This window comes from Thermoactinomyces intermedius (assembly GCF_013912365.1).
Lineage (GTDB): Bacteria > Bacillota > Bacilli > Thermoactinomycetales > Thermoactinomycetaceae > Thermoactinomyces > Thermoactinomyces intermedius.
This window is the reverse complement of sequence record NZ_JACETT010000026.1, coordinates 1-57671: the sequence shown is the minus strand read 5'-3', so window position 1 is coordinate 57671 and position 57671 is coordinate 1. Positions and strand designations below refer to the sequence as shown.

The window sequence follows — 57671 nt, the reverse complement described above, 5'->3', positions numbered from 1 at the left end:
CGAAACCGGTTTTCCCGTGAGCCCGGCTGCCACCGCAGCCCCTGCCGTGGTATTGCCGATTCCCAATTCCCCCACAGCCAACAGGCGGACGTTCTTTTCGCCCAACTGCCGGACAGTCTCTCTCCCCACCCGGATCGCTTCCACCACTTCTTGGCGGGTCATCGCCTTTTCTTTTAAAAAGTTGCGCGTGCCTTTGCGTACCCGGGCAGAGAGCACGGATCCCGGGGTTTCCTCCCATTCACTCCCGACATCCACCACAACCAGCCCGGCGCCGGCCGCTTCAGCCAAAAGATTCACCGCCGCTTTTCCACGGTCGAAGGTTTGCATCATCAGGCCGGTCACTTCTTTCGGATACGGGCTGACCCCTTCTTCGGTCACCCCGTGATCCCCGCAAAACACGGCCACCGCTTTTTGACTCAAATCAGGGAACATTTCCCCCGTGATGGCGGCCAAGCGGATCATGATTTCTTCCAATTGCCCCAAGCTGCCGACCGGTTTGGTCAATTGATCGACATGTTGTTTCATTTTGCCGGCCGTTTCTTTGTCGACCGGCGGAATTTCAATCTTTTCTATTCCATTGATCAATGTCTCCTCCCCCGCTTTCTTCCGGTATCTTCATTCAAGGATATTATAGATGAAACAGCCGGACAAACCCGTTGTTAAAAAATTGGTTGTTGAAAGATAAATTCATTTTGTTAAAATATTCTTCAATTACCCTTTCTTTATTTCCCCGTTTCTTTGACGAGCTGAGATAAAAGATGAGGTGAGCAAATTGAGACCACGAACATTGTTTGAGAAGGTTTGGGATCGCCATGTCATTGAGCAGGAAAAAGGAAAACCCGCCATCTTGTACATCGATTTGCATTTGGTGCATGAAGTCACCTCCCCGCAAGCTTTTGAAGGATTGCGTCTTCAGGTGCGCAAAGTCCGGCGGCCGGATTTGACCGTCGCCACCATGGATCACAATGTTCCCACCACCGACCGCCATTTGCCGGTCAAAGACCCGATTTCCCAAAAACAAATGGAAACCTTGGAGAAAAACTGCAAAGAATTTGGCATTTCCCTCTTCGATCTCAATCACCAGAACCAGGGAATTGTCCATGTCATCGGTCCCGAGCTCGGGCTCACCCTGCCCGGGAAAACCATCGTATGCGGGGACAGCCACACTTCCACACACGGGGCATTCGGCGCCTTGGCATTCGGCATCGGAACCAGTGAAGTGGAACACGTCTTGGCCACGCAATGTTTGCATCAACTCAAGCCCAAAACGATGCGCATCCACTTTAACGGGGAACTTCGCCCCGGTGTCACCGCCAAAGATGCCATTCTTGCCGTGATCCGCCAAATCGGCACGGACGGAGCCACCGGCTATGTGATTGAATATACCGGCAAACCTATTGAAAAAATGTCCATGGAAGAACGGATGACGGTATGCAACATGTCCATTGAAGCGGGTGCCCGTGCCGGCATGATCGCTCCGGATGAAACCACTTTTGAATATTTGAAAGGCCGCCCTTACGCCCCCAAAGGGGAAGCCTTTGAAAAAGCGGTCCGAGAATGGCGGCAGCTGTCCAGCGATCCGGGTGCGATGTATGATGCGTACATCGAAATCGACGCCTCTTCCATCGCACCACAGGTGACCTGGGGAACCAGCCCCGGAATGGGGACGGATATCACCGAAGCCGTGCCGGATCCTTCCTCTTTCCCGACAGAGACCGAAGCCAAATCGGCCCGCCGGGCGTTGGAGTACATGGGATTGAAGCCGGGCACGCCGATGACGGAAATTGAGATTGACCAAGTATTCATCGGTTCCTGCACCAATTCACGCATTGAAGATTTGCGGGCGGCGGCCAAAGTGGTCAGAGGGTACAAAGTGGCCCCACAAGTGAAGGCCATGGTGGTTCCCGGTTCCCAACAAGTGAAACTGCAGGCAGAAAAGGAAGGATTGGACAAAATCTTTTTGGAAGCCGGGTTCGAGTGGCGCGAGTCGGGTTGCAGCATGTGCCTGGGAATGAATCCGGATATTTTGAAACCCGGCGAACGATGCGCCTCCACTTCCAACCGGAACTTCGAAGGCCGGCAGGGCCGCGGTGGCAGAACCCATTTGGTCTCCCCGGTCATGGCGGCCGCGGCAGCCATCGCCGGTCATTTTGTCGATGTGCGCAACTGGCAATACCGGGATGAGGAGGGAAAAGTCCATGCAACCACTTAAACAACACAAGGGAATCGTTTGCCCGTTGGACCGGGCCAATGTGGATACCGATGCCATCATTCCCAAACAGTTTTTAAAACGGATCGAACGGACCGGATTTGGCCGGTTCCTGTTCCACGATTGGCGGTTTACCGGTGACGGAAACCCGGATCCGGATTTTGTCCTCAACCGGCCGGAATACAAAGAATCCAGTGTACTATTGGCACGGAAAAACTTCGGATGCGGTTCTTCCCGCGAGCATGCCCCCTGGGCTCTTCAGGATTACGGGTTTCGTGTGATCATCGCGTCCAGTTTTGCGGATATTTTTTACAACAATTGTTTTAAAAACGGAATGCTTCCCGTTTCGCTTCCGGAAGAACAGGTGGACCGGCTCTTTCAAAACACCCTGGAAACAGACGGTTACACCTTGACCATCGATTTGGAAAAACAAGAAGTGCGGGATGATGCGGGGCTTTGCTTCCGCTTTGAAATTGATCCCTATCGCCGCTTCTGTTTAATGAACGGGTTGGACGACATCGGCATCACGCTGCAATATGAAAACCAAATCGCTCAATACGAAAATGAGCTTCCCTCTTATTACAGCGTGAAATCATAAGGGATTGCAAAAGGCATAGGCCGCTTGAACCAGTGGCACTATGCCTTTACTTTTCGGATTGCCGGCGCGAGAAGCGGGCGGATTGTTGAAGGAGCACCGCCATCGCTTTCTGAAACGTTTGCGGATCAATCAGGCCCATCGCCTTTAATTCCCGGACCTCTTCCATCATCAACTCCACATCCCCCAGCTGGTCCCCTGTATAAATGATGGTTCCAAATTGTTTTAACAACTGACGAACCTCAGTCATGCCACGCATCGGATGTATCCTTTCCTCTCTTGTGTTATACTGGATATAACCTCACTGAAAGAGGTGTTCTTTTTGCCTTATACAAACTTTATTCCCGTCAAACGAATGATCGGGCATTTGATCATATCCCAAAAACGGAATCATTGGGCAAGTACACTGACCACCAAAGAACTGATTTTCCAAAAACCACATTTATCCTATCACATCCTTTTAAATGATGTCATCGGCATCATTCCCTGTGAGATAAAAGGACTGCATCCGCAACCGGATCACGATGTATGGATGTCTGTGAAAAATCCGTCCCGTTACTATAAAATCTCGGTCCACAAATTGTTTGTCATCAACCGGAACGGTGTGTTCACCAACGGAGCAACGGATTTGATCGTTCCGTTAAACCATCGTTTCTTAAAACATATAGAGAAATATACAAATTTGACGATGTTATCTTCATAAAAAAAGAGCCTTTTGTCAGGCTCTTTTTTGTTGCACACTGCTTAATTGGGGCAGTGCTTTTCTCACCGCCATCACCACCGGCACGGCCAGGATCGCTTTCATCAAATCTCCCGGCATAAAAACCAACAGGGAAGAGATCCATGTAGTTTGGTTCAGTGGAAGATCAAGCACCGTAACCAGCCACGGAAACCCAATCAAATGAATCAAAATCACTCCACCGACAAGATGGGCCAATCCGATCTTCCAAGCATTGAGTGTGCCCTTTCGGATCCATCTTTCCACCATCCAACCGGTCAATCCGGCCGCAAACACCCAGCTGATGATGTAACCTCCCGTCGGGCCGGCCAAAGCGGCGATTCCGCTTTTACCCCCGCTTAAAACCGGCGCTCCGGCGATGACCAGGGCAATAAAGACAATCATGGAAATCATTCCCCGCCGGGCCCCCAGCACGGACCCCGCCAGCATCACCACAAGGGTTTGCAAGGTAATCGGAGCCGGGCCGATATGAATCGCAAAGGCCCCGCTGACCGCCAGCATGGCAACAAACATGGCCATCCATGTCATATCCCGCACCTTCAAAGCAGATCGACGCATCAGCAAACCTCATTTCGATAAATGATTTTCTACTCATTACAATAGCGATCCCTGCATTTATTGTCAACTTCATTTATCAATAAGGTTTACAATTGGCTTTTGACCGGCACTTGAGTCATCCGCCCTTCCTCCTTCCCGGCTGCAGCCATATGATATACAACCTGGCTTCGCGGATGGGGAGTGAAATGGATGCCTGATGGAAAGTTAAAAAAACAACGTCTGTCGGTCGTTTCGCCTGCACCACACCCGGCGAACATCTTTGTGCCGGTCTACCGCCGTGTCCGGAGAGGGGTGGTTTCCATCATCACCCAGGAAAAAAGCCCGGGGACTTATCTGTCGCTTCCCAGAAATTTGCTTCACCTGTTTGTCCCCGAACTGAACGATCCTCCGGCCCCTCCCAAAAACCATTTTGGTTCCGGGTTTATCATTCACCCGCAAGGCTACATTTTAACCAATGCCCATGTCATCAAAAATGCTTCACGCATTGATGTAAAGTTGGATCACTTCCAAACACCTTTCACCGGAATGCCGGTTTGGACCGATGACAAACGCGATTTGGCCGTCGTCAAAATCAAATCCCCGCGTCCGTTACCCGCATTGTCCCTGGGAACTTCCCGGGATGCCGACATCGGGGAATGGGTATTGGCGGTCGGCAACCCTTTCGGCTTGGAACACACGGTCACGGTTGGGATCATCAGCGGCAAAAACCGGCCGCTTAAAGTCGGGCGGCGTTATTATAAAAACGTGATCCAGACCGATGCCGCCATCAATCCGGGAAACAGCGGCGGCCCTTTGATCAACCTCCAGGGAAAAGTGATCGGAATGAACACACTGATCATTTATCCATCCCAATGTCTCGGATTCGCCATCCCCATGGAAGAGATCCGCCCGCATATCAAGCGCTATTTGCCCCAATGATGCCAGAGTCAAACACTGAGGGTTTGCTCCTTTTTCCCTTTGTTTTTCATATTCCAAAGCACCGAACCGGCCCACAAGACCAAAATGATTGCGTAAACCCCCCATTGTCCGGTGGAGGGAACCTTCAAAAATTTCAACACCGGGCCCACATTGACCAGAACAATGAAACCGCCGACCAACACGCCCAGCAAATGGGACGGGATCACCCGCACCAGCCATGCCGCAATCGGGGCCGCCACGACTCCGCCAATCACGATGGCTGCCACCCAGTAGGCATGAAAGGTTTCCCAACCGAGGAAGAGGAAAAATCCCAAGGAGGCGGAAACAGCCACAATAAATTCGCTGGTATCCACCGTGCCAATCACTTTTCTGGGTGTGACGGCATCTCTGGCCAACAACATAGGGGTGGTAATCGGACCCCATCCCCCGCCTCCGACAGCATCAAAAAATCCTCCCGCCAATCCGAGCGGAATCAAATAAGTATTGGATAAATTCGTTTTTTTGGCTTTCCGCGAGGAAACTGTGATATATCGACAAACAATATAAATCCCCATCAGCATTAAAAACAAAGAGATAAACGGTTTGATCCGGTCTCCCGGTATACCGCTTAAAAAAGCGGCTCCCGCAAAAGCACTGACACCTCCCGGAACAGCCAGTTTGAAGAGGATTTTTTTGTCCACATTTCCAAACCATAAATGGGACGCGCCGGAGACAGCGGTCGTCGCCACTTCCGCCAGATGAATCGAGGCCGAAGCCACTGCAGGAGCCACCCCGAAAAACAAAAGCAAAGAAGCGGAAGTTGCCCCGTAAGCCATTCCCAGCGATCCGTCAATCAACTGGGCGAAAAAACCGACAATGCCAAGAATCAGGAGTTTTTTCATAAATGCCCCCCTTAAACAAGCATTCATTTTTGCAATGGATGAAAGGGGAGCGCCGCATCAGGCAAGCTCCCGCCACAAGTTCTACACCCCCACTTTATTCCGGAGCCCCTCAATTAATACTTCCACCACTTCGGGACGGGAAAATTCCGGAGGCGGCGCAATTCCTTCCGACAACATCTTTCTCACTTTCGTTCCGGAAAGAATGACATGATGTTCGTCATCATGCGGACAAGTTTTGTACGAAGCCATGCCCGCACATTTTTTACAGTAAAAGCTGTGTTCAAAAAAAAGCGGGGTGATTCCCAATTCCTCCGCCGTAAAATGGGAGAAAATTTTCTGCGCATCATAGGTGCCGTAATAATCGCCGACACCGGCATGATCCCTGCCCACGATAAAATGGGTGCAGCCGTGGTTTTTGCGCACCAAAGCATGAAGGACGGCTTCGCGGGGACCGGCATAGCGCATGGCCGCCGGGTACGCTCCCAAAAAGACCCGGTTTTCCGGATAGTAATGTTTTAAAATCACTTCATAGCTTTTCATGCGGACATCCACCGGAATATCATCCGTTTTCGTTTGTCCGACCAACGGATGCAAAAACAGTCCGTCCACCGTCTCCAAAGCCGATTTTTGAATGTACTCATGGGCACGGTGCACCGGATTTCTCGTTTGAAACCCGACCACCTTTTTCCACCCGCGCTTTTGGAAAATCTCCCGCGTTTCGGCCGGGTCGAACAGCCGGTCTTCAAACGGATATGCCGGGCGTTTTAACAGCCAGATGTCCCCGCCCAGGTTTAACGGCGATTGACTGTACAGATATCGAACCCCCGGATGGGCTTCTTCTTCCGTCTTGTAAACCAACCGGGCTTCTTCACGCAGATCGACACGGTAAAGCTCTTCCACTTGGACAACCGCAATGATGTTTTGTTCTTCATCGAGCAAGGAAACATATTCCGCCCCGGCAATCTCTTTTTCCCGTTCTTCCGGAACGGGCAAGGTCACCGGGATGCTCCAGACTGTTCCGTCCGACAGCCGCATGGTTTCACAAACTGACCGGTAGTCTTTTTCTTTTAAAAAACCGGTCAACGGCGAGAAAACCCCGGTGGCAATGCAAAACAAATCCGACACGGTGCGGTTGGAAACGGGAAGCTTCGGAAAATGCTCCGCCCGATTCAACCAAACTTGTTTTTCCTCTCCTGTCAAAACGCGGTTTACCAGCACTCCTCCATGTGGTGCGATCAAATCTCCCATGGTAATACTCCTCTCCAATCATTTTCATCGGGCCCTCTCCCCGGGGGCTTCCGGGTCAGAGTGACTGAAAAGATCCCACGGTTCGAATCGCCCCCGGCGCCAAGCGGAACGGAATGAGCAAAAATCAATTGACCGGACTGTTATGAAGCCCGCATTCGATTTTGTCGGTCCCCGACCAGCGTCCGGCACGCGGATCTTCCCCGGGACGGACCGGGCGGGTGCACGGCTGGCAGCCGATGCTTGGATACTGCCGGTCATGCAAGGAATTGTACGGAATTTGATGATCATGAATATAAGTCCAGACTTGTTTGGCGTTCCAGAAAGCCAAGGGATTCAGCTTGAGCAACCCAAACCCCTGATCCCACTCCACCACCTGCGTATGGGCACGGGTGGGGGCTTGTTCGCGCCGGATTCCGGTGATCCATCCCTGGTAGTTTTTCAACACTTTTTTCAAAGGCTCGACTTTGCGGAGCTTACAACATAAATCGGGATTTCTTTTCCACAGTTCGCCGCCGTATTTCTCCGCTTGTTCCTCCAACGTGAGTTCGGGCGAAACGCGGATGAATTCTTTTTGGTATTTCTCAGCCAGCCGGTCCCGGACTTCATAGGTTTCCTGAAAGTGCAGGTCGGTGTCGAGATAAAAAATGTCCAATTCCGGATCGACTTTTAATGCCATATCCACCAAAACCACGTCTTCATATCCGAAACTGCAAGCCAACACCAACCGGGAAACCCCCAGTTGTTCCACTCCCCAACGGATAATTTCCTGAGGATGGAAGTCTTTCAACTCTTCTGCCACGATTTTGATTTGTTCGGGATTCCATCTTTCTTCTCCACTCAATGTCGGCCAATACCGTTCCCGGGTCATTTGTCGTTCTCCTTTCTTTCGGATCCGTTTAATACATATCCGGTTCCTTGGCGAACCCTTTTTTTCTCTTCAATCACCCACTCTTTGACCGCAGGCGTTTTGATCGTGTAACGTTCCAACTCTTTTTCTGCATATTCAAAAGCTTTTTCCTCCGTCGGCGCCAGAACGATGACGTTGTAAGAACCGTCCGGTTCTTTCTCTGCCACCAAGCGGTACAGATACAATTCCCGGCTCATACAGCAGGCACCACCCGCTGGCGGATCTCATCAAACTGTTTCTGAATCGCTTCGATTCCGGCACGTTTCACAAAGTCGCCGAATTTCTCCCCTTCTTTCCGTTCGCGTTTGTAGAAAAGAATGATTTCTTTTAACACCGGCGCCACATATTCTTTGGTGACCCGTCCCTTTAACTGCGTGTTAAACTTTCCTTGTCCGTATAAATGCCCGCCGACCGAGATGGTGTAAGCTTCCACCATTCCTTGGGCCGTTTTCGCCTTCCCGCCCATGAGACCGATGTCGGCGATTTGTTGTTGCCCGCAGGAATTGGGACAACCGTTGATATGAATCCGGATGGGTTCGTCCAACCGGATCTCCTGGTCCAGAAAGTTGACCACTTCTTTCAAAAACCCTTTGGTTTCGGTCAGCGCCAGATTGCAAAATTCAATTCCCGTGCAGGAAACGGCATACCCCTCAAACGTTCTTGGAAACGGGCTCAGCCTTTTTAAGAGAGGCTCTTTCAACAGATCCTCCACTTTGTCATCCGGCACATCGGTCAGAATCACATTTTGCGTGTTGGCGGTGCGCACCGAGCCGGATCCATAGTGGTCCGCCAGATCGGCCAAACCGTCAAACTCGTCTGCCGACGTGCGCCCCAACGGAATGTTTAAACCGACATAGTTCAGCCCCGGCTGTTTTTGCGGATGAACCCCGGTGAAATAACCGGCATTCCAGCCGGCGATTTTATCTTCACCCCGGGCCGGATACTCGCCGATATACTCTTTCAAGATTTCCAAAAACTTCTCCGGCCCCCAATCTGCGACCAAAAACTTCAGGCGCGCTTTATGCCGCTTTTTCCGGTATCCGTAATCGCGGAACACTTTCGTCACGCCGACCGCCACATCGACAACCTGTTCGGGACGGACGAAAAGATCCAGCTGCTGAGCCAAATGCGGCCGGTTGGAAAGGCCTCCCCCCACCCAGACGTGGAAACCGACCGTCTCTTTGCCATCCAACTTTTTCACTGCCGGCGTAAACGACAGATCGTTGATCTGGGCATGAGCCGGATTGTAGACACTGGAGGAGACGGAAATTTTGTATTTTCTCGGCAAGTTGGAAAATTCCCGGTTTAACAGCAACTTTTCATTCAGTTTGGCAACGATGGGACGGGTGTCCACCAACTCATGCGGATCGATCCCGGCCAGCGGGTTGCCGGTAATGTTGCGGGGGCAATCACCACAAGCTTCAAAGGTGTAAAGATCGACCTCTTTCAAACGCCGGAAGATATCCGGAAGATTTTCCACCCGAATCCAATGATATTGAATCGCTTGGCGTGTCGTCACATCGATCAGCCCGCGCCCGTACTCCCTCGACAACTCAGCCACCACCCGCACTTGGCGGCTGTTTAAAATCCCGGAAGGGACACGGATGCGGATCATAAAATAGCCGTCTTTTTTCGGGCGTTGTTGATAGACTCCCGCCCACTTGAACAAAGCAAATTTTTCCTCGGGAATCGATTCAAATCCCTTTTTAGAATAAATATGAATAATCTCGTCGATAATGTCTAAACCGTCCTGCTCCAACTTTTGCAATTCGAACGGATTCAACCGGTCCGGGTTGTTTGCCCAAGGCCAATGTTTTTTCATCCCCGCTTCCACTCCTTCGTTCACCTTGAAAATAAAAAAATCCCTTTTCCATGAGGGAAAAAGGGATCGATGCCACTTGCCTTTTTCTCCTCATATTCGAACAGTGACTGTTCTCTGGATTTGGCACCAAGCCGTACGGCCGGTTGCCGAGGGTTCATCGGGCCAGTCCCTCCGCCTCTCTTTATGAGGATGTTTCTAAACCATAAATACCTATCAAATAACTATGTTTTCAATTGCTTGGGATAAGAATAACAAATTCCGCCCGTTATTGTCAACCATTTCAGAAGAATCCTTTTGTCTTGAAAAATCAAGGCTTTGAACCGCCCCGAAACCTCCTGTTCCGGGCATGCATCCCGGTTTGTCTTTTTCAAAAAACGCACTTTGATTACAATAGAAGAGATCATTCCAAAAAAGGGGGAACCGGATCATGGAACTCGTCGTCTATCTTGCCGGTCAAATTCATGATGACTGGAGGGCAAAACTGCGCCAAAAAGCCGAAGAACGGGGCTTGCCCGTCATTTTTAAAGGGCCGCAGGAAAATCACGACCGTTCGGATGACATCGGCGAACTGATCAAAGGAAAACAGCCCAATGCGGTTTACCGGGATCAAGCCGCTTCGGAACTGAACAATTTGCGCACCCGGGTATGGATGGAAAAAGCCGACATCGTCATCGCCTTGTTTGGCGAAAAATACCGGCAATGGAACACCGCAATGGATGCATCGTTGGCCATCGCTTTAAACAAGCCCCTGATTTTGGTGCGTCCGGAAAGCTTGCACCATCCGTTGAAAGAAATCAGCCAGCGGGCACAAGTGACGGTCGAAACCGTCGATCAGGCCCTGGATGCCCTGGCCTATATCTTTGAAGAATGAAACAGGAAAGGGAGGCGGTTTTCCGCCTCCCTTTTCACGCTTTTTCACACTTTTTCCGCCAGGGGTTACGACCGGGTCAGCCGGGCCGGTGTATCATCAAACACTACAAAATTCAAATTGATATTTAACAACATGACATCTTTTCCGGTTTCCTGATCCCGCAAAACAAAATAATCCCTGCCCACCTGGCGCAACACCCCGGTGAACACCCGGTTCCTCCATTCCTCGCTCCCTTCATAAGTCATGTAAGCCGTCACTCGTTTTCCGATATTGCTTTGCAACAAATCTTCCGAGAATCTGCGGTCCTGTCTTTGGGGCTGCCCTTGTTCCGGTTGTTGTCTCTGACTGACCTGCGCGTCGGAATAAAACGGGTATGGAGCATGATATGGATAAGACCAATACACCATTTGTCTCCCTCCAGTTCTTAATATTGATAAACAGCAGGACAATCCGAAGCATCAGGAATATAAAAACAGTGGCTTTTATATCTTCCGGAATGCGTCTGATTAAACCAGGTTGCCGGACATTCCCCTGTCGGCCGGAAAAACCACAAGGCCCGTTTGGCGGGATCAAAACGCTGGCCCTGAATGGCCTTTCGGGCCAACCGGATATCCTGCTGGCGGGCCGGTTGATAAAAATACGGCATTTGCACGGCTTCAAAACCGCCGGGGGATTGGAAAACCATCTGTTGAAGATTGCGGATCCCCTCAAAATCGAGACAGTTGGCAATCACCCGGTTGACACCCACATTGCCAACCAGTAACATCCCCATTTGCCCGTCCCCTTCCGCTTCCGCCCGCATCAACCTGGCCAACAGCTTGACATGCGATTCCGGCGCCTGAATAACCGCCATACCATCCCCCCTGAGACCAACATATGCCCCCCTGCTCAAAAAAAGAACCGGCCAATTCTTTTGAAAATTGGAAATATCTTTTGGAAAGAACACTTCTTTTGGTGTATTCTGAATATAGGAGGTGACCGGCTTGCTTCCCCTGTTCAACAACCGAACCGACGGCTGTCGCCAACTTTCCTGGAAGTTTCGGAAGTTACGCCGCAAGTGGCGTCATCACTGGTTGTGCATCCCCTTTTTCATCCCTGTCTGGATTTACGAACAAGTCCGGCTGGGGTTCTTCCCGTTTATCCATTTCCAACTCCTCCACACTTGCAATCCTTGGGAACGGAAACTGTTTTACGCGCTTTATTCCAAATTCGGGCGTGACGTCAAAATCCACTATCCCATTCACCGCCATCGGGTGGCAATCGCCATCCCCAAATACAAACTGGCTTTGGAATGCGACGGGGACACGGTGATCCGTCCCAAAAAACAACTCCGCTTTCAAACAAAAAAACATGATCTGGGAAAGCAAGGCTGGAAAGTGATGCGCTTTTCACGCCGTCGCCTGTCCGGGCAAATGGACCAGGTCATCCGCGAAATTACAGAATATACAGATATCATGAAAAGAAGAAAATCACCTGGTCAATTCACCTGACAAGCATCCGGTCCGCGGGGACGGAAAACAGGGTCCCGGACGGCTTTTCACAAGGAGGGAAACTTTTATGATTCAAGGCTTGTATGAAGTTCATTTTCAAGTGGAAGATTTGGACCGTTCTGTCGAATTTTATCAAAGACTTGGGCTGACTCCGGCCTGGAGAAATGACAGTGTCGCTTTTCTGTGGATTGAACCTGAAAAAAGCTGGCTGGGCCTCTGGCAAAAGCCCGGCGGGAACCATGTATTTGCCAAACATATCGCCTTTCGCATCCACTTTGAGGATATGCCTGAAGCCATCCGCTGGCTCAAGGAAAAAGGGATCGAACCGGTAAAAGACGGGCGTTTTGAACCGGTCGAGCCCGTGGTGCGCCCGTTTCAAAGAAATGCTTCTTTGTATTTTGAAGATCCGGACGGCCATAATCTGGAACTGATCTGCACCATCCCCGATGACATTTCCCCGGATCTTCCGAAAATGTATTGGAGCGAATGGGAAAAACTCCGCGCAAAAAAATAAACCTCCCGCTGAAACGGCGAAACCCCCTTAAAAATCGACAAGCTTGCACCGGCTGATATCATAGAAGAAGAACCCCCGACCCCGTCCAAAAAAAGGAGGAAAGCAAAAAGATGTCCGAGATGATTGAAGTAAAAAATCCTGCCACCGGGGAATTGATCCAAAAAGTAAAAGCCCATACCGAAGAGGAAATCACCAGAGCCATCCGGAAAGGACACGAAAGTTTTTCCGCTTGGTCCAAAACCAATGCCCATGAGCGCTCCCGCTTGCTCCGGGTATGGTCGGATCGCATTCAAAAAAACAAGGAAAACATCGCGCGGATCATGACGCTGGAAAGCGGAAAACCGCTGACCGAATCCCTCGCGGAGGTCGACTATGCCGTCAGTTATATTGATTGGTACGCCGAAGAAGCCAAACGGCTGTACGGCCGGACCATCCCCGCCCACACCGGATCGAAACGGATTATCGTCACTCGTCAACCCGTCGGGCTGGTGGCGGCCATCACGCCTTGGAATTTTCCCGCGGCCATGATGACCAGAAAAGCCGCACCCGCCTTGGCAGCCGGCTGTACGTTTATTGTGAAACCGGCGGAAGAAACGCCGCTGACCACCATGGAACTGGTTAAACTGGCCCATGAAGCCGGCATACCGGAAGGGGTCATCCAATATGTCAACGGGTTGGGGCCTTTCGTCGGCAAACTCTTTACGGACAGCCCCCTGATTCAAAAAATCTCTTTTACCGGCTCCACTGAAGTCGGAAAGTTGCTGATGAAAAACAGCGCCGCCACCGTCAAACGCATTTCCATGGAACTGGGCGGCCATGCTCCCGTCATTGTGGCCGAAGATGCCGACCTTGATCTTGCCGTCCGGCAAACCATCCTTTCCAAATTCCGAAACGCCGGGCAAACCTGCATTTGCGCCAACCGCCTGCTGGTCCACGAAAGCATCGCCGAAGCCTTCTCCCAAAAGTTGGCGGACAGCGTGCGGAAATTAAAAGTCGGAAACGGCTTGAACCCAGAGACCGACGTCGGTCCGGTCATCAACAAAAAAAGCTTTGACAAAATCATGGAACAAATCGAAGATGCCCTCCAAAAGGGCGCACGCGTGTTGTGCGGAAACACTTACCAAGCCGACCGCGAAAAAGGATATTTTTTTGTCGCTCCGACCATCCTCGGCCAAGCCGGCCTTGACATGAAAATCATGCAGGAAGAAACATTCGGACCGGTTCTTCCCATCCTGTCCTTCAAAAGCCTGGAAGAAGCCGTGGAGATTGCCAACAGCACCCCTTACGGCCTGGCCGCTTATTTCTTCACCAATGATTACCGCACCGGCATTTACTTGAATGAACACTTGGACTTCGGCATTATCGGTTGGAACGACGGAGCGCCGTCTGCCGCACACGCCCCGTTTGGTGGAATGAAAGAAAGCGGCATCGGCCGGGAAGGCGGCTTGGAAGGAATGGAACCGTATTTGGAGACAAAGTACTTATCCATCGGGAATCTGTAAAAGGTCCGCAAAAAAGCCGATTGATTGTTCTTGATCAATCGGCTTTCAGCATGGCGCTTTCTTGAATCGCTCCCGTTCTCATCAAAAAACAAAGAGAACCGAAGAAACAGATGGTCTGTCTCCGGTTCCCCGTTTTATCATGATTCCAAATTGCTGTGGCGGCGGACCGCTTCGTCATGATTCACTTCCTTCAGCCTTCCATATTCCAGGCATACGGCATCCAACAAGATATGGACACTTTGGTCAAACAGCGACCCCAGAGGTTGAATGGTTTTCCATTCATTGGCGCGCCGGTGTTTGGTTGCCGCCGGAACACGGAGGATCTTCACGGCCGTTTGTGCAAGAGGGGACGCCTCATCGGTCGTCACGGCAATCACCTTGCACCCGATGGATTTGGCTTTCTCCGCCGTCCAAACCACTTGGCGGGTGGTTCCCGATCCTGAAACGGCAACCAGCCAGTCTCCTGCTTCAACGGATGGCGTAATCGTTTCGCCTGCCACATACACCTTGGCACCCAAATGCATCAACCGCATGGCAAACGATTTGGCCATCAATCCGGAGCGTCCTTCCCCCACGACAAAGATCCGCCCCGCCTTTTGCAATGCCGCGGCGGTTTCTTTGATCTCTTCTTCTTTCACCTGCCCGATCACCGCTTCCACTTCTCTTAAAATGGCTTGAGCTGTCGACATGGCTTATTCCCCCTTTTCAATGGCTTGTTTCAACTGTCTGGCCGCCTCTTTTGGATTCTCCGCTTTGGTGATGGCGGTACCGACAATCACCACCGAAGGATGGAAAGACTTTCTCACCTTCTCCAAGGAACTTAGCGTAATTCCGCCTGCTGCCGCCCATTTCACCGGCTTCTCCGACGAAACCGCCGCACACTTTTTCCATACAGGCCGCACCCCTTCTTCTTGCTCATCCTTGCTCACATGCACGCAAAAAACGGCCTCGTCATATTTTAATAACTCTCTCACTTGATCTTCTGATACGTTCAACAAATCAATCATCACCGTTTTGCCATGGCGGCGTGCCACGTCCATGCAGGTCTCGATGGTAACCGGCGGCGCCACCCCCATGACAGTGGCCGCATCGGCCCCGGCTTCAAATGCCTTTTCAAATTCATAACGGGCATTGTCCATCGTTTTGGTGTCCGCCACCACCGGCTTGTCGGGAAAAGTCCGCTTCAATTCCCGGACTCCCGCCATTCCAAATTCCTTGATAATGGAAGTCCCCACTTCAATCCAATCGGTGAATTCTTCCGTTTCCCCGGCCAACCGGACTGCTTCGGGGATACTCATCCGATCCAACGCAAGTTGCAGTATCATCCTCCGGTCTCCTTTCCCTCTGCATGAACATTCATTTCCTCTCCGGATCAACACGATTGCCGGGAAGTGCCGGGCCGGCAGGCGGATTTGCCTGAACCATCCGGCTCGGAAAAACATATTCCTCCGGCTCCGGCTTCCCGCCATTTATTTGTTCAAACAACAATTCCGCAGCCTTTCTTCCCATCTCAGCTGCCGGTTGCTCGATAAACGTGATGGGGTGGTCCATCAACCGGGCAAACGGAATATTGTCAAAAACGACCAGATCCACCTCTTCCCCGAGCACGAGCCCTTTTTCTTTTATAAATTCCATGACGGCCAGAAACATCCGGTCATTCCCGGCAAACAAAGCAGTCGGCCGCTCTTTGGAAGCAAAAAGGCTTTCCAGCCGGCTTTTCACCTCATCCACCGGGGATTCGACGATATAGTCGGGATCCACGGGCAAACCGGCATCCTCCATGGCTTTTCGGTAACCTTCCAATCTGCCTTTTCTGGTGCTTACCATCAGTGGCTGCACGACAAAAGCAATTCGTTGGTGCCCTTGTCCGATCAACTGTTTGATCGCTTGGCAAGTGGCCGCGGCATTATCGGTCACCACCGAATAAGCATGATCCAACCCGGTCTGGCGATCCACGAAAACCACCGGATAGCCTTCCCGGACCATCTGTTCATACAAATCCCGATTCTTTCCGGTCGGAAAGATAATCATGCCATCCACTTGCTTTGCCCTCAGCATTTCAATATACCGTCGTTCCTGATCCGGCTGGTCATCCGCATTGCAAACAATCGCGTGCAAATCATGATCCCGGCAAAAATCTTCAATTGCACGAATGATTCCGGTGGAAAAATAATGAAGGATATTCGCTACAATAATCGCAATCATTGAAGTGCGCTTTTGTTTTAGACTCCTGGCAATGAAATTGGGTTGATAACCCAGTTTTTCAATGGCTTCTTCGATTCTTTTTTTTGTGTTTTCCCCCATGTATTCAAAGCGCTTGTTTAAAAATTGCGAAACGGTGCTCTTGGAAACACCCGCTTCTTTGGCGACATCCGCCATGGTCACTTTCTTCATTGCTGTTCCCTCTTTCAATCGTTCGATGACTTTATTGTAGCGACTCCTTTTCCTTTTTCCCAGCTTCAATCCGTTCCGACTGCACCGCGGCCATCAGCTTTTCGGCCTGTTTTGTCACTTCCCGCAAATATTCGTCCGTCAATGCCCGTGACGGATCGACGAGGGACGATCCCACCCCGACGGCCACCGCACCGGCCCGGATGTAATCTTTGGCGTTCGTTTGGTCAATGCCGCCGGTCGGCATGAGCGGAATGTGGGGCAAAGGAGCCGAAATGCTTTTTAAATAGCCCGGTCCGGCAATCCCTGCCGGAAACACTTTCACCACATCCGCCCCCTGTTCAAACGCATGTAAAATTTCCGTTGGGGTGAATGCTCCCGGCACACTGATCACCCCGTACCGTTTCGCCATTTGAATGATCTTTTCATTCACCGTCGGCGAAACAATGAATCGGGCTCCCGCCAAGATGGCCAGACGTGCGGTTTCGGCATCGAGAACGGTTCCGGCCCCGACCAGCATTGCATCGCCAAACACCTCGCATGCTTTTTCAAGCACGGACAGCGCTTGCGGGGTTTCCATCGTGATTTCAAGCGCGGTCACGCCTCCGTCCAGCAACGCTTGGCCGATTTTTACCGCCGATTCCACAGAAGCCCCGCGGACAACGGCAACCACCGATCTTTTTTTGATTTCTTCCGCTCCCATGACAACTCCCCCTTTATCCTTCTTCCGACGCATAAACAACATCCGGGCGGCGGCCGGAAAGCTTGTCCTTTCGGGCTGCACGGACCGCCCAAAGTGTGAGGGCCGCGGCCAAAAGCAAAGATCCCGCCATGAAGATATAGGAAGCACCAAATCCTCCCGTCACACCGTTTAAATACCCGACCACATAAGCGCCGACAAACGACCCCAAGGCTCCCATGCTGTTGATCAGTGCCATCGCTCCCCCCGCCACATTTCTGGGGAGAATTTCCGGAATAATTGCAAAGAACGGTCCGTACGGGGCATACATCGCGCCGCCGGCAATCACCAGCAGGATGAAAGAAAGCAAGAAGTGGTCGGTTCCCAAGGCATATGAAAGGTAAAAAGCGACGGCGCCAACCAGTAAAAACGGCCACACAAACGCACTGCGATTTAACATTTTGTCAGAGAAGTATGAAGCCAGAAGCATCATGGCCGTGGCCAGGATGTAAGGGACAGACGACAACCAACCGGTCTCCACCAGCCCCATGTCCGGCGCGGCTTTGATGATTGACGGCAGCCACATTACAAATCCATACACGCCGATACTCCACAAAGCATATTGGATGCTGAGCAAAATCACCGGCTTGGATCGAAACGCCTCCCGGTAATTTTTAACCGGTTTTAAATCCTCCTGTTCCTTTTGTAACCGTTGATTCAATTCCCCTTTTTGTTGTCCGGTCAGCCAACGGGCCTCCCCGGGTTTATCTTCCACAACGCACCACCACACAAAGGCCCATAAAACGGCGGGAATCCCTTCCAAAACAAACATCCAACGCCAGCCGAACGCTTCCAACAGATAGCCGGAAACAATGGACATCCACAGCACCGTGACCGGATTTCCCAAGATCAAAAATGTATTGGCGCGGGAACGCTCTTCTTTGGTGAACCAGTGGCTCAAGAAGACAAGCATCGCCGGCATTACAGCGCTTTCAACCACTCCCAAAGCAAACCGGATGACAAATAATAAAGAAAGATTGCTGACCAGTCCGGTCAAGGAAGCCAACAAGCCCCATAAAATCAACGACCAGAAAATCAACCTTTTGGCACTTTTCTTTTCCGCATAATGCGCGCCGGGAATTTGGAAAAAGAAATACCCCAGAAAGAACAGGGCACCGAGCAAGGAGGAAGTGCCTTCCGTAATGTTCAGATCTTCCGCCAAACCGCCGGCGGCCCCAAATCCATAATTGGCACGGTCCAGATAAGCAAGACTGTAAGTGATAAAAACAACGGGAATCAAACGCATCCATCTTTGATCGGCCCAAGTTTTCATGTGATCACTCCTTGCGGGGCTCCCCATTTTTTTCAAGATAATCATCCAGCTCCGTCTTGGTTGGATAACCGTCATGGTCTCCGGGAGATTGCACCGCCAGAGCCCCCATCGCATTGGCCCGGATCACGGCCTCCCGGATCGCGAGTCCTTCCAGGAGTCCGCTGATCAATCCGGCGGCAAACCCGTCGCCGGCCCCAACGGTATCCACCACTTTACGGACCTTAAAGCCGGAAACCGTCCCTTCTTCCGATGCCGTTTTGTAATAGGCTCCCTCTTCCCCCAGCTTGACGACAACAAGCTTTACTCCTTTTTCCAAGTAAAAATCGGCAATCTCCCCCGGTTTGTCCGAACCGGTCAGAACCGCTCCCTCCCGGATGCCGGGCAGCACCCAGTCGCATTGAAAAGCGGATTGATTGACTTGCCGGATCATCTCATGAACGGACGGCCAAAGGGAAGGTCGCAAATTTGGGTCAAAAGAAACCGTTTTTCCGTTTTCCTTCATAAACGCCAAAGCCTGACGGGCAAAAGACCGGAATGACCCGGACACCGCCAGGGGGATCCCCGTCATGTGCAGGTGGCGCGCTTTGAGAAAATACGCTTTGTCAAAGTCGCCGGGCACCCAACGGCTTGCCGCCGATCCCTTTCGGAAATATTGAACTTCCGGATCCCCTTCTTTCACTTTCGACTTCAACTGGAAACCGGTCGGATGCTTGTCATCCATCCGGACTCTGCTGATGTCAACGCTTTCATTTTTGAGCCGCTTCATGATAAACTTGCCAAACGCATCCTTCCCCACTTTACTCACCCAACCGGTCCGGACATTCAGCCGGGCCAGGCCGATGGCCACATTGGCTTCGGCACCGGCAAGCCCAAGCGTGAACCGGCCGGCTTCATGCAATGGCCCCGGACGATCCGCCATAAACATGGCCATGGCTTCCCCAAATGTCACAACATCCAACTTCTGCATGTCACCACCCCGCCTGTTCGGTTGTTACCCGCCTTTTTCAACAGAAGCCAAAGACAACGCTTTCAAAATCATAGATAAACCGATTTAGTAAAACGGTTTATCTCAGTATAAAACCCATCCCCAAAGAGATCAATACAAAATTTCAAAAATACCACATTTTTTCTTGTGTATTCTGCATTGATCCTGTGTATTGTATGGATTTTTTATCGATTTTATATATTTTTCATTCCATTTTTTATTGTTATAATTAACTAAATTGTTGTTTTTTTATTTTTCGCCGTGTGAAAAGAAACCGGAAAACATCCAGCCCGCCTTCTGTGTCTTCCACAGATCCGGACAGGGTTCTGCTCATTCCCAATGCTGCCCGGAGGGTTCACCGGATGCAATGATCGGAGTCTCAAACGGAAGGAACAGGAGGAGAACAGATGGCCGTTTTGTCCTTGATATTTTTGCAAATCATTCTGCCACTGTTGATTCTGCTGGCCGTTGGTGCGATTTTGCATAAAGTCTTTGCTTTGCATTTAAAATCCTTTTCCAAACTGTTAACGTATTGCCTCTTGCCGGCCAACACCTTCGTCAATATTTATCAAAGCCGCATGCCGCTGGCGATTTTCGGGCAAATTATCTTGTTTTTGCTGTTGTTTTCCACCTTTTCCATCTCCTTTACCGAAATCATCAGCCGGGTCACGAAGATGGACCGGAAAACGGCGGCCACCTACAAGAACAGTGTGGTTTTGATGAATTCGGCCAACTATGGGATTCCGGTCAGCCAGATGGTTTTCCATGCCAATCCGCTGGGGGTTTCCATTCAATTGTTTGTGATGATTTTTCAAAACCTGCTCACCTTCACTTACGGGATTTTTAACTTGGTGAGTGCCAAAAGCGGAGGGCGTTCCGTAATCAAAGAGCTGTTCAAACTTCCCATGTTGTATGCGCTCCTGCTCGGCCTCATCTGTGCCGGTTTTCGGATCGAAATTCCCCCCATCCTGTGGAAGCCGGTCGAGAACATGGCCGACGCGTTTCTGGCGGTCGCTTTGATCACGCTCGGTGCGCAAATCGCCACCATCCGGCCCGGTAAACCCCATCCGGTCTTGTACCTGAGCACGTTCTCCCGGTTGGTGATCGGGCCCGGTGCCGCACTCGGCATCATCTTCCTGCTGGGGTTGGACGGCACGGTCGCACAATCCTTGTTTATCGCCAGTTCCTTCCCCACTTCACGAAACAGCTCTATTTTGGCTTTGGAATACAACAACCATCCCGATCTGGCTGCACAGGCCGTCTTGATCAGCACCCTGTTCAGCACGGTGACGGTCACGCTGGTGGTTTGGCTTGCCGGAATCCTTTTTCCGGTCACCACTTGACAGGAGGGTCAACAGATGCTTGCACTCACGGGTTACCTGATGGTCTTTTTGTTTATGTACCTGATTATGTCGAAAAAGATGCCCACACTGATTGCCCTGATGATCATCCCGGTCCTTTTTGCCGTATTCACCGGACATGCTTCCGAAATGGGACAGATGGCATTGGAGGGAATCAAAGATTTGGCCCCGACCGGGATCATGCTTTTGTTTGCGATTCTTTATTTTGGCATCATGATTGATGCCGGCTTGTTTGACCCCATCGTAACCAGAATCTTAAAGGCGGTGAAAGGAGATCCGGCAAAGATCGTCATGGGAACGGCCGTCCTTGCACTGGTCGTTTCCCTGGACGGGGACGGCACCACCAGTTACATGATCACCGTTTCCGCCTTTCTTCCGCTGTACCGGCGTTTGAACATGAATCCGCTGATTCTGCCGGGGATCACTGTGATGTCGGTCAGTTTGACCAATATGGTGCCATGGGGCGGACCGACTGCCCGTGCAGCCGCCGCATTGGGCGTGGACGCCGGCGATGTGTTCGTCCCTTTGATTCCTTCCATGATCGGTGGGGCCGTTTGGATCCTCTTCACCGCATTTTGGTTGGGACGGCGGGAAAGAAAACGGCTGGGAGTGATTCCCCTGGATGAACAGAGCATCCAAAACCTGCAAAAAGAAGCCTCCCCTGAAGGGGACGCTTCCTTGAAACGCCCGAAACTGCTTTGGGCCAACACCATCTTGACCGCTCTTTTGCTCATCGGCCTGATCAAAGGCATCATGCCGCTGCCGGTGTTGTTTATGCTCGCTTTTTCCCTTGCCGTCATGATCAACTATCCCAATCCCGAACAACAAAAAAAGCGGATCGCATCCCATGCCGGAAACGCCCTTGCCGTCGTCTCCCTGGTTTTTGCCGCCGGCATTTTCACCGGGATCCTCTCAGGCACCAAAATGGTGGACGCCATGGCTTCCAGCCTGATCTCCATCATTCCGGACTCCTGGGGACCGGCCTTTCATCTCATCATCGCGGTAACCAGCATCCCATTCACCTTTTTCATGTCCAATGATGCTTACTATTTCGGCGTGGTTCCCATTTTGGCTGAAGCTGCCGCTTCCTACGGTTATACTGCCGTCGAGATCGCCCGGGCATCGTTGCTGGGACAGCCGGTCCATTTGTTAAGCCCGCTCGTGCCTGCCACTTACCTGCTGGTGGGAATGTCGAAAGTCGACTTCGGGGAATTCCAGCGCTTTACAATCCTTTGGGCCACCGGCACCGCAATGGCTGTGATCATCACGGCTCTGGCCACCAAAGTCATCTTTTGAGCCGGGGACCGGGACGGCCGGCCTCTACAGACGGATCTGGTATTTTTTCAGCTTTTTGTAGAGGGTCACCCGGGATATCCTTAATTTTCTGGCAGCTTGGGATTTGTTGCCGGCCGTCTCTTTTAATGCCTGTTCAATCAACTGTTTCTCCATGTGATCTTTTTCACCGGACAAGCTGCGGCGATTTTCCGCACCGGGCTCTGAAAAAGACGATGCAGCAGCCGGGTGTTGGAAAAAGCTGACCAAATCTTCTTTTTGGATCACCGGTTTTTCGGACAGGATCACGACCCGTTCCATCAGGTTGCGCAGTTCCCGCACATTTCCCGGCCATGGATGCTGAAGCAAAACCGGCATGGCATCCGGCTGGATTTCGGGAACCGGCACTTGATACCGGCTGGCAAATTGCTCCAAAAAATATTGCGCCAACAAGGGAATGTCCTCCACCCGCTCTCTCAAGGGAGGCATGGTCAGCTGAATGACGTTTAACCGGTAATACAAATCGGAACGGAACTTTTTTTCTTCCATCAATTTGATGAGATCCTGATTGGTCGCGGCGATAAACCGGACATCCACTTTTCTCCCTTTGGAATCCCCGATGCGGTAAAGGACTTGTTCTTGCAACACCCTGAGCAGCTTCACCTGCATCTCCGGCGGAAGCTCTCCCACTTCATCCAAAAACAGGGTGCCGCCGTGCGCCATTTCGATTTTTCCGGGTTTTCCTTCTTTCTGTGCCCCGGTGAAGGAACCGCCTTCATACCCGAACAATTCACTTTCAAACAAAGCGTGTGGAATCGCCCCGCAATTCACGGGGATAAACGGCCCCTTTCTCCGCGCGCTGGCTTCGTGGATGGCCCTGGCGCAAATTTCTTTTCCGGTTCCGCTTTCCCCCAGAATCAATGTGGTTGCGTCCGTTTTGGCGCTTTTATTGGCAATGGCAATCGTTTTGCGGAGGGCTTTGCTTTTTCCGATCAATTTGGAAAAGGGAAGGATCTCCTGATCCGTGTGGACGCGTTGCTTCAGTTCCTGCAGCTCCCGGGATGTCATGATCAGGTTTTCATTCAATTTCACCAACTGGGTGATGTCCCGTTCGACCGACACCGCTCCGATCAATTCCCCGTTCCCGTCAAAAATGGGGCTGGTATTGATGACAACATGTTTGTCATGGCGCGGGCGATGATATTTATTTTTCACTTTTTTCTTTGTTTTCAGCACCTTCAAAACCATTAAATCGTCATGAAGGAAAAAATCCGTGATTTTTTTGCCCAGAATCTCCTCTTTTTGAATGTTGTAAGTCTCTTCCGCCGCCTCATTCCAAAAAATCACATTCATCTTTTGATCCACAATCGTAATCGCATCATCTTCCGTCGACAAGACCGCCTGCAAATAAAAGTGATGAGGATCCGTCACTTTCCCCGCCCCTTTCGGCTTAATGTGGATGCATCCGACTGTAAACAGATGTTAACCCTGTTTACAATATTGTTAATAATATTTTACACATTAACAAGATTATCAGCAAATGAAATCGCTTCCAGAAAAAATAAAAACAACATATTTAAACCGGTTTCATTTGGTTGGCACATTCCTTGCATATAAACAGGGCAAAGGATTTTTTACTTGAGGCATTGACTCATTTTTAAAAGCATTGATCTTTCAAAGGAGGTTTTTCCATGGTTGTCCCTTACAAACATGAACCTTTTACCGATTTCAAGGATCCGGCCCATCGCGAGGCGTTTGAAAAAGCTTTGCAAAAGGTCCGCAGCGAACTTGGAAAAGAATATCCGCTGGTCATCAACGGCGAACGGATTTACACCGAAGATAAATTGGTTTCCGTCAACCCCGCCGACAAAGAACAAGTGATCGGAAAGGTTTCAAAAGCAACCAAAAAACACATTGACCAGGCATTTGCAGCAGCAAACGAAGCCTTTAAAACATGGCGGAGAATGTCTCCGGAAGCCCGTGCCAACGTGCTCTTTAAAGCCGCCGCCATCACCCGGCGCAGAAAGCATGAAATTTCCGCATGGCTTGTCTACGATGCCGGAAAGCCCTGGGATCAAGCCGATGCGGATACGGCCGAAGGCATTGACTTTTTGGAATACTACGGAAGACAAATGCTGGAAATCGCCAAAGGGGAAAAAGTGAACAGCCGTCCGATTGAACAAAACACTTTGTTCTATCAGCCGATGGGACCGGGCGTCACGATTCCGCCGTGGAACTTCGCCTTTGCCATTGTATGCGGAACGACCGTTGCTCCCATTGTTGCCGGAAACCCGGTTCTGATGAAACCGTCGGAAAACACCCCCGTCGTCGCTTACAAAGTCGTGGAAATTTTGGAGGAAGCCGGCCTCCCCAAAGGCGTACTCAACTTTGTCCCGGGAGATCCCGCGGAAATCGGGGATTATCTGGTTGACCACAAAGACACGCACTTCATCAACTTTACCGGTTCCCGAGCCACCGGCGTCCGCATCTATGAACGCGCCGCCAAAGTGCAGGAAGGGCAAACCCACCTGAAACGGGTGATTGCAGAAATGGGCGGAAAGGACACGATTATTGTGGATAAAGATGCAGACTTGGAATTGGCTGCCGATGCCATCGTCCAGTCCGCCTTCGGATTCTCCGGACAAAAATGCTCCGCCTGCTCCCGGGTTGTGGTTCATGAAGATGTTTACGACGAAGTGATCGAGAAAACGGTTCAGCGCACCAAAACGTTGACAGTGGGAAATCCGGCGGAAGAAGATGTATACATGGGTGCCGTGATCAATCAAAAACAATTCGACAAAATCAAAAGCTACATTGAAATTGGCAAAACGGAAGGAACCCTCGTCTACGGCGGACAAACGGATGATTCCAAAGGATATTTTGTCTACCCGACGATCTTTAAAGATGTGGATCCCAAAGCCCGCATCATGCAGGAAGAAATTTTCGGCCCGGTGGTTGCGTTCACCAAAGCCCGCGATTTTGATGAAATGCTGGAAATTGCAAACAACACGGAATACGGTTTGACCGGGGCCGTGATTTCGAATAACCGGGAACATCTGGAACGGGCCAGATATGAATTCCATGTCGGAAACCTTTACTTTAACAGAGGATGCACCGCGGCCATTGTCGGTTATCAGCCTTTCGGCGGATTCAAAATGTCCGGTACCGATTCCAAAGCAGGAGGCCCTGACCACCTGAAATTATTCATGGAAGCAAAAACGGTTTCCGAAACGTATTGATTGCGGACCGGAAACAGTGAAAGGGGTTGGGGATTGTGCAGAAGTTGTTGCGAAATTTTTTCATCCGCTTATCCACCAATAAATTTTTAAACCAAAGTGCCCGGAAATGGGGATTTCGCCTGGGGGCCGAACGGTTTGTGGCCGGCACGGACATTGAAAGCGTCACACGCACCATCAAAAAGATGAATCAACAAGGCATCAGCTGTACGGTGGATAACTTGGGGGAATTTGTTTTTCACAAAGAAGAATCCATCCAAGCCAAAAACCAAATCATCGCGATGCTCAATAAAATCAACGAAGAAAATCTGGATTGCCATGTCTCGGTCAAATTAACCCAGTTGGGGCTGGATATCGATCAGGACTTTTGCATTGAAAACATGAAAGAGATCTTGGACGTTGCCGCCCGATACGACATTTTCATCAACATTGACATGGAAGACTACATTCATTTCCAACCGACCATCGACGTCTTAAAAACGTTGCTGAAAGACTACAACAATGTGGGAACCGTGATCCAAAGCTATCTGCGGTGCGCGGAAGAAGTGACGGATGAACTCCGGGATGTCCGCCTCCGGATCGTCAAAGGAGCGTATAAAGAAAGTCCGGATGTCGCCTTTCAATCCAAAGAGGAGATTGACCGGAACTTTTTGAAACTGGCCAAAAAAAGACTGGCCGGACCGGCTTTCACTTCCATTGCCACGCATGATCACCGGATCATCGGCGAACTGAAGAAATTTGTTGCCGAAAACGGGATTCCGACGGACCGGTTTGAGTTTCAAATGCTCTATGGATTCCGGCAAGAGATGCAATATGATTTGGCCAAAGAGGGATACCGGATGACCACTTACATGCCTTTCGGCCATGACTGGTTCGGCTATTACATGCGCCGGTTGGCCGAACGTCCGCAAAACCTGAATCTGATTTTCAAAGACGTTTTCAACCGGAAATCCTCCTGAGCCGAAAAGGCGGTGTCACCAGTGGATTGGTGACACCGCCTTCTTCTTTGCCATCCGTTCAGGTTTGCCGGAATGCCACTTGCCCGTTGACAATGGTCATTCGCGTCTTCGTCTTTCCCCACTCCCCGGGGTCTGTGGCAAACAAATCCCGGTCATAAACCGTCATGTCTGCATAATAACCCACCTGCAGGCGTCCCCGCTCTTTTTCCTCCCCGGCTGCATAAGCACTGCCTTGGGAAAACAAGGCCAAAGCTTCGCTCAAACTCAACTTTTCCCGGGGAAAATAGCCCGGATGATCTTCTTCCGGCGGACGCCGGGTAACCGCCGCGTGAAGTCCCCACACGGGATGAAGCGGCTCGATCGGCGCATCGCTTCCACCGGCCAAGTGAACACCGGATTGAAGCAATGTTTTCCAAGCATAAGCATACGCCATCAAATCTTCTTCAACGCGTTCCAGCACCCAAGGAAAATCGCTGGCCACAAACCGGGGTTGGATATCCACAGCCATCGGCATGGCTTTCAGTTTCGAAATGAGATCCGGCCGCAAAAACTGTCCGTGAATGAGACGATGGCGAAGTGTGCGGCCTGTTTTGCCGTGAACCACCGGGCAGGACTGCATGGCCTGCAACACATATTCGGCGGCTTGATCGCCAATGGCGTGGACCGCCACCGGCATCCGTTGTTCCGCTGCCACCTGCGTCAACCGGATCAATTCTTCCGGCTCGTGAATCAAAAGTCCGTAATGATCCGGTTCATCCCGGTACGGCCTGGAAAGAAACGCCGTCTTTCCGCCCAGCGATCCGTCCGCAAAAATTTTCATCGCGCCGATCCGGAACCACTCGTCCCCATCCCCGGCATTCCACGGACTTTCTTTGAGCTCTTCCAAATAAGGATGATAAATCAATTGATGAGTCCGCAACCATACGCCTTCTTCCCTGAGCTCCCGGCAGATCCGGATCAACTCGTACAAGCTTTCGACATAACGCAGGTCTTCGGTATGGACGGCAGTCAACCCGCAAGCCAACGCCTCTTGCATCGCCAGGCGGATGGTCTCTTTTTTTTCCGTGTAATCCGGTTTCGGTTGGACATCATAAAAAAACCGGGTGGCATTTTCATAAACCCGGCCGTTGAACCGCCCCTTTTCATCCCTTCCCCATTTTCCCTGCTCCGGATCTGTTTCCCCTTCCCGGATGCCGGCTGTTTGGTAAGCCAGGCGGTTGACCAGACCGGCATGATGGCAGATGCGGATCAGAAAAAGGGGATGGTCCCCGCTTGCCTCATCCAGCTCTTCCAAAGTCGGGATTTCGCCCTGCATTTGGTTTTCATCCCATCCCATTCCCAAAATCCATTGCTGCGGTTTTAACGACCGGGCCCGGGCGCGGATGGCTTGCAACAATTCTTCTTTGGAACGGCAGGAACTCACATCCATCCACCGCCTTTTTTGCCCGACCCCCGACAAATGCACATGGCTGTCGGCCAGCCCCGGATATATGTAGCCGCCTTCCAGATCCACTTTCCTCACATCCGGACGCCCGTACTCCAGAAGAATGGAATCATTCCCGCCAATGGCCGCAATCCGCCCGTCCCGCACCACCACGGCTTCCATGGAAGAAGCGCCGGTGGCCGGACGAATGTGTCCATGGTGAAAAATCACCGTCCCCTTCATCATTCTTCTCCCCCGTTTCCTGTATGATACATGTTTACTCCTATCATAGCGTCTGAATATTCAGTCGTAAAGCACAGGGACACGCACTGGAAATATTTTGAGGTATAAAAAGAATGCATGTTCGCATATAATGAGAACAAAGCCGATCGTTTGTTCGTGCCTTAAGGGAGGAAAAAGCATGGAAAAAGTGATCTTTCTCGTTGACATGCAATCCTTTTATGCAAATATCGAAAAATCACTTCATCCTGAATGGCGCGACCGCCCGGTGGTTGTCTCCGGCGATCCCAAGCGGCGCCACGGCGTGATTTTGGCCGCTTGTCCCCTTGCCAAAAAATATGGCATTCAAAATGCCGACACGTTGCAAGAAGCGCAAAAACGATGCCCGGATCTGGTGGTCGCCCGTCCCCGCATGAGCTTGTATCTGGAATTTTCCCTGCGCATCACGGAAATTCTGGAACGTTTCAGCGATTTGGTCGAACCTTACTCCGTGGATGAACAGTTTATCTCGATCCACGGAAGTGAAAAGCTGTTCGGGCCTCCCGAAACCATTGCCCGCAAGATCCAAAAGACCATCCGGGATGAACTTCACCTGTATGCCCGGATCGGGATCGGGCCGAACAAGGTGCTCAGCAAAATGGCTTGTGACAATTTTGCCAAGAAAAACAAGGAAGGCATTTATTGGCTGGACCGAAAAAAATTGAAAACCGATTTATGGCCCCTGCCGGTGCAAAACATGTTCGGGGTGGGCAAACGGATGGGGCATCATTTGAACAAGATGGGGATCCGCACCATCGGAGATCTCGCCCGCTTTCCGCTGAAACGCCTGCAAAAACGGTGGGGGATCCCCGGGCAAGTCTTGTGGATGACCGCCAACGGACATGATTTGTCCCCGGTTTCTCCCGACACCTTCGAACACCAAAAAGCAATCGGCCATCAGATGACCTTGCCCCGCGATTACCGGACTGCCGAAGAAATCCGGGTCGTCCTGTTGGAACTGTGTGAAGAGGTCTGCCGCCGGACCCGGCGTCACCATCTTCTCGGACAAACGGTCAGCGTCGGATGCCGGGGGGGCGATTTTCAAAATCCGTCAGGATTTCACCGCCAATGCAAGCTCCCGGAAGCAACCAATCAAACCATGGAAGTTTTTCAATCGGCCTGGCAACTGTTTTTGCGTTTTTGGGAAGGGCAGCCGATCCGTTCGCTGGGGGTCAGCTTAAGCCGGTTCCAAACCGATCAAGCCCTGCAACTCAGCCTCTTCGAAGACCGGAACAAAAAAACGGAGCTCGGCTATGTGATGGACGAAATCAAGGAACGCTTCGGCCCGACAGCCATCTTGCGCGCCATCTCCCTGACGCATGCCGGACAAGCGCTCAGCCGGGCACAAAAGATTGGAGGGCATGACCGATGAGCTCTGTATTAAACCGCAAAAATCTCCTGTGGGAAGGAAGTCGCATGTTCCTGCCTGAGCATCGCGAAGCCTTGTTTGCCCGGCGAAAAAGGCAAGAAGAATGGAGCCCGCCTGAACTGGCGGAAGACGCGCTCGAAGAAATCAACCAGATTCTTCTGGAGGCATTGCACGGCGATTTCCCCGTCCTGGTCCGCTATGTGAAAAACCGGCACCCCTGTCAACTGTGCGGATTTGTCGAAAAACTGAATCCGCAGGAGCGCCGGATGAAAATAGCCAATGGCCGCTATGAGGAGATCATCCCTTTTTCCGCCATTTACAGCGTCCAAAAAGTATCCGGTCACCCGTGATGGCTCGTTGCATAGCGGGCAGCGGGCCGCCGCCAAAATCTGGCCACCGCCAACGTCAGCAGGACCGCGGCGCCAAAGCGGACCAACAGCAAATATTGGACCGGGATTCCCAAAGGAATAAAAATGACGGTATCTTCAATCACGGCATGACAAGCGGCCAGGAAAATGATGATGAGCGTAATGTCCCGTTTTGACAAATTGTGTTCCTGGGCTTGCTGGATAATCAATCCGGCCCCGAGAAACAAGCCGGCCAGCAAACCGCTTACCATGGTGACGGACCCTTCTTTGGCAATGCCGAACGGCTTTAAGAAAGGAGAAATCCAAACCGCAATCTTGTCCAACACTTTTAAATCTTTCAGTGCCTGCAAAAACAACGTCAACGGAATCAAAATGGCGGCAAATTGAAGAACCCCCGTCGTGGCGGTCCAAAACGCCGATCCGATGATTTCATCCCATCCGGAATAAACCGTTTCCCCGCCGGAAACCAAATTCACGGAAGCTTTGCTGTTTCCGCCCGGCCAGAACAGATGGATCAAAATCCCCGATAAAGCGGCAAGCCCCCCGCGCACCGCCAGAGGCACCCAAACCGCCACCCCCACTTTCCGGCACAGGGCCGATTCAATGAACATATTGTGGGAAAAACTCAACATCACCGCCAATATAAACACTTGTTTCACCGTCAGATCCAACGCTCCGATCGCTCCCAGAGCGGCATACAGATTCAGCACATTTCCAAGCACCAACGGAATGGCCGCTTCCCCGTTCAATCCGAACAAGGACATAAACGGAGCAAGGAGGTTGGCAAACCATGTCAAAAGAAAAGTATGTTTGGCGATATGCACAAAAAAAGCAATCGGAAAAACCACTTTCGCCAGCTCCAAAGAGGTTTTCCAACCGGACTGAAGTCCCTGTTTCCAATGAATCTTCTGCACAAACGTCCCCTTCTTTCTCTTTTTGCTCTTCCGCTAAACAAATCTGTCTCCTGTGTAAACGGAGGATCTCCGCCATTTAAAAAATCCCCTTTTTCTCCTGGCCCGCTTCTTTTCATCCTCCGTCTGGTGCCGGTGAAACAACGCCCCCAAACCTTCCGCTGTCCGGGAATCCAACCGATCAACTTCGACGCATAATAAAAACACGCTCTGATAATCTACTTTTCTATCACATCATAAAATAATTCTCTCGGAACCTTCAATAAAGGCAACCGGGAATGAAACAAAATGACGGAGCCCGAAACTCCACGGAGCGTGGATGACGTTTCAGCAGTCCGGAGAGATATAATAAAACCCGGGGTGAAGCGAATGGATCAAGCAAGAAAAAAGCACTCCGCAGGAATTTTGGAACCATCCAAAAACCGGGCGATGCATATAAAAAATGGAGGCAAGAATATGGATGCTGAAAAAATCGGCAAGTTGATTGCCAGACTGCGCAAAGAAAAAAACCTGACCCAAAAAAATATTGCCGATGCGTTGGGGGTGCAAAGCAAAACCGTTTCGAAATGGGAATGCGGGGCCGGATGCCCGGATTTGTCCCTGTGGCCGAAACTGTCCGCCGTTTTGGGTGCGGATATCGCACAAATGATGGAAGGGGAAATCGTTCGCAACCGGCCGGATGCCGGAAATATGGACAAAGTACGCTTTTATGTTTGTCCGAGCTGCAGAAATATGTTGGCCGGCACCGGAAATGCCTCTGTCTTCTGCTGCGGCAGAAAGCTGGAGAAGCTCCAACCGGCAAAAACCCTTCACGAAACGGAAATCAAGATGGAAGAAACGGACACGGATTACTTCTTTACCCTGGACCACCCGATGACCAAAGAACATTATCTTTCTTTTGCCGCCTTGGTCAAAAGCGACAAAGTTTACCTGAACCGGTTATACCCCGAGCAAGATCCTTCTTTCCGGTTCCCTGCCGTCAAAGGCGCAAAATTGTATGTCCATTGCATCCAGCATGGTTTGATGATGTATTCCGGCAAATGGTAACCCCTCCCCGAACCCTTCGGCAATCAAACAGCCGCCGCTCAAGGAGTCCTGCTCCTTGCCCGGCGGCCTTTTTTCACATCGTCCGGGCAAGCGGAAGGGATCGTTTGCTGCCCGTTGCTTCACCGCTTAACACCGGACGGATCCGAATGCCGTCCACTTTCCCGTCCCACGTGGAAACCAGGGCATCTGTTTTCTCTTGTGTCCATCCCCGGAGAATCAACCCGATAAACGTGTGTTCTTCCGCCGGGAGCAAAGCCAGGGACGAAGCTTCTTTGCAGAAAGACGGCGAAAGCATGGATTCTGTTACCTGTCCGCGCACTTTGAGCAACAAAAAACGGGTGGGGAACAAATCATCCCCGGAGAGCATCCAAGGCTCTTTCACCGGAAGGGGATTTTGTTCCGCAAAGCCGTTTGTGTTCAGCAAGTCTTCCACCACTGCGCTGGCTGTCGGTTTCTGTCCCGCACCTTGTCCGACCAGCGTCAAATCCTGAACATAATCGCCTTCGACCGTCATGGCGTTATAAACATCCCGGACTGAGGCCAACGGGTGTTCCTTGGGAACCAGCGTCGGTAAAACCGAACCGGAAACCGGGCCGTTTTCGCCGAATTTTTCGGCCTGTGCCAGCAATTTGACCGAATACCCCAATTTCCCTGCCAATTGAAGCTCTCCCGAAAGTATATCGGTGATTCCCTGATAAAAAATGTCTGAAACGGATACCCGGGCCTGAAAAGCAAGCCGCATCAAAATCGTCAATTTATAGACCGCATCCAATCCTTCCACATCGGAGGAAGGATCGCTTTCCGCATACCCTTTCTCCTGGGCTTTTTTTAAAACCTCCGCAAACGAATGACCTTTCTCTTGCATTTGGGTCAGGATATAATTGGTCGTCCCGTTTAAAATGCCCTGGATCCGGTCGATGCGGTTGGCCTTCAGAAAATGGCGTAGGGTGCTGATGACCGGAATACCTCCCCCGACACTGGCTTCATACCGCAATTGAACTTGGCATTGTTTAGCCAGTTGTTCCAATTCCATGCCGTGTTTGGCGATCAGCTCTTTGTTGGCGGTCACCACATGGCATCCTTTTTTCATCGCCTGTTTGATGTATGAATAAGCCGGTTCCACTCCCCCCATCACTTCCACCAACACATCGGTCTCTTCGGTCAGAACTTGGGAAAAATCCGTTGTGATCCGTGCATCCGTGATTTCCAGATCCCGCTTTTTCCCGGGATCTTTCACCAAAATCGCATGAACTTGATACCACTTCCCGGTTTTGCGGGCAATCACATCCTGGTTTTCCTTGAGCATTTTCCATACTCCGCTTCCCACTGTTCCCAAACCAAGCAAAGCAACATTCACTTTTTCCATTGTTCCACCTCTGCCTCCCAAAATAAAAACCCCCTTCCATAAAGATAAGAAGAGGGTTGTCATCCGAAAAACGTTCTTCTTATCTTTCAGCGGTTGAAACCGCTGCAGGAATTGGCACCTTCCGGTGATTGGCTGATCACCGAGGTTGCCGGGCTTCATCGGGCCAGTCCCTCCGCCACTCTGGATAAGAATGAATATCCACTTTGTATTCAGTTCCAAAATATTTCTGTATATTATGAAGTTCAACTCCTTCTTTGTCAAGGGCCACTCCTTCAGATAATCATGTTTTTCAAGATGCCGAGCCGCTCGACTTCCAGTTCCACCACGTCCCCCGGTTCCAAATAGCGGTGCACATCGGTGCCCAATTCCAGAATGCAGCCGGTTCCGACCGTCCCGGAACCGATCACGTCGCCCGGGAAAAGCTCACAATCCCGCGAAGCCCGCTCAATCATCCGGGCAAAACTCCAGTAAAGCGATTTTACATTTCCCGATGAAACCTCTTTGCCGTTGATTCTGGCCCGCATCTTTAAATCCCAGTGTTCACCGGACCGACGGTCTTCCAATTCTTCCGGCGTCACCAGATAAGGACCCATCGAGGTGGCAAAATCTTTCCCTTTAGCCGGCCCCAACCCGACCGCCATTTCTTTTCGTTGCTCATCCCTTGCACTCCAGTCATTTAAAATCGTAAAGCCGGCAATATATTCCAACGCCCGTTCGTGCGGAATGTTTTTTCCTTTCTTTTTGATGATACAGGCCACTTCCAGTTCAAAGTCAAGCTCGTTGGTGTATTCCGGCTTCTTGACCCGTGACTCGTGCCCGACAATTGACCGATGATTCGAAAAATAAAAAACAGGAATTTCATACCACTCCGGCGCCATGGGAAGCCCCCGCTTTTGACGGCAGGTCTTGACATGCTGCTCAAACGCATAAAAATCGCGAAAACTGTTCGGCACAGGAACAGGAGCAAACAGCTTGGCTTCCTCCAGGCGGATCGCAACGGGCTCCCCTTCGATCTGCAACGTTCCGATGTCCTCCTGCGCAAGCTGCCTTTCCATCTCTCTGAGGGCGTTGAATTCCGCATCCCCTCTGGCCAGACATTGCCCCATCTCCGTTGCGATTTCATGGGAAAAAACCAAACGTTTTTCAATTTCCAGCCATCTTTGGGCAAGTCCCACATCGATGATCCATGCCCCTGACACCAGTCCCAGGCGGGCACCGGCAATCTCTTCCGTCTGGATGTTCAATTCATCGGCTTTGACGCAATACGTGACCAGTTTCAAAAGCAGATCCCCCTTTATATAAAAGAAACAGACTTTGTAGCTGCTCCATGTTAGCTATAAAGTCTGCATCATCTTTGTCTGGATTCGAAGCGTCTCGTGAACAATCCGCTCTCCCGCATTCGGCGACATCAGCCCGGTAAACCGTTCGACCATGCGATCTCTTTTATAATCCGGCGAAAAAAACTTTTCCAATTGCAACCGGATCGTCTGCGGTCTCGTGATCATGGCCACACGATGGTGCAACAAATATTGTTGATTGGCTTTTTCCTGTCCCGGTAAAGCTTCAAACAAAAACATCGGCAATTTTTTGGCAATGGCCTCGCTGATGGTCAATCCGCCGGGTTTGGTGACCAACAAGTCGGCAGCCGCCATCCTCAGCGGGATGTCGCAACGAAAGGGTTCAATCCGGATGTGTGGTTGATTCACTTTCTTTTGAAGCCGGTGATACAACTGGTCGTTTTTCCCGGTCAACACAACAAATTGCATGGAACGGAGATGCCGGATTTCATCCACCAACTGCTCCAGCGGTCCAAGACCGGTGCCTCCGCCCATGATCAACACCACCGGTTCGTCGCTTTTTAAATTCAATTGTCGGCGCGCTTCTTCCTTCGGTATTTCTTCATAAAAAGCTTCATTGACCGGTATGCCTGTTTCATGGATTTCAAGCCCTGTTGTCCACTGAATTTGTTCCAACTGGCATTGATTCAGCAAACGCTTGGGCACAAAAAGCGCATGCGGCAACCGCATCAGCCAGATGGGATGCAATTCATAATCGGTAATCACTCCGACGGCCGGGACTTCCTCCCATTGGGTCGGACACAAAAGCAACGCAAAAGGATGGGTGGAAACTATTCGTGTCGGCTGCACTTGTTCAAAGAGTTGCGCCATTTTCTTCCGAATGGACCAGCCCATCTTTTCAATGAGTTCGCTTGAGACATAACGAAACATTTTATTGTGATGAGTCCAGTCATATAAATAATGATAAAGGGTTGGAAACTTGTTCAACATTCCGTGATATCCAGATTGCAACAGGGGATGGAAGGTGCCAGGGATCAAATCCAGTAAATCAACCACCTCCGCTGTTACTGCAGGCATTTTTTCAAATTGACACTTCAGTGCCTTGGCGGCAGCATTATGTCCGGTACCGAAGCCCATGGTCAGCAGTAATATGCGTTCGATGGCGCTTCCCTCCTTTGCAAACCCGTTACCCCTATATACTGTTCCCAAAACTGCCCGGATTTAAATCCGTAATCTCGCAATGAAACCAAACACGCAAAGTGCAGCAACCACTCGGAAAACTCTTTGGATGCCGTGCTGCGGGCCGTTTCCCCCGTTTCCTTTCGCCTTCGGCACGATCCGTCCGGCACCTCCGGCTCTTCCCATTGAACAAAAACGGCTTGGCTACTTCCATCTTTACGTCATCCGGATGGCGAATATGCTTTCCCGCCCGATGAAGGTTGTCCCGTTGAACCAGTCTTCATCCTCCCGCTTCTCCCTCACTTCAGGGAAGCGGAAAAAATGACACAGGGCCGCTGTATCTCTATATTCTACACTTTTTTGAAACAGGGAGCAAAAACACGGACGCTATTTAAAAGAAGACGTGTTCACCAATGCGCATTTTCTTGCTGTTCGACGCTTTTTTCTCCATCCATTCGGAGGTGGCGATTTCCGGATTGTAATAATAAACGGCTCCTTGTGTCGGATCCCCCCCTTGGATCGCCATTTCCACCGCTCTTACCGCCTTGGCGTCCGGCTCCAGTTGAATTTGTCCGTCACTGACCGCCGTAAAAGCATTTTTCTGATAAATCACTCCACGGATGCTGTCCGGGAAAGCCGCATGTTCCGTCCGGTTTAAAATCACCGCGGCCACGGCCACCTGCCCCTTGAACGATTCTCCGCGGGCTTCTCCGTAAACCGCTTTGGCCAACAGCCTTTTTTCCGCAGGCGTGACATCAAATCTTTTTTTCCCCGGCCCATCGCCGGCCATTTTTCCTTTTATTTCATTTTTACCGGGTTGCGCGGTGTTGCCCGTTTCTTTCTTTTGCATGGATTTCCCGGCCAAGCGAACCGGACGGGTTTTCCGTTTATCTTGTTTCACATGGGAAACCGCCAAGCCCTCGCTCAATGCTTCTTCATTTCTCTCTTCCCATAAGCGGGTATATGCACTGTCATCCACTGCCGCGGATGCTTTTTTCAATATTTTCCGGTCTGTCATTTTTGCATGCCCTTGATGGGCGGATTTATACAAAACCACCACAGCCATGGCAAGAATCGCAATGGCCGCCGTCAGATTTTTCACTGTCTTCATTCAATCCCCTCCCTTTTTGACCGGGCAGAGCTACACAACCGCTATTGTAGGAGAAGGGATATTTCGACTCAATAGTGATTTATTGGGAATCAAAAGACGCAAAAAAAGACACAGCATTCTTGCTGTGCCTTTTTTACCGGGATTAACCGCGGGCGGCGAGGTAACGTTTGTTTACTTCTTCCCAGTTCACAACGTTCCAGAATGCTTCAATGTATTCCGGACGTTTGTTTTGGTATTTGAGATAGTAAGCGTGCTCCCAAACATCCAATCCCAAGATCGGGGTTGCCCCTTCCATCAACGGGCTGTCTTGGTTCGGCGTGCTGGTGACGGCCAGCTTTCCGTCTTTCACAACCAGCCATGCCCAGCCGCTTCCAAAGCGTCCTTTGGCTGCATTGGAGAACTCTTCTTTAAAGGCATCGAAGCTTCCGAATTCAGCATTGATCGCTTCTGCCACTTCACCCGTCGGAGCGCCTCCTCCGTTCGGGCTCAAAATTTGCCAGAACAAGCTGTGGTTTGCATGTCCGCCTCCGTTGTTGCGGACAGCCGTGCGGATGCTTTCCGGCAAAGCATTCAGGTCCGAGATCAATTCTTCCACGCTTTTGGCGCCAACATCATGCCCTTCCAGCGCGGCATTCAAGTTGTTGACATAAGTCGCATGATGGCGGTCATGGTGAATTTCCATGGTGGTTGCATCAATATGCGGTTCCAAAGCATCTTTTGCATATGGCAGTGGCGGCAATTCATATTTGGCCATAGTTTTTACCTCCTATGTAATGAAAATCAATGGCTTTTTGGGACATTGGAAACAAAACCAACATCTATATTTATTATGCTTGAAAATTTAGTGTTTAGTCAACCGATACGTTGTAAGGAGAGGAAGGAAATGCGTAATGTCTTCCAAAATATAATCCGCCCCCAGCTCTTCAAACTTCGCCCGGGCTGCTTTCCCGGTCAGGCCGGTCAAAGTTGCGGCAAAATCACAGCCCATTTTCCGGGCCGCAATCAAATCGGCCACCGAATCGCCCACAATCAAAATCTCTTTACCATTGTCAAACGGCAACGGATGATCCAGACAATCACGGATGTCTGCCTCCCTTCCCAAGTAAGCCCGGACATAGGTAAACGGCTCGGGTTTTCCGAGCGGGGCGCGGTTTGGATAGGCTTTTTCCGCTTCCATCACATCACTGGCCGTGGCAATATGGTTCTCATCCAGCAAGGAAAACCAGCCGAACGAGCGAAAAGGAACTTCCGTTTCCAAAAATGAGCGCCCGGTTCCGATCCCGGCTTGGATCCCCTTTTCTTTTAACATTGTCAGCAATTGCCTGATCTTTTCCGGTTCGGCCAAGGGAATTTCATTTTCAAGGAATCCCTTTTTCCCTTTTTGTCTTACCGGTTTGCCCTCGGTTTCCTCAAATCGTTGCTCACCCAAATACCATTCCTGATAAACCGAGTAAGCCAATTTCCACAAGGACGAATTCCGGGAAAACACATCCACCGCGATACCAAACCATTCATATGCCAGTTCATTGAAATAAACCAACAATTGATGCTTGTCCAGGTTTTCTTTCCGGTCAAACAGGGAGATAAAGCCGGAAAACCGCGGTTGAAAGCCGTTTGCCTCGTTTTGGACCGCTTGGAGCGCCTCCGCCGTCACCGGTTCACTCAATAATTGTTTTACCCTCTCCGGTTTTGCTTCATACACTGCCTTCAAAAAGAGCATCAGCTGCCCCGAAAAGACAAGATACACCATATCCCAGTTGGAATTGAGCCCTTTTTGTTTCATCCAGTCCAAAACCTGATCGTTCACAAAAACCTCTTTCCGGATCCGGCGGATTTGCTCTTCGGAAGGCCGGACCACATGTTTTTGGTCATCCAGCCCCAGATATCGCGGCGAATGGAGCAATTCCCACACGGACAGCGCCGATGCGTCAAAACATCTTTCCTCGCTTAAAAACACACCATCCACATCAAATAAAACCGCTTTATACAATCGGAACACCCCTTTTGAGAAAAACATCACATGCTGCCTTTCGCTTCATTGTAATAAAGCACTCCTTGTCCCGCAAGAAAAGAATCGGCTTCTTTTTGTGTCTTTGAATGAAATCCCTGCCGCAACCCCTTGAAATGCGACTCTCTTCTTCACAAATCATTTAACATCCATTATTATCTAAATAGACAGAAAAAAACAAATTCACCTGACGAGGAGGCATGCCGATTGCGTTTTTTCAAATGGTCCTCTCTTTTGATCACGACCATTGCCTTCACACTCATTTTTTCATTTTGGCCGACGGTTTCTGATGCCGCTTCCTTCGGTTACAAAATAGAAGTCAACAAAGCCACCAACCGGCTCTATTTGTATCAAGGCAATCAATTGAAAAAAGTATATCCGGTGGCCACCGGGCGTCAGCCGGGGTTGACCCCGGAAGGCACGTTTCCCGTGGTCATCAAAATCAACAAGCCGGGCTGGAAAGGCATCCCGGGAGGAGATCCGAAAAACCCGCTGGGCGAACGCTGGCTGGGCCTTCGCGTAAACGGAGACCGTGGCAGAACTTACGGCATCCACGGCACCAATCAGCCCGGGTCGATTGGGAAATATGTTTCCAACGGCTGTATCCGTATGCGGAACCAGGATGTCATCGAATTATCGAAGCTGATTCCGACAGGCACACCGGTTTGGATTCACAGCGGCAAAAGCCGTCAAAAGCCACAGGGAAAACCTGACGGACAACCCGTTTTGCAAACCGCCACCATCACGGGCAACCACGTTCATCTGCGGACCGCTCCGTCCCTCAGAGCCGCGATCATCGGGAAATTAAACAAAGGCGCCCGTCTTTCGGCCACGGGCAAAACGAAAGATTGGGTGCAAGTAAAACTGGCAGACGGACGCACTGCTTATGTCCATCAAGACTATATCCGGGTCAAAGGGAACACGATCCGGGTCGGCGTCTTTTTGGCCAACCTCCGGTCCCGTCCTTCTTTGTCGGCAACCATTGTTCAACGCGTCCCCAAAGGCATGGCCTTGACCGCCATCGGGAAGGAAGGAAACTTTTACAAACTGCGCCTGAAAGACGGATCGACCGCATACATTCACGAAATTTGCATCAGCCGGTAAACGGATGTGCCAATGCCTCTGACGAGGCATTTTTTTCTGTGCGAAATTCAAATAATGGTAAAATTCCTCCTGCTCTCTCCCCCGATTTTTCCGGTATAGTTAATTTCAGTTGATGATTCGCAAGCAAGGAGGGGGAAACGATTGCATGATCCGATCGGGCTTCATTCCGGTTAAACTCCTGCTGCTTTCACAATAACATGTAGGAGGGAAAAGAAGCGTTGAAACATATAAAATGGATTTTCTCATCCATTTTGGCCATCGTTTTGGTCTTCGGTTTTTACTTTGGAACCGCAGGAGCTGCGGCCCATTATCAAATCGAGGTCAATAAATCGACGAATACACTCTATTTATATAAAGACGGAACCTTGGAAAAAACATACCGGGTGGCTACCGGCCGCACAAAAGAATTGACTCCCGAAGGAACCTTCACCATGGTGGTCAAAATCAACAAACCCGGCTGGAAAAACATCCCGGGAGGAGATCCGAAGAATCCGTTGGGAGATAAATGGATGGGAATCAGCGTCAATGAAGACAATGGACGTACGTACGGCATTCACGGAACCAATCAACCGGAAAGCATCGGAAGCCACGCTTCGAGCGGATGTGTACGGATGAAAAATGAAGATGTGAATGAATTGTACAACATCGTCCCGGAAGGCACCCCCGTGTGGATTCACAGCGGAAAATCAACGGGGAAATGGGCCGGAGATCCTTCCTTTGCCGTTCAACCGACAAGCGGCGAATTGAAAGTGACGGTCAACCTGGCCAATATCCGGACAGGCCCTTCACTGGGAGCCTTTGTCATGGAACAGGCTGAAACAGGGACGGTTCTGGAAATGACCGGCTTTGTCAAGGATTGGTATCAAATCAAAACACCGGGCGGCAAAACCGGGTTTATCCATTCATCTACCGTGACGAAAAACACCGGTTCTTCCAATCAGAATAACTTTACCGATGCCACCGGTTCCATCAAAGTCACCGGTTCCGTGACCAACATCCGGTCCAATCCGTCTTTGTCCGCTCCGATTGTGCAAAAAGTAAACAAAGGCACCCAACTTGTGCTGACCGGAGAAAATGCGGAATGGTACCGGGTCCGGTTATCCAGCGGTTACACCGCATACGTCCATAAAAGTGTCGCCGAAAAAACAGAAGCCAAAACACCCGATGCCCAAACGATCAAAGTAACGGTCTTTCTTGCCAACATTCGTAATTCCCCTTCGGAAAATGCAACCATTATCATGCGAGTGGCTCAAGGAACGGAACTGAAAAAAATCGGAAACAACGGTGATTGGCATATCATCCAATTAAAAGACGGGCGCACCGGATTTATTCATCACAGTGTTGCCCAATAAAAAAGAAGGAGAAACACCAGTTTCTCCTTCTTTTTTTATCAAACGGTCAACATCCGGTCCAACGCAACCTTGGACCAATGTTTGGTTTCCTCATCCACTTTGATGACATGAATCGGGTTTCCCTCCAAGATACTTTCCAGCGCCCACAATAAATGGGGACGGTCAATCCGGTTCATGGTCAGGCAGGGACACATCGTCGTGCTCAACAATTCAATATGCTTGTCGGGATGTTCCTGGGCCAGCCGTTGCACCAAATTGACCTCGGTGCCGATGGCCCAGCGGCTTCCGGCCGGTGCTTCTTCAATCACTTTGATGATATAGCTGGTCGAACCGGAATCATCTGCCAGTTGCACCACATCAAAAGAACATTCCGGATGGACGATCACTTTCATTTCCGGATCCCGTTTGCGAATGCGGTGCACTTGTTCAGGAGTGAACTTTTGGTGCACGGAACAATATCCTTTCCATAAGATCATGCGCACCGAATCCAACGGCCCTCTTTGCTCCTCAAACTTTCCATCTTTTGGATTCCAAACCACCATTTCTTCCAAGGGAATGCCCAATTGGTCATAAGCGGTGTTGCGCCCCAGATGTTGATCCGGCAGGAAAAACACGCGTTTCTTTTGGCGGAAGGCCCAGTCCAACACCTGCTTCGCATTGGAAGACGTACAGGTGGTTCCGCCGTGCTTTCCGACAAAAGCCTTGATCGCGGCCGTGGAGTTGACATAAGTGACCGGAATCACCGTGTCTTGAAACGTTTCCTGCAAAACATCCCATGCTTCTTCCACTTCTTCAATATCCGCCATATCCGCCATGGAACAACCGGCACGCAGATCCGGCAAAATCACGGTTTGCCCCGGGGCCGCCAACGTATCGGCCGTCTCGGCCATAAAATGCACCCCGCAAAACACGATATATTTGGCGTTTTTCTGCTTCGCGCCCGTCTTGGCCAATTGCAAGGAATCCCCGCGGTAATCGGCATATTGAATCACATCATCCCGCTGGTAGTGATGGCCGAGGATCACCAAATCATCCCCCAGCGCTTTTTTTGCCTTTTGAATCCGTTCGTCCAGTTCCCGCCCGGACATGGAGCGGTAAACCTCCGGCAAATCTTGATCCAAGTAATTCAACATGGTATCCATCATCGAGATGCCTCCTCCCCAAAATCCAAACTGATGTCAAGTGCAGAAACCGAATGCGTCAGCCAACCGAGCGACACCGCATCCACCCCGGTTTCCGCAATCGGGCGGATCGTTTCCGGCGTGATCCCTCCGGATGCCTCGGTCCATACCCGGCCGTCGATCAAACGAACGGCTTCCCGCAGTGTGTCCAAATCCATATTGTCCAGCAAAATCGCATCCACATCATGCTTTAAAATTTCTTCCACTTGTTCCAAGGTATCGGCTTCCACTTCGATTTTCACCATGTGCCCGACATGTTTGCGGGCCCGTTCAATCGCCGCCGCCAGACTTCCAGCCATCGCAATGTGATTGTCTTTGATCATCACGCCGTGGCTTAATCCAAACCGGTGATTGGTACCGCCGCCGACACGGACAGCATACTTCTCCAACTGCCGCAGCCCCGGTGTCGTTTTCCTTGTGTCCAGCACCTGGCACGAAAGGCCTTCCAACCGGTCCACCAACTGCCGGGTCATCGTGGCAATGCCCGACATCCGTTGCAAGAGGTTCAGCGCCACCCGTTCACCCGTCAGGATGGCGCGGGTCGGTCCGGTGATCCGGGCGATCGCCGTTCCTTTTTTCACCCGGTCCCCTTCCCGGACCAGCCATTCCCACTTCATTTTGGGATCCAACTCCCGGTACACGGCTTCCGCCACCGGCAAACCGGCAATCACCCCATCTTGTTTGGCAATAAACAAACAAGAACTTTGATGATCCTCCGGCACCAGCGCCTCTGTTGTGAGATCGCCGACACCGATGTCTTCGTTCAATACTTCACGAATCCATTGCTTTAATGCTATCCAATTCACGATGAAATCCCCCCTTGGATCACTTTGTGTTTTTCCGCCCATTCCGGAATGGTTTGCGGAAAATCACGACGGTAATGCCCCCCTCTGCTCTCTTCGCGCCACCGGGCTGCCTTCATCACCAATTGTGCAGTTGTTAACATATTTCTCAATTCAAACATCCCCGGCAAAACGTGTCCCGAATCCGACAACCGGTTCAGCTTGGAAAGCCCTTCAGCCAAGCCTTCCGATGTGCGGACAATGCCTGCGTGATCCCACATGACCTGCCGGATTTCCTTTTTGATTTTTTCTTCCGTTTGTTTATCTTGGCACAAACGAGGATATTGCGAAGGAAGTTGCATCGTTGTGGACTGCTCTTCGTAAGATGACAGCTTTTTCGCCACCCGCTGCGCAAAAACCGTTCCTTCCAGCAAAGAATTGCTCGCCAGGCGGTTGGCGCCGTGAACACCCGTGCAAGCCACTTCCCCACATGCAAACAGCCGCGGGAGGGAAGTCCGTCCGTAAGAATCGGTTTTGATGCCTCCCATGATAAAGTGCGCGGCCGGCCGGACGGGAATCCATTCACGCTCCGGATCGATCCCGGCTTTGCGGCATTCTTTGTAAATGGCAGGAAACCGTCGGGCAAATTTCCCTTTCAAATGTCTGGCATCCAAATACACTTGTTTCCCTTGCTGCATTTCGGTGTAAATGGCCCTGGACACCACATCCCGGGGAGCCAGATCTTTTAATTCGTGATACCGCTCCATGAACCGGTCTCCCGACTCCGTCACCAAAACGGCGCCTTCGCCCCGCACGGCTTCCGAAATGAGAAACATCGGATTTTGGTCGACAGCCAGTGCCGTCGGATGAAACTGGATAAACTCCATGTCCGTCAATTGCACGCCGGCACGATGCGCCATCGCAAAACCGTCACCGGTGGTCACCAAGTCATTGGTCGTATACTTGAAGACTTGGCCGCATCCTCCCGTCGCCAACACCACCCCTTTCCGGGCCAGATAACACGTCGGCTCCTGATCGGTATCCAGCGCAATCACCCCGCGGCAAGTATCGTTTTCCACCAATAAATCGGCCACCATTGTATGCGTTTGCATATGAATGGATTTCTGCCGCTCAGCTTGCCGCAGTAAGGTGGAAGTAATCCCGGCTCCGGTTGAATCCCCGTGCACCCGCAAAATCCGGGAAGCCGAGTGGGCCCCTTCTTTGGCCAGCAAATAGGCATTCCCCTTTTTATCAAAAGGCGTTCCCCAATCGGCCAGCAACCGGATTGTATCGGGAGCCATCTTCACCATCAAACGCACGGTATCCTCATCACACAAATCCACTCCCGCCCGCAGCGTGTCCTGCCAATGCAGGTTGGGAGAGTCTGCTTCGCCGATGGCCGCGGCGATCCCGCCTTGGGCCCGGTAAGAATTGCTCGCATCTTCACATGCTTTGGTCAAAACCTTCACTTCTCCGGTTTCAGACAAAAAAAGCGCTGTCATTAAACCGGCAATCCCGCTCCCTACGACAATGTAATCGGTCGTGACTTGTCTCATCATGATAAGGTCCTTTCAAAAAACGTTAACAATTTGTTCATATTCATTTTCTCAATAACAAAAGGAATGTCAATAGCAAATTTTTTCTTTTTATGTTTTGAACACTTCACGAAAAAAGGTCTGTTGTACTTTTTTTTCGCTATAATAGGTGAAGAAAGCTTTACAAATGCGGAGGTTTAATCGATGAAACCCATTTATTTGGATTACGGGGCCACCAGTCCCGTACGGCCGGAAGTAATGGAAATCCTTCTTCCTTTTTTCCAAACAGAATATGCCAATGCCGGCAGCATCCATGATTTCGGACAACGAAGCCGGGATGCGATCGAGCGGGCAAGAAAACAGGTGGCTGACTCGCTGGACGCTTCATCCCCGCGGGAAATCATCTTTACCGGAAGCGGCACCGAAGCCAATAACCTGGCCATCTTGGGAGCAGCCAGAAAACACCGGAACCGGGGAAATCATGTGATTACGACATCCATCGAGCACCCTTCGATCCTGGAAACATGCAAACAATTGGAAAGAGAAGGGTTTGAGGTAACGTACCTTCCGGTCGATCCATACGGCCAAATTTCTGTGGACCAAGTTAAAGAAGCCCTGACGGAGCAAACCATTCTGGTCAGTGTCATGGCCGCCAACAATGAAGTGGGAACGCTTCAACCGATCCAAGAAATCGGCCGGCTCCTTCGCCACACACCGGTTTTGTTTCATACCGATGCAGTGCAATTTTACGGCAAAATCCCCTTTTCCGTTCAGGAACTGGGCGTGGACCTGCTTTCCGTCAGCGGACATAAAATTTACGGTCCCAAAGGAATCGGCGCCCTGTATATCAAAAAAGGAATCCGGATTGAACCGGTTCTCTTCGGCGGGGGCCAAGAAAGAGGCCTGCGTCCTGCGACCCAAAACACGCCCGGAATCATCGGTCTCGGAGCGGCCGCTTATTTGATGAGCCGGGAAGTGGAACAAGAACGGCAGCGGTTGACCCGGTTGCGCGATCTGTGCCTGAAGCGGATCCAAAAGGAAATCGGCCGGGTGGAATTAAACGGCCATCCAAGCAACCGGTTGCCCAACAATCTGAATCTCAGCTTTCACGGGGTCGAAGGACAAGCCGTTTTGTTGGAACTCAACCGCAAACAAATTTATGTTTCCAGCGGTTCCGCTTGCAGTGCAGGGAAACATGCCCCTTCCCATGTCCTGATGGCCATGGGCAAAAGTGAAGAACAAGCCTATCAAAGCCTTCGCATCACCTTTGGCAGGGAAACCACCGAATCGGATGTCCATCAACTGGTGGATCATTTAAAAGAAATTCTTGAGGACTTGCGAACCTTCTTGCGAAACAAACCTTAATACGTGGAGGCTGTTTCCATTGCAAAAATATCTCAAAGGATGCTTGAAGTTATTGTCCGGTTTGCTGATTGCCATTTTGTTTTGGATTTTGTTTGTCTTTTTGCAACAAATGAATTACCGGGATCCGGAGCAGATTTACTTAATGGGAACTCCCGTCGCCTACGGGTTTGTCTTTTTCTTTTTATGTATCTCTGTCGGTTTTATCTTTTCCTTTTTCAAAAACCGGTTCCATCCCGCCCGATTAAAAAGGCGTTTCTTTGTGTTTGCTTTTTTCTATTTGGTCAGCAGCCCGCTTGTGATTTTAAGCTTTGACAATTATTTGCTCGTGACTCCCCAAGGTCTTGGTTACAGCCGCTTTTTCAGCATCGAAGACATGCATTTTTACCGCTGGCAGGACATCAATCACGTGGTTTTGGACTACAAGCCGGAACAACTTCCGTTTATGAAAGAAAAACTCCGCCTTCAATATCACATCCATTTTAAGGATGGAACAGCCTACAACCTGAACAGTTACAATTCACCGCTTTATGATGCCGGCCAATTTAAGGCGATCCATCGCACGTTGCTCCGGAAACAAGTTCCGGTGATGATTGAACGTCCCCTGCCTGCGGATGTTTCCCCTGATTCATTCATTTATCAGATGTTCCATTTTCACTCGCAATAAAACATCCCCTCACCAGGCTGACAACCCGGGTGAGGGGATGTTTTCATTTCGCCAATTCATACATGGCTTGGGCATAAATCGCAGTGGCCTTCAGCAATTCATCCACATCGATATATTCATCACGCTGGTGAGCGGTTTCGGCACTGCCCGGAAACAACGGACCAAAGGCAACGCCGGTGTCCAGAACCCTGGCATACGTTCCTCCGCCGATGGCGAGAATCTCCGCTTTTTCTCCGGTTTGTTCTTCATAAACTTTCGTCAGCGTCCGGATCAAGGGATGATCGGGATCCACAAAATGAACCGGCTTATGGTCGGCCTCCGGAATTTGGAAACCGTATTCAGCCAATTTTTTCTCTGCCGTTTGCAAAATCTGTTCGGCATCGCCGTTTTTGGGATAGCGGATATTGATGCGGACTGATTGTTTTTCCCCGGCTTCAAAGCGGAAAACCCCGGCATTGACGGTAAGAGGTCCCATCCATTCATCGGACACCTGGATACCCAATTTCTCGCCAAAGAAACTGTCCACAAAAAGATCATTGATCATGCGGACATAATTCTCCCCTTCCGGATCCAAAGGAACTTCCGCGAGGAAACGGGCCATAAACAGCGCTGCGTTCTTCCCTTTGTCCGGTTCCATGCCATGATGGGCTTTCCCTTCCATCACAATGGTGACACCCTCATTGCTTTCTTCGGCGTATCCCTGGATTTGGCGGGTAAGCAGATAGTCTTGAACCTTTTCTTTCAATGCGAAGACATCCCCGTCTCCGCTCAGCCGGACGGTGGCCACGTCCGGAACCATGTTGACGCGTTGCCCGGATTCAAACCGTTCCAACGTCCATGCGTCATCCTGGTGCGCCGGTTTTTGGCCGGATCTTACCGCCTGGATATCCAAAAAACCTTTTTCGGCCGCAATGATCGGAAAATCGGCATCCGGGCTGAATCCCATCACCGGCATCTCTTCTTTCTCGAAATAATGAGACATGCAGCGCCAGCGGGACTCTTCATCCCCTCCCACAATCAGCCGGATCCTTTTGGACAGGTTAAGCCCCAGATCCTTGATGATCTTCAGCGCAAAATAAGCCGCCATGGTCGGGCCCTTGTCATCCAGGGCACCACGGGCATATAATTTGCCATCGCGGATTTCGGGTTGAAACGGAGGACTCGTCCATCCATCTCCGGCCGGAACCACATCCACATGGGACAAAACCCCGATGATGTCCTCCCCGTCGCCGTATTCAATATGCCCGGCATAACCGTCCACATTTTTGGTTTGAAAGCCGTCTTTTTTGCCCAATTCCAACATATAATGAAGTGCTTCCGCCACTTTTTCCCCAAACGGAGCCTGAGCGGAAGCCGTGGATTCATCCAAAACACTTTCAATGGACAACAAGTTTTTTAATTCTGATAACAATTCATCTTTCCGTTTTAACACTTCTTCCTGCCATGCCACTTGGTTCATAACCGACTCCTCCTGTTTCACGTTCATGACATTTCTCCTTTCCGTTATGTATATTCAGCGATGATGGAGCAAAACGTGAATATATCCTCCTTAAAATGGAATAAGTCTCTTTTAATGGAATTTATTAGATGCATGACTTATTTCTAATTAATATACCACGTTTGGGTAAAAAGAGTAAATGAAGCAAGCTTCACCCCGTTTCAGATTGTTCCTATTTTTTAATAAAAAAGAAAAGACTTGTGTCGCCACAAGCCTCATCAACCTTCCAAAAATTTCAAGACATGGTAAAAGAGAAAGCCCATCACAGCCGTCCCCGGAAGGGTCAGCACCCAGGCATAAATGATTTTTCCGGCCACACTCCAACGCACGCTGCGGACACGTTCCGCCGCACCGACGCCAATGATTGATCCCGTAATGGTATGTGTCGTACTGACCGGAATCCCAATTTTTGCCACCGTCGTCAACAAGATAGCCGACCCGGTCTCGGCGGCAAAACCTTGCGGCGTTTCCAAACGGCTCAACCGGGAACCGATGGTATGAATGATTTTTTGTCCGCCCATTGCGGTTCCCAAACCCATGGACAAACCGGCAGCCACTTTGACCCAGCTTGGAACCGTCAAATCACTGTATGAACCGTACGCCACCAAAGCCATGGCCACGATCCCCATCGCTTTTTGCGCATCGGATGCTCCGTGGCTGAACGCCATAAACGCAGACGAAACAATCTGCAACGGTTTAAAAATCCGTTTCACCCGGGAGCGGGGCATGTTTTGGAAAAGTTTCCGGATCAATTTGATCAGACTTCCCGAGAAAAGTGCTCCCAATACGGGAGAAATCAACATGGCAACAAGAATCATAATAATTCCATGAACTTTAAGAACGCCAAAACCTTTATATGCAATCACCGCCCCGATCAAACTGCCGATCAAGGCATGGGATGAACTGGTGGGAAGTCCCAACAACACGGTGATGATATTCCACATGATCACTGCCAATAAAGCCGATATCAACAAAACCAATGTCACATTTTCCGGATCCACAATATCTTTTCCGATCGCTTTGGCAACCGCCGTGGAAAAAAAGGCCCCGGCCAGGTTTAATCCCGCGGCCATGAAAATGGCTGCCCACGGGGATAACGTGCGTGTCCCCACCACCGTCGCAATCGCGTTGGCGGTGTCATGCCATCCGTTAGTAAAATCAAAGATCAATGCCAATACCACAACTGCCACCAATAACCAAAACGGATCAAGCATACTTCATTACCACACTTTCCATCACGTCCATCACATCTTCAAAGGAATCCGTGACACCTTCCAGTTTTTGATAGATCTCTTTCATTTTGATTAATTCAATCGGGTCAATCGACTCTTCAAACAACGCACTGATGCTTTCCCGCATCAATTTGTCGCCTTCGTTTTCCAACGAATTGATTTCGACGGAAATCCGGCGAATGGTGTCAAAATCCCGTTTTTCCAGTGCGACAAATGCTTCCTGCAACTGGCGCGCCGATTTTTCCAGGATTTCGCCATACTGGATCAGGTAAGGCGTCGTTTTGTTGACGTGCATATAAACAAACCGTGCGGCGCATGCTTCAATCCCGTCCAAAACATCATCCAGATAATAAACCAATTTCAAGATGTCTTCATGATCAAGAGGAGTGACAAACGCCTTGTTGAGTTCCTGGATCACCAGATGAGTGTAATCATCCCCCTTATGCTCCAGTTCTTTCAATCTTTCCGCATATTGTTCCTTTTCTTCCAAGGTTTCCACGTTTTCGCGGAACAGCTGTACGGCCTCGATGATGTTGGTGGTGGCATCCACCATGGTTTGGTAAAAAATCTTGTCCTTTGACCGGTTAAAGAGCACAATCGTTTCCTCCCAATCAACCATTTTTTAACCAAAAATTATCATATTCTTAAAAAAGAAATTTTGAAATACCTCAGCCTGAGACTTAACCAATTATTTATCTCCGGTTTAAAAAAACTTAACAAAAACTTTACATTGGGAACACAAAACACAGAACACCCTTTGCAGAACCAATGCGGTTTGGCGGTGCGGAAGAAAAGGAACAACGGGCACCACGGGCTTTTAGAGGATTTGGAAGGACCCAATTATTTATTTTAACACAGAAGCAAATGGCTGAATCAAAGGAAGAATCTTCTTTTCACCTGGCTGAATCGTCCCGACGACAGAAATAAACTCTGTTTTATCTATTTCCCAAATGAAAAGATTATATAAATGCACGAAAAAAGACACCCTTTGCAGGTGTCTTCAAAGCGGGTCCGATGAGCCGTCACATATGAACATTGCTGTGCAAATAGGTTCCTTCGATCTGTAAGTAAAGCAAATTGATCTCACTGATTTTTTTGGACAGCTCGTTCATTTCCTCATTGGTTTGAAAAAAGAGCTCTTCATCTTCTGTATCCTTCAATTTTTCATAAAGCTCCATATAAGTTTGTTCAAGTTGTTGGAGACGGTCCGGAATTTTGTCACACACTTGTTGGCAAGCCCATTCGAATTCCTGCTTCTTTTCCGGGGGCAAACTTTCATATTCCACGTGCAAAACCGGCCGCATCAATTCCAACTCTTCGTCATAGCGAAGCTCAAAAGCAGGTTTTGTCATCTTCTTCACCTTCACCTTTTCAGGGTTGCGGCTTTTCTCCCGTATTTATCTGCATATTGCGTTTCACTTGATCTTGCAAGTCCTCTTTGATCAATTGCTCCGTTTTCAGCTCGATCTGATCCGGATCCCCTCCGGCTTCTTTCCAATCTTTAAGCAATCCGGACACTTCTTTGCGGTAATCTTCATCCAGTTTGTTGCCCACTTCATCGAATTGCTGTCTCATATAATTTTGCAGCTGTTCATTCCTTTGTTCAATCCAGGAACGGATTTGTTGAAAGGTTCGCTGGTCGATTTTTTGATCATCTTTGATAAAGTGGTTGGCTTTTTTCAGTCGATCCGATTCCCGGTCCACTTTGGTTTGCATATCGGCATAATATTGTTGCAGGCGTTCTTCATCATAGTGATGGGCTTTTTGCACCGAATTGATGGCTCGGATCGCCCACGGTTGCCGGCTTTCTTTCAAGCGGTCCGTTTCGGATGCCAAAACCTTTTCCAATTCCTTTTCATTTTTGACGGTGGCATAATCCCCACCGGTTTGATCGGCAATGTTTCGCAGTTGCTGTTCGGTTTTCGCTTCCACATCCAACCCGATCACGTGAACATTGGCAGCGGTGTCGGACAAATGCAGCGCTTGCGCCATTTTTTCCGGATTGCCGTCACAGTTGTCATAACCGTCCGTGATTAAAATGACGTGGTTTTCCACCTGACCGGGAGCCCCTTTTTTCATATCCGGTTGGGATTTAAACAAGGCCAGGGCCAAGGGATTGTAGCCCGTCGGTTGAACCCCGCTCAAAGCTTGTTCCAGCTGCTTTTGATCATACTTGGAACCTGCATAAATTTTTTGGGTGCTGTTGCATGACCGGTCCCGGTCCTTCAACTCCGGACTCCCTTCATGTCCGTAAATGCGCAACTGGAAATCCACCGTATTTTGCGGAAGCCGTTTGGCCAATTGTTGCAGTGATTTTTTCACCGCATCCATCTTCGGTTGTTCTTCCAATTTTCCTCCCATGCTTCCGCTGGTATCCAGTAAAACCACATAGTTCATTTTTTTGTTTTCCGGCGTCTTCGATTTCTTCGCTGCCTGTTCCGCTTGCAGCCAGCGGTCTTTCACATTGCGCCATGCTTCACTTTTGGCTTTATAGGATTGACGGGTGAGTGCATCAAACGCTTCGACATCCTCTTTATAATTTTCGCCGACCAACCCCAGCAAATAAGCATAAGCTTTGTCATCCGACAAGCCTTTAGGCATTTGCTGCAAAGCGTTGATCACTTCATTCCGCTCATAATTTTTCCCGGCGTATCTTCCTTGCCCGTCATCATTCAATATCGCCTGCAACTCGGTATGGGGAGCCGGGCTTTTGGGAATGCTCCGGTCCTTTTCCCCTTCGTCCGGATTCTCTTCTTTGGCTTGTTCCTGTTGTTGCAGCGTTAAGTTGTCCACTTTCTCGATTTCATTGCCTGTGGTTTGTTGGATTTTTTGAATCACTGACGCGCAACCGGTTGACATCCCGGCCGTCAACAACAGGAAGCCGGCCAGCAGGACTCGACTTTTGCTGATACGCATAAGCCCTCCTTATCCTATCCTCTTCATTGATCTATATATATCCAACCTGAGAGAAAAACATCCCAATTTGATTTTAGCTTACTTGATGCACTTTGATTTCGCAATAGGAACAGCCTGCCTTCATTCGACAATATCGGGAAAGATTTCATCCGATCAAAGGGCGTTCTTCCGGATACCGGTAAGGAGGCGGATCAATGTCGCGGGCAATGGCCAGTGCCAGCGTGATCGGGCCGAGGCGCCCGGCAAACATGCTGAAAATGAGAATGACTTTGCCCACCTCGCTCAAATGGGGGGTCAGCCCGGTGGACAACCCCACGGTCCCCACGGCGGAAACCGCTTCGAACAATGCAGACAGGATGTCGGTTTGTTCCGTGATCGCCAAGAGCATGGTGACGATGATCACCAACGTTAAGGAAGCCACGGTAATTGTCAACGCTTTATACACATGACTCGTGGGAATCCGGCGCCGGTAAGCCACCACATCCTGACGTCCCCTCATCATGGTCCAAACGGCCAGCAAAATCACGGCCAGCGTGGTGGTTTTGATTCCTCCCCCGATGGAGCTGGGAGACGCCCCCACAAACATCAGCAGGATGGTGAAAAACAATGTGGCCGGATACATGTGGCTTAACTCCAGGGTTTGAAATCCTCCGGATCTGGGTGTGACCGCATGGAAAAAAGAAGCCAGCAGCTTTTCCTTCAAAGAAAAAGATTGCATGGTTTGGGGATTGTTCCATTCCGTAAACAAAATGACAAGCATTCCGATGCCAAGGAGCAGGCCGGTCATGGTCAACACCAATTTGGTATGTAAACTGAGCCGTTTTGTCTTTGGATAATGGATCAGCTCCAGGATCACGATAAAACCGATGCCACCCAAAATCACGAGGAAGCCGACAATCAGATTGACCCAGGGATCGTGCACATAAGCTGTCAAACCGGCAAATGCCCGGGTCTCCCCAAACAGATCAAAACCTCCCTGGTTAAAAGCGGAGACTGCATGAAAAAGTGCATAATACAACCCTTTCTTTATCCCCCAATCCGGGACGAAACAAAAACTCAAAGCGACAAACCCGGCCCCCTCGACAATCAGGGTGATGAGAAACACTTTCAGAACGAGGTTGACCACGCCTTGCAAATCCAATTGATTGAATGCTTCCCGCAAGACCAACCGCTCCTGCACGCCGATTTTTCTCCCCAGAATCATGGCAAACAAAGTAGTGAGGGTCATGATGCCCAATCCGCCGGTCTGAATGAGCAGGAGAATCACCATTTCGCCAAATGTGCTGAACGTTTGCGCCGTGTCCACCACCACCAGTCCGGTGACACAAACGGCAGAGGTTGCCGTAAACAAAGCATCGATCCATGGAAGCGGCTGTCCGCTTTCGGTGGCCACCGGCAAGGAAAGGAGAAGGCTCCCGGCCAAAATCGCCACCATAAAACCAATGGCAAGCACTTGAGCCGGATTCAATCTTCTCTTTTGAAAAAGATTGTTTTTCTTGTACAACACACGACATCATTTCCTTCTGTAAAATTTGTTCAATGTGTTTGGATTGGTTATAATGAGATCACTGGGTAAAATAGCATTATACATCAATTTTTAGCATGGGACGGATTCATTATGACCAGAAAACCTCGAGTTGTCGTTGGCATGTCCGGTGGCGTGGACTCTTCGGTTACGGCCTGGTTACTGAAAGAGCAAGGATATGAAGTGATCGGCCTGTTTATGAAAAACTGGGATGACACCGATGAATTCGGTCATTGTACCGCCACGGAAGATTATGAAGATGTGCGGAGGGTGTGCGCACAAATCGGCATCCCTTATTATTCGGTTAACTTCGAGAAAGAATATTACCAAAAAGTGTTCCAATATTTCCTGGATGAATACCGGAAAGGCCGCACCCCCAATCCGGATGTAATGTGTAACCGGGAAATCAAGTTTGGCGATTTCCTCAAAAAAGCCAAACAACTGGGAGCAGACTTGATCGCCACCGGACACTATGCACAAATCAAAGAAGAAAATGGCACCAAATATTTGGTTCGCGGTGCCGATCCCAATAAAGACCAAACTTACTTTTTATATGCAGTTCCGAAACAACACTTGATGCAAGCCATCTTCCCGATTGGCCACATGCAAAAGAAAGAAGTGCGTGCACTGGCTGAAAAAGCGGGACTTGCCACTGCCAAAAAGAAAGACAGCACCGGAATCTGTTTTATTGGCGAACGCAATTTCCGCGAATTCCTCAGTCAGTATTTGCCGGCACAACCAGGCAAAATTTGCACGCTGGACGGCCGGGAAATCGGCGAGCATCACGGCCTGATGTATTACACATTGGGACAACGCCAGGGATTGGGCATTGGCGGTTCCGGAACCGGTGAGCCTTGGTTCGTTGCCAAAAAAGATTTGGAGAAAAATATTTTGTATGTGGTCCAAGGGCATGACCATGAAGCACTCTACTCCAACGGTTTGTCGGCAACCGACGTCAACTGGCTGGGAGAAGGAAATTTGCCGGACCGGCCGTTTGAATGCACTGCCAAATTCCGTTACCGCCAACAAGACCAAAAAGTGCTTGTCCATCCGCAAGCTGACGGTTGCCTGCATGTCGAATTTGAAAAACCGCAACGTGCGGTAACCCCCGGACAATCGGTCGTGCTGTATCGCGATGAAAAATGTCTGGGCGGCGGCATTATCGATCACACGTTTTAAACTTGCCCATAAAAAGCTCGGGGACGGGGAATCTCCCCGCCCTCCGCTTTCCTTTTAATTACTTGAATAATTATATTTAACCTAAAAAAACCATTTTATATATTATATAAAAATAGAACTTTGGTCGACTGTTCAAAAACTGGAAAATAGAGTAGCATATAAACGAGTTTTCATAAAGGAGGACTCATTGCGTGAAAAATACATATCGCGGTAAACCTGAACGCAAAGAGGATTTTTCCATCGACGAATTCGGCTTGCAAGTCAAACGAAAAGCCCTGGTGTTTACCAGTGCCGGCATTGCTTGCTTGATCATGACTTTTTCCGCATATGTGATCGGAATGGAAGGAACCTATCCGACAGCATCCGAGCTTGAAAAACCATTGATTTCGAAGAAAAAGTCAAATATCTCAGAACATGCAGTCAACGAATCCGGGCGGCTGGCATCAGCGGATCCGTCCAACCAGCCGGCCACCACAAAGAACAACGGGGTAACTGCGGACACATCCATTCAGCCTGACACCAATTTAAACAACCCGGCACCGGCTGCTTCCAACCCTTCTCCGAAGAAAGATCCGGCGGCACAGGAACCAAAAAATCATGACTTGTCGGATATTGTGGCCATTGCCGATCCGGTTGGAGAAACGCCGGTTTACGAAAAGGATGATCCGGTACCATCCAACGATCAAAAACCGAAGTTTCCGCCACCAAAGTTTGAATGGAATCAACCAGGTTTCCTTGATCACTTGATTCCTTGCAAGCCTGAACCGTCCAAAGACTCCACAAAATCAATCATTAAAAAACCGAAAACCAACAACGATCTCAAATGGATTCATTTAAACCCCCGTCACAAGGACGAAGATGACAAACAATCCAATCAGCTCAACCAATCTGATTCATCTGATGTGAAAAACCAAGAAAGCCAACGACGGAGCCAAAATAAGCAGACCATTTCAAGCAAAGAAAAACCTGATCAAGACTTCAAACGGTTTCAAAAGCAGGCCTTGCTTTTCGAAAAGAAAGACAAGCATCCACACAGCAAAAGTAAAAGCCAACCTGTGATGAAAGAGCCGTTCTTGAAATCAAAACCAAAATGGAATCATAAAAAAAGCAGCTAATTCAATTTGAATTAGCTGCTTTTTTATGGCGTGCCCTGGAAGATTCGAACTCCCGACCTTCTGATCCGTAGTCAGACGCTCTATCCAGCTGAGCTAAGGGCACATATTTAGCTGGTGCGGACGAAGGGACTTGAACCCCCACGGTCTAAATGACCACAAGAACCTGAATCTTGCGCGTCTGCCAATTCCGCCACGTCCGCACAACATCATGGAGGCGGCACCCGGATTCGAACCGGGGATAAAGGTTTTGCAGACCTCTGCCTTACCACTTGGCTATGCCGCCATGTTGAATGAAATAAATCAGATCATCAAACAATAACTTTGAAAGGAGGAATCAATGGTGATTACCATTTCATCAAAAATTGAAGGTTTGCAAATTCCCTACGGAATTCTTCAAGAACAATTGGAACCTGAAGATTTTCATCTGGGCGGTGGTTATGATTACGACCACGGCTATCTCGACAAGCCTTTGGATTGGGAATCTGATCAAGGTTACCGTTACTATTTGCGCATTCCCCTTTACACGGTCAAAGGAGAATTGGAATCACGCGACGCCATCGTCAAAATCGGTAAACCTTTTATCATAAAACATGAATTCCTGACAAAAAACGACCAATCCGGAGATATCGGCCTTGTCAGCTCTTTGGTGAATCAATTCTCCAAACCCGTCCCTTCAGCAGATGAACCCATCGATAAAAAATGGATTCAGCGGGCTGAAAAAGTGATTCAAACCATCGAATCCAAACTTGCAACCGTAAGTTGAAGATGGCAGGGGCGGTAGGAATCGAACCCACACTGGAGGTTTTGGAGACCTCTGTTCTGCCATTAAACTACGCCCCTACGATGGTGCTGGTGGAGGGACTTGAACCCCCAACCTACTGATTACAAGTCAGTTGCTCTACCAATTGAGCCACACCAGCCAGTGGTGGCTCGGGACGGAATCGAACCGCCGACACGAGGATTTTCAGTCCTCTGCTCTACCGACTGAGCTACCGAGCCTCATAAAATGGCGGAGAGAGAGGGATTCGAACCCTCGAGGCGGGGTTTGCCCGCCTACACGATTTCCAATCGTGCTCCTTCGACCACTCGGACATCTCTCCGTGTCAAGTCATCCAAAAATAAGTTACTTACTTATTTCGTATTGTTTATCGTGCTGACAAATAATATGATACACAGCCCCTGTCTTCATGTCAAGACAAAAATTACTTTACTTTTTTTCAGAAAACTCCCCTCTTTGCCCTCTCACCTTGGAAGACGGTGAAAAGATTGAGCCCATTCCCATCAAGGAACAGGATACACGCGAGGAACAAAACTGAAAGATCAGGGACATGATATTTGAAAACAATTCCCCCTGTCTGAAATCAGGGGGGATTGTTTGCCTGGCAACGACCTAC

Annotated in this window: 57 protein-coding genes, 7 tRNA genes and 2 riboswitches (1 of these 66 running past the window's edge); of the genes, 23 read left to right on the top strand and 41 right to left on the bottom strand. The window is 50.1% G+C overall.

Annotated features, from left to right (window positions below):
- Positions 1-585, bottom strand: partial view of a nicotinate-nucleotide--dimethylbenzimidazole phosphoribosyltransferase gene (gene cobT, locus H1R82_RS06960; RefSeq protein WP_181731153.1) — the 5' portion only. The gene continues 477 nt to the left of window position 1, outside the view; only the first 585 of its 1062 coding nucleotides appear in the window; its start codon is at positions 583-585; its stop codon lies off the left edge, out of view.
- A 187-nt stretch (positions 586-772) separates the two neighbouring features.
- Here cobT and leuC point away from each other — a divergent pair, with 187 nt between their 5' ends.
- Both leuC and leuD read left to right on the top strand, forming a co-directional pair.
- Positions 773-2212 (top strand): 3-isopropylmalate dehydratase large subunit, encoded by a 1440-nt coding sequence (leuC, locus tag H1R82_RS06955; RefSeq protein WP_181731154.1) that lies wholly within the window; start codon positions 773-775, stop codon positions 2210-2212.
- Positions 2199-2807, top strand: a complete 609-nt coding sequence (gene leuD / locus H1R82_RS06950; protein ID WP_181731155.1) for a 3-isopropylmalate dehydratase small subunit — start codon at positions 2199-2201, stop codon at positions 2805-2807. Before leuC ends, leuD begins: the two co-directional genes overlap by 14 nt.
- A gap of 46 nt (positions 2808-2853) precedes the next feature.
- Here leuD and H1R82_RS06945 read toward each other — a convergent pair whose 3' ends face one another.
- On the bottom strand, positions 2854-3063 hold the full coding sequence (locus tag H1R82_RS06945; protein ID WP_181731156.1) for a YqgQ family protein: 210 nt from the start codon (positions 3061-3063) through the stop codon (positions 2854-2856).
- A gap of 63 nt (positions 3064-3126) precedes the next feature.
- On the opposite strand from H1R82_RS06945, the gene H1R82_RS06940 reads away from it, so the two are divergent.
- Positions 3127-3507, top strand: coding sequence for a hypothetical protein (locus tag H1R82_RS06940; protein ID WP_181731157.1), 381 nt, complete (start codon positions 3127-3129; stop codon positions 3505-3507).
- Between the two features lie 15 nt (positions 3508-3522).
- On the opposite strand, the gene H1R82_RS06935 is transcribed toward H1R82_RS06940, so the two are convergent.
- Positions 3523-4101 carry a biotin transporter BioY gene (locus H1R82_RS06935; RefSeq protein ID WP_181731158.1) on the bottom strand — a complete coding sequence of 193 codons (579 nt, stop codon included), beginning with the start codon at positions 4099-4101 and terminating at the stop codon, positions 3523-3525.
- A 189-nt stretch (positions 4102-4290) separates the two neighbouring features.
- On the opposite strand from H1R82_RS06935, the gene H1R82_RS06930 reads away from it, so the two are divergent.
- Positions 4291-5019, top strand: coding sequence for a S1C family serine protease (locus H1R82_RS06930; protein WP_037994062.1), 729 nt, complete (start codon positions 4291-4293; stop codon positions 5017-5019).
- A gap of 8 nt (positions 5020-5027) precedes the next feature.
- Here the strand turns inward: H1R82_RS06930 and H1R82_RS06925 are convergent, their stop codons facing one another.
- From H1R82_RS06925 to H1R82_RS06905, 5 genes are all read right to left on the bottom strand, one after another.
- The gene (locus H1R82_RS06925; protein WP_181731159.1) at positions 5028-5900 is read right to left on the bottom strand and encodes a sulfite exporter TauE/SafE family protein; all 873 of its coding nucleotides are present in this window, start codon (positions 5898-5900) and stop codon (positions 5028-5030) included.
- Positions 5901-5981: 81 nt separating this feature from the next.
- Positions 5982-7148 (bottom strand): sulfate adenylyltransferase, encoded by a 1167-nt coding sequence (gene sat / locus H1R82_RS06920; protein WP_181731160.1) that lies wholly within the window; start codon positions 7146-7148, stop codon positions 5982-5984.
- A gap of 124 nt (positions 7149-7272) precedes the next feature.
- Positions 7273-8016 carry a phosphoadenylyl-sulfate reductase gene (locus H1R82_RS06915; RefSeq protein ID WP_049720487.1) on the bottom strand — a complete coding sequence of 248 codons (744 nt, stop codon included), beginning with the start codon at positions 8014-8016 and terminating at the stop codon, positions 7273-7275.
- Positions 8013-8252, bottom strand: a complete 240-nt coding sequence (locus H1R82_RS06910; RefSeq protein WP_037994066.1) for a DUF3906 family protein — start codon at positions 8250-8252, stop codon at positions 8013-8015. The genes H1R82_RS06915 and H1R82_RS06910 overlap by 4 nt, the downstream gene beginning before the upstream one ends.
- The gene (locus H1R82_RS06905; RefSeq protein ID WP_181731161.1) at positions 8249-9877 is read right to left on the bottom strand and encodes a nitrite/sulfite reductase; all 1629 of its coding nucleotides are present in this window, start codon (positions 9875-9877) and stop codon (positions 8249-8251) included. The genes H1R82_RS06910 and H1R82_RS06905 overlap by 4 nt, the downstream gene beginning before the upstream one ends.
- Positions 9878-9964: 87 nt before the next feature.
- Positions 9965-10067: riboswitch (SAM riboswitch) on the bottom strand.
- Positions 10068-10304: 237 nt separating this feature from the next.
- On the opposite strand from H1R82_RS06905, the gene H1R82_RS06900 reads away from it, so the two are divergent.
- Positions 10305-10748 (top strand): YtoQ family protein, encoded by a 444-nt coding sequence (locus H1R82_RS06900; RefSeq protein ID WP_049720489.1) that lies wholly within the window; start codon positions 10305-10307, stop codon positions 10746-10748.
- Positions 10749-10813: 65 nt separating this feature from the next.
- Here H1R82_RS06900 and H1R82_RS06895 read toward each other — a convergent pair whose 3' ends face one another.
- A complete protein-coding gene (locus H1R82_RS06895) occupies positions 10814-11155 on the bottom strand; it encodes a spore coat protein GerQ (protein ID WP_049720490.1) in 342 nt (113 codons plus the stop codon).
- Between the two features lie 17 nt (positions 11156-11172).
- On the bottom strand, positions 11173-11601 hold the full coding sequence (locus H1R82_RS06890; protein WP_049720491.1) for a cell wall hydrolase: 429 nt from the start codon (positions 11599-11601) through the stop codon (positions 11173-11175).
- A 130-nt stretch (positions 11602-11731) separates the two neighbouring features.
- Here H1R82_RS06890 and H1R82_RS06885 point away from each other — a divergent pair, with 130 nt between their 5' ends.
- From H1R82_RS06885 to H1R82_RS06875, 3 genes are all read left to right on the top strand, one after another.
- Complete coding sequence (locus tag H1R82_RS06885; RefSeq protein ID WP_049720492.1) at positions 11732-12238, top strand: DUF559 domain-containing protein; 507 nt, start codon at positions 11732-11734, stop codon at positions 12236-12238.
- A gap of 67 nt (positions 12239-12305) precedes the next feature.
- Positions 12306-12752 carry a VOC family protein gene (locus H1R82_RS06880; protein ID WP_181731162.1) on the top strand — a complete coding sequence of 149 codons (447 nt, stop codon included), beginning with the start codon at positions 12306-12308 and terminating at the stop codon, positions 12750-12752.
- Between the two features lie 110 nt (positions 12753-12862).
- Positions 12863-14254: an NAD-dependent succinate-semialdehyde dehydrogenase gene (locus tag H1R82_RS06875; protein WP_181731163.1), complete on the top strand. Its 1392-nt coding sequence runs from the start codon at positions 12863-12865 to the stop codon at positions 14252-14254.
- A gap of 137 nt (positions 14255-14391) precedes the next feature.
- On the opposite strand, the gene hxlB is transcribed toward H1R82_RS06875, so the two are convergent.
- The 6 genes from hxlB to H1R82_RS06845 are packed head-to-tail and all read right to left on the bottom strand — an operon-like array spanning position 14392 to position 19624.
- The gene (gene hxlB / locus H1R82_RS06870) at positions 14392-14943 is read right to left on the bottom strand and encodes a 6-phospho-3-hexuloisomerase (RefSeq protein WP_049720495.1); all 552 of its coding nucleotides are present in this window, start codon (positions 14941-14943) and stop codon (positions 14392-14394) included.
- 3 nt (positions 14944-14946) lie between these two features.
- Complete coding sequence (gene hxlA / locus H1R82_RS06865) at positions 14947-15579, bottom strand: 3-hexulose-6-phosphate synthase (protein WP_181731164.1); 633 nt, start codon at positions 15577-15579, stop codon at positions 14947-14949.
- Between the two features lie 31 nt (positions 15580-15610).
- Positions 15611-16648, bottom strand: coding sequence for a LacI family DNA-binding transcriptional regulator (locus H1R82_RS06860; protein WP_049720497.1), 1038 nt, complete (start codon positions 16646-16648; stop codon positions 15611-15613).
- A 31-nt stretch (positions 16649-16679) separates the two neighbouring features.
- A complete protein-coding gene (locus H1R82_RS06855) occupies positions 16680-17348 on the bottom strand; it encodes a bifunctional 4-hydroxy-2-oxoglutarate aldolase/2-dehydro-3-deoxy-phosphogluconate aldolase (protein WP_049720498.1) in 669 nt (222 codons plus the stop codon).
- Positions 17349-17361: 13 nt separating this feature from the next.
- Positions 17362-18657 (bottom strand): MFS transporter, encoded by a 1296-nt coding sequence (locus H1R82_RS06850; protein ID WP_049720499.1) that lies wholly within the window; start codon positions 18655-18657, stop codon positions 17362-17364.
- A gap of 4 nt (positions 18658-18661) precedes the next feature.
- Positions 18662-19624, bottom strand: a complete 963-nt coding sequence (locus H1R82_RS06845; RefSeq protein ID WP_181731165.1) for a sugar kinase — start codon at positions 19622-19624, stop codon at positions 18662-18664.
- A 425-nt stretch (positions 19625-20049) separates the two neighbouring features.
- On the opposite strand from H1R82_RS06845, the gene H1R82_RS06840 reads away from it, so the two are divergent.
- Complete coding sequence (locus tag H1R82_RS06840) at positions 20050-20985, top strand: AEC family transporter (protein WP_181731166.1); 936 nt, start codon at positions 20050-20052, stop codon at positions 20983-20985.
- A gap of 15 nt (positions 20986-21000) precedes the next feature.
- Complete coding sequence (locus tag H1R82_RS06835) at positions 21001-22299, top strand: CitMHS family transporter (protein WP_181731167.1); 1299 nt, start codon at positions 21001-21003, stop codon at positions 22297-22299.
- A gap of 24 nt (positions 22300-22323) precedes the next feature.
- Here H1R82_RS06835 and H1R82_RS06830 read toward each other — a convergent pair whose 3' ends face one another.
- A complete protein-coding gene (locus H1R82_RS06830) occupies positions 22324-23628 on the bottom strand; it encodes a sigma-54 interaction domain-containing protein (RefSeq protein ID WP_370527005.1) in 1305 nt (434 codons plus the stop codon).
- A gap of 338 nt (positions 23629-23966) precedes the next feature.
- Here H1R82_RS06830 and pruA point away from each other — a divergent pair, with 338 nt between their 5' ends.
- Both pruA and H1R82_RS06820 read left to right on the top strand, forming a co-directional pair.
- Positions 23967-25514, top strand: a complete 1548-nt coding sequence (gene pruA, locus H1R82_RS06825) for an L-glutamate gamma-semialdehyde dehydrogenase (RefSeq protein WP_181731168.1) — start codon at positions 23967-23969, stop codon at positions 25512-25514.
- A 35-nt stretch (positions 25515-25549) separates the two neighbouring features.
- Complete coding sequence (locus H1R82_RS06820; protein WP_181731169.1) at positions 25550-26470, top strand: proline dehydrogenase family protein; 921 nt, start codon at positions 25550-25552, stop codon at positions 26468-26470.
- A 58-nt stretch (positions 26471-26528) separates the two neighbouring features.
- On the opposite strand, the gene H1R82_RS06815 is transcribed toward H1R82_RS06820, so the two are convergent.
- Complete coding sequence (locus H1R82_RS06815) at positions 26529-28136, bottom strand: amidohydrolase (protein WP_181731170.1); 1608 nt, start codon at positions 28134-28136, stop codon at positions 26529-26531.
- Between the two features lie 178 nt (positions 28137-28314).
- Here H1R82_RS06815 and H1R82_RS06810 point away from each other — a divergent pair, with 178 nt between their 5' ends.
- Both H1R82_RS06810 and H1R82_RS06805 read left to right on the top strand, forming a co-directional pair.
- Positions 28315-29544, top strand: a complete 1230-nt coding sequence (locus H1R82_RS06810; protein ID WP_181731171.1) for a DNA polymerase IV — start codon at positions 28315-28317, stop codon at positions 29542-29544.
- Entirely contained in the window at positions 29541-29891 is a 351-nt protein-coding gene (locus H1R82_RS06805; protein WP_181731172.1) for a YolD-like family protein, read from the top strand. The genes H1R82_RS06810 and H1R82_RS06805 overlap by 4 nt, the downstream gene beginning before the upstream one ends.
- Here H1R82_RS06805 and H1R82_RS06800 read toward each other — a convergent pair.
- Positions 29882-30823 (bottom strand): nucleoside recognition domain-containing protein, encoded by a 942-nt coding sequence (locus tag H1R82_RS06800; RefSeq protein ID WP_181731173.1) that lies wholly within the window; start codon positions 30821-30823, stop codon positions 29882-29884. The two genes, H1R82_RS06805 and H1R82_RS06800, sit on opposite strands and share 10 nt — an antisense overlap.
- 453 nt (positions 30824-31276) lie before the next feature.
- Between H1R82_RS06800 and H1R82_RS06795 the strand changes: the two genes are divergently transcribed.
- Positions 31277-31867: a helix-turn-helix domain-containing protein gene (locus H1R82_RS06795; protein ID WP_181731174.1), complete on the top strand. Its 591-nt coding sequence runs from the start codon at positions 31277-31279 to the stop codon at positions 31865-31867.
- Between the two features lie 73 nt (positions 31868-31940).
- Here H1R82_RS06795 and H1R82_RS06790 read toward each other — a convergent pair whose 3' ends face one another.
- From H1R82_RS06790 to H1R82_RS06780, 3 genes are all read right to left on the bottom strand, one after another.
- Complete coding sequence (locus tag H1R82_RS06790) at positions 31941-33233, bottom strand: homoserine dehydrogenase (protein ID WP_181731175.1); 1293 nt, start codon at positions 33231-33233, stop codon at positions 31941-31943.
- A gap of 76 nt (positions 33234-33309) precedes the next feature.
- Positions 33310-33424, bottom strand: a riboswitch (SAM riboswitch).
- An 81-nt stretch (positions 33425-33505) separates the two neighbouring features.
- The gene (locus H1R82_RS06785; RefSeq protein WP_309544801.1) at positions 33506-34513 is read right to left on the bottom strand and encodes a fumarylacetoacetate hydrolase family protein; all 1008 of its coding nucleotides are present in this window, start codon (positions 34511-34513) and stop codon (positions 33506-33508) included.
- 54 nt (positions 34514-34567) lie between these two features.
- Positions 34568-35668: an MGDG synthase family glycosyltransferase gene (locus H1R82_RS06780; protein WP_258873896.1), complete on the bottom strand. Its 1101-nt coding sequence runs from the start codon at positions 35666-35668 to the stop codon at positions 34568-34570.
- 151 nt (positions 35669-35819) lie between these two features.
- Here H1R82_RS06780 and H1R82_RS06775 point away from each other — a divergent pair, with 151 nt between their 5' ends.
- On the top strand, positions 35820-36035 hold the full coding sequence (locus H1R82_RS06775) for a hypothetical protein (protein ID WP_181731177.1): 216 nt from the start codon (positions 35820-35822) through the stop codon (positions 36033-36035).
- 66 nt (positions 36036-36101) lie between these two features.
- Here the strand turns inward: H1R82_RS06775 and H1R82_RS06770 are convergent, their stop codons facing one another.
- The 3 genes from H1R82_RS06770 to H1R82_RS06760 form a co-directional block, all read right to left on the bottom strand.
- Positions 36102-36821: a cell wall hydrolase gene (locus H1R82_RS06770; protein ID WP_181731178.1), complete on the bottom strand. Its 720-nt coding sequence runs from the start codon at positions 36819-36821 to the stop codon at positions 36102-36104.
- A 142-nt stretch (positions 36822-36963) separates the two neighbouring features.
- Positions 36964-37575, bottom strand: a complete 612-nt coding sequence (locus H1R82_RS06765) for a superoxide dismutase (protein ID WP_037995878.1) — start codon at positions 37573-37575, stop codon at positions 36964-36966.
- An 87-nt stretch (positions 37576-37662) separates the two neighbouring features.
- Positions 37663-38811: an HAD family hydrolase gene (locus tag H1R82_RS06760; RefSeq protein WP_181731179.1), complete on the bottom strand. Its 1149-nt coding sequence runs from the start codon at positions 38809-38811 to the stop codon at positions 37663-37665.
- 225 nt (positions 38812-39036) lie between these two features.
- Here H1R82_RS06760 and H1R82_RS06755 point away from each other — a divergent pair, with 225 nt between their 5' ends.
- Positions 39037-39933 (top strand): SH3 domain-containing protein, encoded by an 897-nt coding sequence (locus H1R82_RS06755; RefSeq protein WP_181731180.1) that lies wholly within the window; start codon positions 39037-39039, stop codon positions 39931-39933.
- A 218-nt stretch (positions 39934-40151) separates the two neighbouring features.
- The gene (locus H1R82_RS06750; protein ID WP_181731181.1) at positions 40152-41285 is read left to right on the top strand and encodes an SH3 domain-containing protein; all 1134 of its coding nucleotides are present in this window, start codon (positions 40152-40154) and stop codon (positions 41283-41285) included.
- A gap of 38 nt (positions 41286-41323) precedes the next feature.
- Here the strand turns inward: H1R82_RS06750 and nadA are convergent, their stop codons facing one another.
- From nadA to H1R82_RS06735, 3 genes are read right to left on the bottom strand one after another with little or no spacing between them, the layout of a single operon-like run.
- Entirely contained in the window at positions 41324-42436 is a 1113-nt protein-coding gene (gene nadA, locus H1R82_RS06745) for a quinolinate synthase NadA (RefSeq protein WP_181731232.1), read from the bottom strand.
- The gene (gene nadC / locus H1R82_RS06740; protein ID WP_181731182.1) at positions 42427-43314 is read right to left on the bottom strand and encodes a carboxylating nicotinate-nucleotide diphosphorylase; all 888 of its coding nucleotides are present in this window, start codon (positions 43312-43314) and stop codon (positions 42427-42429) included. Before nadC ends, nadA begins: the two co-directional genes overlap by 10 nt.
- Entirely contained in the window at positions 43269-44807 is a 1539-nt protein-coding gene (locus tag H1R82_RS06735) for an L-aspartate oxidase (protein ID WP_181731183.1), read from the bottom strand. Before H1R82_RS06735 ends, nadC begins: the two co-directional genes overlap by 46 nt.
- A 180-nt stretch (positions 44808-44987) precedes the next feature.
- Between H1R82_RS06735 and H1R82_RS06730 the strand changes: the two genes are divergently transcribed.
- Together H1R82_RS06730 and H1R82_RS06725 are read left to right on the top strand one after the other, a co-directional pair.
- On the top strand, positions 44988-46148 hold the full coding sequence (locus tag H1R82_RS06730) for a cysteine desulfurase family protein (protein ID WP_181731184.1): 1161 nt from the start codon (positions 44988-44990) through the stop codon (positions 46146-46148).
- Between the two features lie 19 nt (positions 46149-46167).
- The gene (locus H1R82_RS06725) at positions 46168-46812 is read left to right on the top strand and encodes a hypothetical protein (RefSeq protein WP_181731185.1); all 645 of its coding nucleotides are present in this window, start codon (positions 46168-46170) and stop codon (positions 46810-46812) included.
- A 43-nt stretch (positions 46813-46855) separates the two neighbouring features.
- On the opposite strand, the gene pepV is transcribed toward H1R82_RS06725, so the two are convergent.
- From pepV to H1R82_RS06695, 6 genes are all read right to left on the bottom strand, one after another.
- Positions 46856-48271, bottom strand: a complete 1416-nt coding sequence (gene pepV / locus H1R82_RS06720) for a dipeptidase PepV (protein WP_181731186.1) — start codon at positions 48269-48271, stop codon at positions 46856-46858.
- A gap of 257 nt (positions 48272-48528) precedes the next feature.
- Positions 48529-49524, bottom strand: coding sequence for an inorganic phosphate transporter (locus H1R82_RS06715; RefSeq protein WP_181731187.1), 996 nt, complete (start codon positions 49522-49524; stop codon positions 48529-48531).
- Positions 49517-50137, bottom strand: a complete 621-nt coding sequence (locus H1R82_RS06710; RefSeq protein WP_181731188.1) for a DUF47 domain-containing protein — start codon at positions 50135-50137, stop codon at positions 49517-49519. Before H1R82_RS06710 ends, H1R82_RS06715 begins: the two co-directional genes overlap by 8 nt.
- A gap of 427 nt (positions 50138-50564) precedes the next feature.
- Entirely contained in the window at positions 50565-50894 is a 330-nt protein-coding gene (locus H1R82_RS06705) for a hypothetical protein (RefSeq protein WP_181731189.1), read from the bottom strand.
- Between the two features lie 19 nt (positions 50895-50913).
- Positions 50914-52458 (bottom strand): vWA domain-containing protein, encoded by a 1545-nt coding sequence (locus tag H1R82_RS06700; protein WP_181731190.1) that lies wholly within the window; start codon positions 52456-52458, stop codon positions 50914-50916.
- A 145-nt stretch (positions 52459-52603) separates the two neighbouring features.
- Positions 52604-53962, bottom strand: coding sequence for a TrkH family potassium uptake protein (locus H1R82_RS06695; protein ID WP_374189117.1), 1359 nt, complete (start codon positions 53960-53962; stop codon positions 52604-52606).
- 114 nt (positions 53963-54076) lie between these two features.
- Here H1R82_RS06695 and mnmA point away from each other — a divergent pair, with 114 nt between their 5' ends.
- Complete coding sequence (gene mnmA / locus H1R82_RS06690; protein WP_181731191.1) at positions 54077-55162, top strand: tRNA 2-thiouridine(34) synthase MnmA; 1086 nt, start codon at positions 54077-54079, stop codon at positions 55160-55162.
- A 191-nt stretch (positions 55163-55353) separates the two neighbouring features.
- The gene (locus H1R82_RS06685) at positions 55354-56277 is read left to right on the top strand and encodes a hypothetical protein (RefSeq protein ID WP_181731192.1); all 924 of its coding nucleotides are present in this window, start codon (positions 55354-55356) and stop codon (positions 56275-56277) included.
- 26 nt (positions 56278-56303) lie between these two features.
- Here the strand turns inward: H1R82_RS06685 and H1R82_RS06680 are convergent.
- The 3 genes from H1R82_RS06680 to H1R82_RS06670 form a co-directional block, all read right to left on the bottom strand.
- Positions 56304-56380: transfer RNA gene (locus tag H1R82_RS06680), tRNA-Arg, on the bottom strand.
- Positions 56381-56389: 9 nt separating this feature from the next.
- Positions 56390-56477 (bottom strand) — tRNA-Leu (locus H1R82_RS06675).
- Between the two features lie 9 nt (positions 56478-56486).
- A tRNA-Cys gene (locus tag H1R82_RS06670) sits at positions 56487-56560 on the bottom strand.
- Positions 56561-56617: 57 nt separating this feature from the next.
- On the opposite strand from H1R82_RS06670, the gene H1R82_RS06665 reads away from it, so the two are divergent.
- Entirely contained in the window at positions 56618-57040 is a 423-nt protein-coding gene (locus tag H1R82_RS06665) for a YugN family protein (RefSeq protein ID WP_181731193.1), read from the top strand.
- Between the two features lie 3 nt (positions 57041-57043).
- On the opposite strand, the gene H1R82_RS06660 is transcribed toward H1R82_RS06665, so the two are convergent.
- From H1R82_RS06660 to H1R82_RS06645, 4 genes are all read right to left on the bottom strand, one after another.
- A tRNA-Trp gene (locus H1R82_RS06660) sits at positions 57044-57117 on the bottom strand.
- A 4-nt stretch (positions 57118-57121) separates the two neighbouring features.
- Positions 57122-57197, bottom strand: a tRNA-Thr gene (locus H1R82_RS06655).
- A 3-nt stretch (positions 57198-57200) separates the two neighbouring features.
- Positions 57201-57276 (bottom strand) — tRNA-Phe (locus H1R82_RS06650).
- A gap of 8 nt (positions 57277-57284) precedes the next feature.
- Positions 57285-57377: transfer RNA gene (locus tag H1R82_RS06645), tRNA-Ser, on the bottom strand.
- Positions 57378-57671: the final 294 nt, after the last annotated feature.

Coding starts and splice junctions, on each gene's coding strand:
- H1R82_RS06795 (WP_181731174.1), top strand. CDS start 31,277: ATGGATGCTGAAAAAATCGGCAAGTTGATTGCCAGACTGCGCAAAGAA.
- hxlB (WP_049720495.1), bottom strand. CDS start 14,943: ATGTCGACAGCTCAAGCCATTTTAAGAGAAGTGGAAGCGGTGATCGGG.
- H1R82_RS06715 (WP_181731187.1), bottom strand. CDS start 49,524: ATGCTTGATCCGTTTTGGTTATTGGTGGCAGTTGTGGTATTGGCATTG.
- H1R82_RS06845 (WP_181731165.1), bottom strand. CDS start 19,624: ATGCAGAAGTTGGATGTTGTGACATTTGGGGAAGCCATGGCCATGTTT.
- H1R82_RS06730 (WP_181731184.1), top strand. CDS start 44,988: ATGAAACCCATTTATTTGGATTACGGGGCCACCAGTCCCGTACGGCCG.
- H1R82_RS06780 (WP_258873896.1), bottom strand. CDS start 35,668: ATGGGCTTCGGTACCGGACATAATGCTGCCGCCAAGGCACTGAAGTGT.
- H1R82_RS06835 (WP_181731167.1), top strand. CDS start 21,001: ATGCTTGCACTCACGGGTTACCTGATGGTCTTTTTGTTTATGTACCTG.
- H1R82_RS06900 (WP_049720489.1), top strand. CDS start 10,305: ATGGAACTCGTCGTCTATCTTGCCGGTCAAATTCATGATGACTGGAGG.
- H1R82_RS06945 (WP_181731156.1), bottom strand. CDS start 3,063: ATGCGTGGCATGACTGAGGTTCGTCAGTTGTTAAAACAATTTGGAACC.
- H1R82_RS06840 (WP_181731166.1), top strand. CDS start 20,050: ATGGCCGTTTTGTCCTTGATATTTTTGCAAATCATTCTGCCACTGTTG.
- nadC (WP_181731182.1), bottom strand. CDS start 43,314: ATGGGCGGAAAAACACAAAGTGATCCAAGGGGGGATTTCATCGTGAAT.
- H1R82_RS06855 (WP_049720498.1), bottom strand. CDS start 17,348: ATGGGAGCGGAAGAAATCAAAAAAAGATCGGTGGTTGCCGTTGTCCGC.
- H1R82_RS06880 (WP_181731162.1), top strand. CDS start 12,306: ATGATTCAAGGCTTGTATGAAGTTCATTTTCAAGTGGAAGATTTGGAC.
- H1R82_RS06775 (WP_181731177.1), top strand. CDS start 35,820: ATGCCGTGCTGCGGGCCGTTTCCCCCGTTTCCTTTCGCCTTCGGCACG.
- H1R82_RS06735 (WP_181731183.1), bottom strand. CDS start 44,807: ATGATGAGACAAGTCACGACCGATTACATTGTCGTAGGGAGCGGGATT.
- H1R82_RS06890 (WP_049720491.1), bottom strand. CDS start 11,601: ATGGCGGTTATTCAGGCGCCGGAATCGCATGTCAAGCTGTTGGCCAGG.
- H1R82_RS06915 (WP_049720487.1), bottom strand. CDS start 8,016: ATGACCCGGGAACGGTATTGGCCGACATTGAGTGGAGAAGAAAGATGG.
- H1R82_RS06700 (WP_181731190.1), bottom strand. CDS start 52,458: ATGCGTATCAGCAAAAGTCGAGTCCTGCTGGCCGGCTTCCTGTTGTTG.
- H1R82_RS06935 (WP_181731158.1), bottom strand. CDS start 4,101: ATGCGTCGATCTGCTTTGAAGGTGCGGGATATGACATGGATGGCCATG.
- H1R82_RS06705 (WP_181731189.1), bottom strand. CDS start 50,894: ATGACAAAACCTGCTTTTGAGCTTCGCTATGACGAAGAGTTGGAATTG.
- H1R82_RS06765 (WP_037995878.1), bottom strand. CDS start 37,575: ATGGCCAAATATGAATTGCCGCCACTGCCATATGCAAAAGATGCTTTG.
- H1R82_RS06810 (WP_181731171.1), top strand. CDS start 28,315: ATGGAAAAAGTGATCTTTCTCGTTGACATGCAATCCTTTTATGCAAAT.
- H1R82_RS06905 (WP_181731161.1), bottom strand. CDS start 9,877: ATGAAAAAACATTGGCCTTGGGCAAACAACCCGGACCGGTTGAATCCG.
- H1R82_RS06850 (WP_049720499.1), bottom strand. CDS start 18,657: ATGAAAACTTGGGCCGATCAAAGATGGATGCGTTTGATTCCCGTTGTT.
- H1R82_RS06875 (WP_181731163.1), top strand. CDS start 12,863: ATGTCCGAGATGATTGAAGTAAAAAATCCTGCCACCGGGGAATTGATC.
- H1R82_RS06910 (WP_037994066.1), bottom strand. CDS start 8,252: ATGAGCCGGGAATTGTATCTGTACCGCTTGGTGGCAGAGAAAGAACCG.
- H1R82_RS06790 (WP_181731175.1), bottom strand. CDS start 33,233: ATGGAAAAAGTGAATGTTGCTTTGCTTGGTTTGGGAACAGTGGGAAGC.
- pruA (WP_181731168.1), top strand. CDS start 23,967: ATGGTTGTCCCTTACAAACATGAACCTTTTACCGATTTCAAGGATCCG.
- H1R82_RS06895 (WP_049720490.1), bottom strand. CDS start 11,155: ATGGTGTATTGGTCTTATCCATATCATGCTCCATACCCGTTTTATTCC.
- H1R82_RS06860 (WP_049720497.1), bottom strand. CDS start 16,648: ATGAAGAAAGTGACCATGGCGGATGTCGCCAAAGAAGCGGGTGTTTCC.
- sat (WP_181731160.1), bottom strand. CDS start 7,148: ATGGGAGATTTGATCGCACCACATGGAGGAGTGCTGGTAAACCGCGTT.
- H1R82_RS06815 (WP_181731170.1), bottom strand. CDS start 28,136: ATGAAGGGGACGGTGATTTTTCACCATGGACACATTCGTCCGGCCACC.
- H1R82_RS06805 (WP_181731172.1), top strand. CDS start 29,541: ATGAGCTCTGTATTAAACCGCAAAAATCTCCTGTGGGAAGGAAGTCGC.
- pepV (WP_181731186.1), bottom strand. CDS start 48,271: ATGAACCAAGTGGCATGGCAGGAAGAAGTGTTAAAACGGAAAGATGAA.
- mnmA (WP_181731191.1), top strand. CDS start 54,077: ATGACCAGAAAACCTCGAGTTGTCGTTGGCATGTCCGGTGGCGTGGAC.
- H1R82_RS06925 (WP_181731159.1), bottom strand. CDS start 5,900: ATGAAAAAACTCCTGATTCTTGGCATTGTCGGTTTTTTCGCCCAGTTG.
- H1R82_RS06930 (WP_037994062.1), top strand. CDS start 4,291: ATGCCTGATGGAAAGTTAAAAAAACAACGTCTGTCGGTCGTTTCGCCT.
- hxlA (WP_181731164.1), bottom strand. CDS start 15,579: ATGATACTGCAACTTGCGTTGGATCGGATGAGTATCCCCGAAGCAGTC.
- H1R82_RS06830 (WP_370527005.1), bottom strand. CDS start 23,628: ATGAATGTGATTTTTTGGAATGAGGCGGCGGAAGAGACTTACAACATT.
- H1R82_RS06770 (WP_181731178.1), bottom strand. CDS start 36,821: ATGAAGACAGTGAAAAATCTGACGGCGGCCATTGCGATTCTTGCCATG.
- leuD (WP_181731155.1), top strand. CDS start 2,199: ATGCAACCACTTAAACAACACAAGGGAATCGTTTGCCCGTTGGACCGG.